Below are 57,671 nucleotides of genomic sequence, written 5' to 3' on the forward strand. Positions count from 1 at the left end.
GCAATTTGATGGCTTTTGTCAAGGCAAATTCGTCTAGAGGGTTGATTACCCACTGAATACCGTTTTTGTCGAACGCAGATTTATCTGCTGTGAAATTAATTTTTGAAGTAGTATCGGGAACACTACTGATACAAACTAATATTTTCATATGTAGATATTTATTGTTTTTTTAAATTATATAGAAACACATTCTACTAATGGTCTTTTTATTTTACCAATTGATGCGATCTTATATTGGTTATTTTCTTCATTTACTTCTTAATCTCATGATTGATGAAGTATTTTTTTTTATTTAGTTCAATTCTGTAAATATAATTAAAAAAAATATTATGCATGCATAACAGTTATTTAATTATTATTCAGTGCATTATAAGTTATTAAGACTTTGGTTTTGCAGCTCTAAACTCAATTTTGCTTGGCAAAACTCCCGGATTCATTTTCAAAATATCCAAAACCAGATTCCCCATATCTTGTGGCTGGATCTTCCATGCATCTTTTTCTGAAGGAATATTTCCGTTGAAATGAGTGGCAACTGAACCAGGCATGATCACAGTTGATTTGATATTGTATTTTCTCAGATCAATCATTGCTGCCTGGGTAAAACCAACTACACCAAATTTTGAAGCATTATAACCTGTGCCGTTTTCAAAAAAATTGGCTCCGGCAAGACTTGAAATCGTTATATAATAACCTTCTGTTTTTTTCAGTTCAGCAACTGAGGCTTTCAGTGTATGAAATACTCCTGTAAGATTGGTATCAATCATAGAATTCCATTCTTCGGAAGTAAGTTCATCAACTGGTTTGAAAACACCAAGCCCTGCATTGGCAATAACAAAATCAAGCCTGCCAAACTTTTTGATTATTTCTGAAACAGCATTAACTTCATCATCCAAATTTCTTACATCCGATACCAATCCTAAAACATCACCGTAATTTTCCTTTAGTTTAGCTTCGATCTTCTCAACATCTTTTTTATTTCTTCCTGAAAAAGCTACTTTGATTCCGTTTTGTAACAAAATTTCTGAGATTCCTAAACCTATGCCTTTAGTTCCTCCTGTTATATATGCAACTTTATTTTCTATCATAATTAATAAATTTAATACTTCTAAAATAGCAAAAACGCTCCAATTGGAGCGTTTTTATAAGATAACATTTATCAGTTATTATTTTTTGATGAATTTCTCTGTAGAAATACCATCTTTAGTTTCAATATTAATTAAATATGTTCCAGCCGGAAGACTTCTTACATCTACCTGAGTACCATTTAATTTAACATCAACTTTTCTTCCTGTCATATCAACTACCGATACTGCATTGATCTTTGAGTCTGTTTTGATGTTTAGGATGTCTGGGGTAGGATTTGGAGAGATTGAGAAACCGTTACTAATTACTAAATCATTAGTTCCCAATGTTGAAGCGGTAACATTAACATTATCTAATCTCAAAGATGTTGAAGTAGGAACAATAGGAGTTTCATTACTAAAAATAATATAGTATATACCAGTAGTAGGAATATTGAATGTTACATTTTGTTGAGTATAAGTTGTTCCAGAAACATTAATTGTTGTTCCAACTTGCGTTGCTCCTGTTATAGAATTTGTTGTATTGTAATACACTTTTAAATTTTGTGCTGTTCCTGTTGCACCTAAACGAGTCCAGAAACTTGCAGATACTGATTGTCCAGCTGTGAAGCTAAGAGCTCGAGAGTATAACTGAGCATTTGTTGCAGCAGTGGTACTAGAATTTGAAAAATAATAAATTGAACCATCTTGAGCTCCAGACGCAGCATTACCGAGAGACCACGTAGAACTACTAAAACCATTAGATAAACTAGGTTGCTCAAAACTATTTGAGTATGGTGCAGTTTTTGCTAAGAAGATTGAAAAAGGTCCCACCCAAGCACTTTGAGTTGCTCCGCAGTTACTTCTTACATAATAGCTATGATTACCTCCAACAGGGAGATTTGTTAGTGATGCTGAATTTGTTCCTGTATTCAGTATTGTACCAGTTCCCAAAGCAAATCCACTTGCACCATGCTGCACGTCATATGAAGCAGGTGTTCCGATTGCATTACTCCATCCGATAGAAGCTGAATTAGTAGTGATATTAGTAGGTGCAGTAAAAGAAAAATCACTTGGTCTAATACAGGAAACAGTGTTGAAGTTTACTGTAAAATCAAAACCTAAGTTACTCCAATTGTTATCCCAAACAATATAGTACGTAGTTCCAGCAGTTACCGGAACTGTCACTGATGATAAATAATTAGTACCAGAAACGTCATCATTTCCTCCGTAACAAGACAATGCTGTACATGCCCCCGTTATAATAGAAAGTCTAGTGTCATCACTTTTAAGAAGACCATTATTTTGTGGTAAATCAGAAGAAACCGTAAGTTCCCCATTTGCAGTAGCAGTAAATTTGTACCACATTGCAAAAGGAGTTGTAGCTTGTCCGCTACCAGCACAAGTCCCTACAAAACTTCCAGTATAACTTGAAACAGTAGTTGTACTACCAGAAGTTACAGCTAAAGCACCAGCGCAATTTGCTTGAGCAAATGAAAATTGCGACAAAATTGCAATTCCCAAAGTTGATAAAACTTTTTTCATAATTATTTTAAATTTAAATTTTAATAGCGTAAATATAAAAAAACATCACGTATCAATGATAATATTTTTTGTTAAAATTAAAATAATCCTCAAGAAAAATTTCTAAGGATTATTTTATTGTAATATTATAAGCAAATTACTTAGAATAATTCTCAAAAAATAAAGGGATACTTTCAATGCCTTTATAGAAATTAAATAAGCCGTAATGTTCGTTTGGTGAATGAATGGCATCAGAATCAAGACCGAATCCCATCAATACTGACTTTGCTCCCAAAACCTGCTCAAACATAGCAGTAATAGGAATGCTTCCTCCGCCTCTATATGGCAAAACTTCTTTTCCAAAAGCAGTCTGCATCGCATTTTTAGCCGCTAAAAATTCTTTTGTATCTGTCGGTAAAACATACGGCATTCCGCCATGATGCGGTGTTACTTTTACTTTTACATTTTCAGGAGCTATTTTTTCAAAATATTTAGTAAACTTTTCGGTAATTTCTTCAGGAGTCTGGTAAGGAACCAAACGCATGGAAATTTTAGCAAAAGCTTTGGATGGAATCACTGTTTTTGCTCCTTCTCCTGTATATCCGCCCCAAATCCCGTTACAGTCTAAAGTAGGTCGAATTGAAGTTCTTTCTAAAGTTGTATATCCCTTCTCTCCTTCTACACCATTTAAACCGATTGATTTTTTAAATTCTTCAGGATTGTCTTTCAGCTTATTCATTTCTGCTCTTTCTGCATTAGAAACAGCTTCCACATTATCATAAAAGCCATCAATAAGAATATGCCCGTCATCATCAATCATTTTGGCAATCATTCTTGAAAGGACGTGAATCGGGTTGGGTACTGCTCCGCCATATAATCCGGAGTGTAAATCTCTGTTGGGACCTTCAACTTCAACTTCCACGTAGCTTAAACCTCTCAAGCCCGTGGTCACCGTAGGCTGTTCGTTGCTGTAGATATGGGTGTCTGAAATCAAAATACAGTCGCAAGATAGTTTTTCTTTATTTTCTTCTACCCAACTTCCTAAACTTACTGATCCTACCTCTTCTTCACCTTCCAGTATAAATTTCACATTACACGGAAGAGAATCGGTTTTCATCATTGCTTCAAAAGCTTTTACCTGCATAAAAAACTGACCTTTATCATCTGCTGAACCTCTTGCAAAAATAGCTCCTTCAGGATGAAGATCGGTTTTTTCAATATAGGGTTCGAAAGGCGGTTTTTTCCATAATTCTAAAGGATCTGCAGGCTGTACATCGTAATGACCGTAAACCAAAACAGTAGGGAGTTTTTCATCAATCAGCTTTTCACCAAAAACAATAGGATAACCTTTGGTTTCGCAGATTTCAACATTGTCTGCTCCTGCATTCTTTAGATGTTCTGCGCAAACTTCTGCACATTTCAAAACATCATTTTTGTAAGCCGGATCGGCTGAAATAGAAGGTATTCTGAGTAATTCAAACAATTCATCAACGAAACGGTTTTTGTTCTCGCTGATATACTTTAATGTTTCTTGCATTATAATTTTAAATTTTGTTAAAATTAAAAAATTGTACCGTCATCACAAACAAAAAAGACAGTTATTTATTGGAATAAATTCGTTATAAACCTGATAATAAAAGCAAATCCCACACTAATGTGCAGGATTATTTTATGTAATATAGTTTTATATTAATGCTGTTCAACCGAAGGTTTTTGCAGACCTTTGTTGTGTTTATCAGAAGATTTCTCTGTAGAAGCACTATCTCTTTTAGGAGCTGCAGTTTCATGATTACCATGACCTGCATCTTTGTGTTCTACCGCAAGATCTTCTTCATGACCACTTGTTTGCTCGGCATCAGAATATCTTTCTACACCTTCTTCAAGCTTAATGATACTTTTATTTCCTCCAGCCTGAATTTTTTTGCAGCTTACCGCTACTGTTGCAAGAGCTAAACATAGAACTAATTTTTTCATATGCAGATATTTATTTTTTTAAGATCAGCAGGAATTATAAGATTCCTTAATTTTTAATTGCCCAAAAGTAAGAAATATTGCATTTTTCGGCAACATTTTTATACTGATTTTAATATTATTTTGCCTTTTTTTGACTGTGTAAAAATAAGATAGCTATTACCACCGTCTTTCAGCTGATATTTTTTCTTTATTTCTTCAGGTTTTAAAGGATAATTTTTAGAAATAATATTATACTGTTCTTTTTTTGTAATTTGTTTCGAATCAATGGTTTCCATTTCCAACATTCGTCCCGGAAAATTTTCAGTTTTAGCATCCGATGTATAAATGTGAGTGTTTGGATGCAATTTCCTTAGTTCAAATTTATTTGAAATCAAATTGAAAGTTCCCGCTTTCAGCACAGCATTATTAGGTATATAAATAAATTTCTGAGGTTCGCCGTATTCTGCTGCTGCATTTTTTTCCTCGTCAAAATAAAAGCTGAAAGACGCTTCTTGTGACTCCAGATTTACACAATAACAGATTATTTTACCTGAAAAATCTTTAGTCTGGGTAATCACAACTTCTTTCACATCATTTTTGACGGCGATAATATCAATTTGGGAAACATTTTTTAATACAGAAACAAGATATTTCAAATCAACAAGCGGAGATAGTTTTATTACGACTTTTCGTGATATTGAAAGAAGTTTATCCTGAATTTTTAAAATATTGGGGGATAAATCCTCAAGCAGAAAAACTTTATTTTTATTTTGATCTCTTCTTGCAGGATCAAGATATATCACATCAAAATTTTCATTATTTTCTTCTAAAAAATCCTCAAGTTTTTTATTGATAAACTTCGCTTTTCTCTCTAGAATTCCCCAATTATTCTGTACAATTGCCAAAAGTTCAGCATTTTGCTCTATAAGAGTTATTTCTTTAAAATTTTTCGATAAATAGTAGGCATCAATTCCAAATCCGCTTGTGAGATCAATAAAACGGTCTCCTTTAAGATTATCAGATTTATATTTTGCGGTAATTTCAGAGGAAGACTGCTCAATATTAAGCTGAGGCGGAAAAATAATCCCTTCTTTGAGTAAAAACGGAAACTTCTTCTGTGCCACCAGTTTTCCTTTGATTTGTTGCACGATTTCCTGCATGGAAACTTCGGGAAATGGAGACTTTTTTAATAACAAAGAATGCAAATCTGTTTTCAGATTTGTATTGATAAATTTTTGAATTTCAGAACTTAATATTTCTTTTTTCAAAATTATCTTTTATAAAAAATATAATCTGTCAGTATTGGTTCAATACCGCTTTGTTTAAGCAAAAAGTTTATTTGCCCTCTATGATATGTTGAGTGATTAATTGCCTGAAAAAGTATTTCAAAAATGATGTTCTGAAATTTTATTCCTTTTGAATTTTGGTATTCGATTGTTTCATCCAGATCAGAATTTCGGATAATATCAACACTTTTCAGATAATTTTGCAGATTAATCTCACTAAGATTTTCAAAAGAATTTATTTGCCAAACTTCAAATAATTCCTCTCCCAATATTCTTGAATTCCAAATTTGTTGTGCATTGAGAGTATGGTTGATTAAACCGATGGTTTTTTCATCTACCTTAGAAATATTTTCTGAAATCACACGTATCATTTCTTTGTTAAAATGATAAGTATAATCAAATAAATCAATCATCTTTTCTTTCATTACTCATACATTTCTGCCCAACGAACTGTTTTTATTTCTTTCTCATTGTATAAATCATCAACCGATTTTTTAACATCCAGTTTAGGGTATAAATTAACACCAATCAGCTTGATTTTTCCTTCTTCTACCCATTTCTGCTCTTCAATGGCATGAGTATAAATTTCTTTTTGAATATAACCTTGTTTCAAGAGAGCAAGATAACCTCCTTTTTCTTCAATTTCAACAAAATATTTCCACGATTTTTCAGCAATCTGCTGAGTAAGGTCTTCAATATAGTAGCTGCCATTGGAAGCATCTTCAAAGACATTGATGATACTTTCATAAGCCAAAACAATCTGCTGTTTAAAAGAAATTTCCTGCGAATTTTCTGTTGACTGATTGATAAGATAATTGTTGCTGTACACTGCATCTGCACCACCGATCATCGCAGAGGCAAGCTCTAAAGTTGACCGAATAAGATTATTTTCATTATCTGAAACCGCTTTATTTCTCAAAGAAGTTTCTGCAAAAATGTACGGAATATCATCTAAATCATATTCTTTTGAAAACTGATTAAAAACCAGCTTAAGGGCACGGATTTTTGCCATTTCAAAGAAATAATTTCCTCCTACAGCCAATCTGAATATTATTTTGCTTAAAATTTCGGCTCCGTATACTTCAACTAGCTCTTTTGTTTTGGCTAAAGCAATTCCTAACTGCTGAAAAATGGCTGCACCTGCATTCTGATGAAGAGATATATCAACACAGAGGTTTCTTTTAAAATCTTTTGCCAGAAGCTCTTTAACCAGCTGATCGTTGATTTCAGCATTTGTTTCATCAAAAACGTCGATAAGTGAAAAATACTGATCTTCATCTTGTGGACTGATATGTTCCACTAAATCTTTGTTATTGATAAAAATGGTTTTCCCAACCAAACTTTCAACATTTTCGTTCAGCAAAAAAGCAAAAACATCATCTTCCAGATTTTCCTGATAGAGAGCAACTAAATGTGTACTTTCTTCTATCTTCGGGAGATTGGGAAGCTGCTTTTCAACCGAATGATAAAAAGGCTTAACTTCAATTCCTTCAAGATTTTCTTTTTTCAGAATAGTGTAGATATCTTCTGTTTTAAGTTGTTTCTTAACAAGATTTTCCCAGTTTAAGAAGGTTTCAGTATTAGACATGGAATATGGATATTTGTGAATTGTCAATCGTAAATTTTGTTTCACAAGTGAATCTTGAATCGACGAAAATTTGACAACTATATTTACATTTAAATTAAAATTTCACAGCGAAGCTAATTGACAATTAATTTACCTTAATATTATTTTTTAGCAACGTTTGCACTATCTGCCACGAGAATGAAAATCTCTTCATTCGGCTTTTTCATAAAGTAATTTTCTCTGGCATATTTTTCTTTTTCATACTTATTATTCATCAGTTTTTTATAGAATTTATCATTCTTTTCATATTCTGATTTGTAATATTCTAGCTGCTCTTCGTATTTGTTGATTTCGCCATTCAGTTCATGAATTACCAGAAAAGAAGTTTTATCAAAGAAAATCATCCAAACCAAAAACAGAACAATGGTAATAACATACTTATTCAGAATATAATTCTGGATAAACTTTAAAGTATCAGATTTTGGCTTTATGTCTTTAATAAGCTCTTTTTCTGGCATTTTTTAGTGTTTTCTGAGTGAATTTTTAATAACAGTAGTCAAAAAATCAATGGCTACAGAATTTTGTCTCATATTAGGAATAATCAAATCCGCTTCATTTTTTGAAGGCTCAATAAACTCCTGATGCATAGGCTTTAAGGTCGTCTGATAACGATGCAGAACCTCGTTCAGATCTCTTCCTCTTTCCTGTGTATCTCTTCTTATTCTTCGGATTAATCTTTCATCTGAATCTGCATGTACAAATACCTTCAGATCAAATTCTTTAAGAAGTTCTTTGTTGGTTAAAACTAAGATTCCTTCAACTACCAAGACATTTTTAGGTTCTACAGTTACATGATCTCCTGTTCTTGAATGAGTTACAAAACTGTAGATAGGCTGCTCAATAGGCTGATTGTTCTTTAAGGCTTTTACATGCTTGATCAGCAAGTCAAAATCTATTGATTTAGGATGATCATAATTAAGAGCTTCTCTTTCTGCCAAAGTCAGATTATGATTATCATGATAATAATTATCCTGGGAAAGGATGTTCATTCCTTCAATATCAAGCTGTTGTATAATTTTATCAACAACGGTAGTTTTGCCGGATCCCGTTCCACCGGCAATTCCTATTACAAGCATTTTTCTAGTCTGTTTTTAATTTACAAATATAGTATTTTATTTAAAAGCTAAAAATGGGAATTAAGGTATGTTTTTTAAACAGTAAAGATTTAATTTAAAGTAAATATCAAAAAAACCGGCAATTTTGCCGGTCTTATACTATTTCGCTTGTTAAACTTCGGGAAATGAGTTTATCATGCATTGGCTTCAGTAAATCTATAGAGCCAGTTTTTACTGTACATTTGCCTTTGTAATGAACCAGCATTGTACACTGCTCAGCCTGCATCGGCTCATGTTTGCAAATCTGAATAAGAGCCTCAATAACTTCGTCAAATGTGTGAATATCATCATTATGAAGCACTAATTTGTATACTTCATCTGTCTCATCCAAAACCAACACTTCTTCTTCATACTGCCGTTTTGGACTTTCATAATTTTTTACTGAATTATTAAAAAGCATTTTTAATTTTTATTAAACTTCTATTTTGTCAATTAATTCATCTAAGACATTCGGCTCAATATATTCAAGCTCAACCATTTCAACACTTTTATTATTCATCTTAAGTATTTTAAAATGGTAACCTTCCAGATCAAACTCCTGGTTTTCTTCAGGAATTTCTTCCAGCTTATGTAAAATAAATCCTGCCAAAGTATTATACTCTTCCGCAATCGGGAGTTTTCTAGGTAAAGACTCGTTGATCTCATCTAAAGGCTGTGTAGCTTTTACCCAAAAAAGATTTTCACCAATTTTATCTACCAGTTTTTCTTCATCATCTTCTTCGTCCTGAATTTCACCCACCAGTTCTTCTAAAATATCTTCCAGTGTGATAATTCCTTCAGTTCCTCCAAACTCATCAATTACGATGGCTAAATGCTGTTTTTTCTGCTGGAAAATTTTGAGCAAATCTGAAATTTTCTTGCTTCCTACCACAAAGAAAGATTCACGCATTAATTCTCTTAAATCATCATGGCTAAGATTCCCTTTTCTTTTAACAAATTCTCTGATAATTTCTTTGGTATAAAAAACTCCAATTACATTATCAATTGAATTTTCGTATACCGGAATTCGGGAGTAACCGCTCTCCATGATTTTATTAATGATATCATTAAGATCATCTGAGAAGTTGATTGAAGTAATATTCTGCCGTGGAACCATGATTTGTTTAGCTGAATGATCTGTAAAATCAAAAGCATTTTTGATAATTTCATAGTTTTCCTCTTCTATTTCACCGGAATCGGCACTTTGTTTTACCAAAAGCTGCAATTCTTCCGTAGAGTGAATTTCCTGTTCTGAAGCCGGGTGAATTTTCATCAGCCTTAAAACTCCGTTTGACATGAGATTCATCAACCATATAAATGGTTTAAAAATCGTATAAAAAACTCTTAGAGGAACAGCTGTTGCCATAGTTGTAGCTTCTGCCTTTCTGATTGCAATAGATTTGGGAATCAATTCACCAAAAACAATATGCATAACCGTAATAATCAAGAAGCTGATAACCAGCGATATTGTTGTAACGGTAGATTCGGAAAAACTGACATCCATTGAATGGAGCAAATTATCAATCATATGGTGCATTGCACTTTCACCTACCCAACCCAATGCAAGAGAAGCTAGCGTAATCCCGAGCTGGGTTGCAGACAGATATTCGTCAAGACGTTTGATGATAAATTCAGCCTGCTTAGCCATAGAATTACCTTCTGCTGCTTTCAGCTGAATCTGTGAGTAACGAACTTTAACAATTGAGAATTCTGCGGCCACAAAAAAGCCATTAAGTAATACAAGAAACAAGGCTAGCAAAAGCCTGACTATGTCCGAATCCATTTAGAAAATTATAATTTATTTACAAAGATATACAAAATAATAATAGCAAAAAAAGCACCGAAAACATCGGTGCTTATTATTTTGTGAAAATTTTATTAAGAATTTTTCAGTGCTTCTGCCCCTGAAACAATTTCTAAAATTTCGTTAGTAATTGCTGCCTGTCTTGCTTTATTATAGAAAATTACCAGGTCATTTTTCAGAGCCTGTGCATTATCTGTTGCTTTATGCATTGCTGTCATTCTCGCCCCATGCTCAGATGCTACTGAATCAAGTACTGCCTTGAAAACCTGAGTTTTAATAGATTTTGGAATGAGGTTATCAAGAATTTCATTTCTGTTTGGCTCAAAGATATAATCTGTTTCAACATGATTTTCTTCTGTTTCAGCCATAGAAATTGGAAGAAGCTGTTCTGTAATTACTTCCTGAGTAGCAGCATTGATGAATTTATTATAAATTAAATAAACTTCATCAAACTTTCCTTCTCTAAAGCTAGACATTACCCCTTCTGTAATGTTAGAAACTCTATCAAAACTTAAATTATCAAAAACAGAACTTTCATTGGAAAAAACAGAACGGCTCTTTCTTACCGCATCGTAAACTTTTTTACCAATTGTAAGAACTTCAACATCATACTGAGAATTATTCTGAAACTGATTATTTAGCTCTTTTACAACAGATGAATTGAAAGCACCTGCCAAACCTCTATTCGAAGTTACAGCAATAAAAAGCACCCTTTTTACTTCTCTTTTCTGAGCATAAACAGAAACCTGATCCGGATCTGAACTAGAATTTACATTCTGGATAATCTCCTGAAGTTTTTCAGAATAAGGTCTCAACATTACGATAGCATCCTGAGCTTTTTTAAGTTTCGCAGCAGAAACCATTTTCATAGCACGGGTAATTTGCATCGTAGATGAAATTGAGCTGATTCTTCCTCGTATTTCTTTTAAGTTTGCCATATTTGGGTTAGCTGTTGGTTGTAGGTTGTTGGTTGCTAGTTTTAGAAAATTCTATCAACTACCAACCAAAAACCATCAACTAATTTTTAGTTATATTTAGATGCTATATCCTGAGCAGCCTGCTTAAGGACACCAGTAATATCATTGTCTATTTTACCTGCTTTGATAGCAGCCATAGTATCCGGATGCTTAGATCTTAGGAATTCAATGTATTCGTGCTGGAATTCTTTTACTTTTCTGATAGGAACATTTCTCATTAAGTTTTCTGTTCCTGCGTAAATCATTGCTACCTGGCTGTCTACAGGAAGCGGAGAGTTTACTGGTTGTTTAAGTAATTCCACGTTTCTTTCACCTTTAGAAATTACTGCTAAAGTAGAGGCGTCAAGATCTGAACCAAATTTAGCAAATGCTTCTAATTCCTTATATTGAGCCTGATCTAATTTAAGCGTACCAGAAACCTTTTTCATTGATTTGATCTGAGCATTACCACCTACTCTGGATACAGAGATCCCTACGTTGATTGCAGGACGAACCCCTGAGTTGAATAGATCTGACTCTAAGAAGATCTGTCCGTCTGTAATAGAGATTACGTTAGTTGGAATATACGCAGAAACGTCACCAGCTTGGGTTTCGATAATAGGAAGTGCTGTTAATGAACCACCACCTTTTACGATTGGTCTTAAAGATTCAGGTAAATCGTTCATCTGTCTTGCAATATTATCATCAGCGATTACTTTCGCAGCTCTTTCCAACAATCTTGAGTGAAGATAGAAAACATCTCCAGGATAAGCCTCACGACCTGGTGGTCTTCTTAAAAGTAGAGAAAGCTCACGGTAAGCAACTGCCTGTTTAGATAAATCATCATAAACAATTAGAGCAGGTCTTCCAGTATCTCTGAAATATTCTCCGATAGATGCTCCTGCCATTGCAGAATATACCTGCATTGGAACTGGATCTGAAGCGTTTGCTGCAACGATTACAGTATAAGCTAAAGCACCTTTATCAGATAAAGTTTTTACAATCTGTGCAACTGTAGAAGCTTTCTGACCGATTGCTACATAGATACAATATACTGGCTGACCAGCGTCATAAAATTCTTTCTGGTTGATAATAGTATCAATAGCAACTGTAGTTTTACCAGTCTGTCTGTCACCAATGATAAGCTCTCTTTGCCCTCTTCCTACAGGAATCATAGAATCAATTGCTACGATACCTGACTGTAAAGGCTCTGTTACCGGCTGTCTGTAAATAACTCCGGGAGCTTTTCTTTCCAATGGCATTTCATATAATTCTCCGGTGATAGGACCTTTACCGTCGATAGGGTTACCAAGAGTATCTACTACTCTACCCAACATCCCTTCTCCTACTTTGATAGAAGAAATTCTGTTTGTTCTTCTTACGGTATCACCTTCTTTTACAGATTTACTTTCTCCTAAAAGAGCAACACCTACGTTGTCTTCTTCAAGGTTTAGTACGATACCTTCTACATCACTTGAAAATTTTACCAATTCTCCGTATTGTACGTGTTCTAACCCGTAAACACGAGCAATACCATCACCGATGGTAAGAACTGTACCTACTTCCTCAACATTTGATTGAGTATCGAAATTGGCCAATTGCTGTTTTAAGATCGCAGATACTTCTGCCGGATTTATTTCTGCCATTGTATGGTTTTTTTCTTAATTTAACTGAAAGTCTTTTTTAATCTTGTTCAATTTTGATTTTACAGATGCGTCTACCTGCTGATCTCCTACTCTTAATATATAGCCCCCTAAAATTTCAGGTTTTACAATTACATTAAGGTCAAAATTAGCACTTGTATTCACAAGATTGGTAGATTTCAAAATCTGTTCAATATTTGATTGAGATAATTCTGTTGCAGTAGTAAGTGTTACTCTCTGCACTCCGTTGATATCCTCAACTTTGTTGATAAACTGCTGTGCAATATTTTTCAGATGGCTTTCACGTCCCTGTCTGATTACCAAAGTAATCAGGTTTTGTGACGAAACTGAAAGACTTTTGAAAATTTCTTTTGCTACTTCTACTTTTTTCTTAGAATCTATGTAAGGTGTAAGAAAGAATTTGTTCAAATCCGGAGATTCGTTCATCAGCTTTACTACATCTTTCATATCAGAAAATACAGTAGCCGTTTGACCTGATTCGTTGGTAAAATCAAGTAAACCTTGTGCGTATCTTTTAGCTACTTTAGATGTAAGCATTATTAGTTAAGGTTTGATTTGTTTAAATAATTTTGAACTAATTCATTTTGAGCTTCATTATTTTCAAGCTTTTGCTTCAAAATAGATTCTGCAATATTTACGGACAAAGCACCAATTTGAGTTTTGATATCTGCCATAGCAGAATTTTTCTCTGCTTCAATAGTTTGTTTTGCAGCTTCAATTAATTTATCAGCCTCTACTTTTGCGATATCTTTAGCTTCTCCTACAATTCTGTCTTTAATTTCTCTTGCCTCTTTAAGGATAGCATCTCTTTCGATCTTAGCCTCACGCATGATTCTTTCATTGTCAGACTTAAGATCTTCCATTTCTTTTTTAGCCAATTTAGCCTGATTCAATGCATCAACGATAGAAGTTTCTCTGTCATTTACTGCATTTACAATTGGCTTCCATGCAAATTTAGCCAAAAGAAACAACAGGATAACAAAGGTAAGCGTCATCCAAAACAAAAGTCCAATTCCAGGTTCAATAATTCCCATATCTGTAAATTCTTTTTTTAATATTATTTTATGGATTTCTTTTAAACATTCTTAGCAGCAGCCAACCGCTTTACTGCTAAGAATGTTTTTTGAAGGATAATTACTTGATGAAAGCACCAAAGATAATCGCAATAAGACCAGCACCTTCAATAAGACCAGCAGCAATAAGCATTGCTCCCTGGATCTTACCAGCCTGCTCAGGTTGTCTAGCGATAGCATCCATAGCGTGACCACCGATTTTACCGATACCCATACCTACTCCAAGTACAGCTAAACCGATACCTACGTAAATTAATCCTGTTCCAGTTGAAATGTCCATAATAAATAAATTATTTAGTTAAAATTATTTTCTTTTTTTCTAATTAGTGAGCATGTTCTTCATGAGCGTGCTCTGCCACAGCAATTCCGATAAATAACGCAGAAAGTACTGTAAAAATGTAAGCCTGTAAAGCAGCAACTAACAATTCCAATACTGAAACGAATAGCGCCAAAGGTACAGATGCAAATCCTAACAATGGGGATTTAAAGATGAAAATCAATGAGATAATTGCTAAAATCATGATGTGTCCCGCCGTTACGTTGGCGAAAAGTCGCATCATCAAAGCAAAAGGCTTCGTAAAAATACCGATAATCTCAATAGGAACCATAATTGGATACAACAATAAAGGAACCGGCGGCATGAATATATGTTTCCAGTAATCTTTATTAGCACTGAATAATGTTATCAATAAAGTAATGATTGCCAAAACAGCGGTGATTGCGATATTCCCTGTAAGATTTGCTCCAAACGGAAAGAAAGGAATCAGACCGAATAGGTTATTGAACCAGATAAAGAAAAATGCTGTTAATAAATAAGGCATATATCTTTTATATTTTACTGATCCGATATTTGGGATAGCCACTTCATCTCTGATAAATACAATTACAGGCTCCATCAATTTACCTGCACCTTTCGGAAGTTGTGATTTTTTATAATTTCTCGCCATTCCGATAAAGATAACCGCCATGAAAATTACTGAAAGTAACATAGAAGCTACGTTTTTAGTAATTGAAAAATCATAGAAAACCTCATTTGGATTATTTTTCCCGCTGATTGTTGCAAATAATGTTGCTTTTTTCAATCCTTTGGTAGAAACTACATTTCCGTGCTCTAAAGTATAACCGTCGTGTTCGTGTCCGTGAGCAATATCCTTAGATAAAAAAGTATGCAAACCTTCACTGTCTTTGATAATCACAGGAAGCGGAATAGAAAAATGATCTTCTTCTCCCTTATCATCTTTAGTAGTCCATAAATGCCATTCGTTTGAATCACCGATGTGTTCCATGATCATTTTTGTAGCATTGAAAGGCTTGTCTCCTTCTGCATGCTCTACCTTTTCAGCTAGTTTTTCGCCCTCAGATTCGTGCTGAGCAGCAGCAAAACCACTGAAAAACACAAATAAAAATGCGAAAAATAGGGAAGAAATTTTTCTGTTCATATCTCTTTTTTAATCGTGTGCAAATATATCGTTTTTATTAAACTTTACCAATATTAAAAATTGATTTTTATCATCAAAAAAATCAGGATTTGTTAATAGCCCTTATTACCAGGTAATATATAAAGAAAGAACTTACCAGAAAACAAATCACAAGAAACAGAAAATTCGCTTTCGTTTTATCAATGATAAACAATGAAAATCCCAGCCATAAAATATCTTTTGCAATATTGATCACTAAAAATCTCATTGCCGCGTCAGATTTTTTGTACAGAAATTTTTTAAATACCATATATATAAGGATATTCAGTACTATAATTAGGAATATTATAATAAAAGCCGCCGAAAAATTCATTCTGCAAAAATAAAATTATAATCGGTAATCAAAAGAAATGTGCGGGTATATCCTATTCATTTAATTAAAAATTCCTTATTTTTGCCAACTATAATTTACAATTAATATGTTTAATAGTTTACAGGATAAATTAGACAAGGCGCTTCATAATATTTCCGGACGAGGAAAGATTACGGAAATCAACGTGGCGGAAACCGTAAAAGAAATCCGCAGAGCATTGGTAGATGCCGATGTTAATTATAAAGTAGCAAAAGATCTTACCAAAAGAGTTCAGGATAAAGCTTTAGGACAAAACGTTCTCACTTCGCTTACTCCGGGACAGTTGATGACAAAAATCGTACATGACGAGTTGGTAGATTTAATGGGAGGTTCTCAGGAAGGAATCAATCTTTCAGGAAAACCGTCTGTAATTCTTATTGCAGGTCTTCAGGGTTCGGGTAAAACTACGTTTTCAGGAAAGCTTGCCAATTATCTTAAAACGAAAAGAAATAAAAAACCTTTATTGGTTGCGTGTGATGTATACCGTCCTGCAGCAATTGATCAGCTGAAAGTTTTGGGTGGACAGACGGGAGTTCCTGTTTACACTGAAGAAGGCAATATGGATCCTTCAGTAATTTCGCAAAACGCAATTAATTTTGCTAAATCTAACGGTCACGATATTGTAATCGTCGATACAGCAGGTCGTTTGGCAATTGATGAGCAGATGATGAACGAAATTAAAACCGTCCACACCACTATCAGACCCAACGAAACGCTTTTTGTAGTCGATTCAATGACAGGTCAGGATGCGGTAAATACGGCAAAAGCCTTTAACGATACTTTAAATTTTGACGGGGTTGTTTTAACGAAATTAGACGGCGATACGCGAGGCGGAGCTGCTTTAACGATTCGTTCTGTAGTTGAAAAGCCTATTAAATTCATTTCCACAGGGGAAAAAATGGAAGCTTTAGATCTTTTCTACCCGGAAAGGATGGCAGACAGAATTCTGGGAATGGGAGACGTTGTTTCCTTAGTAGAAAGAGCTCAGGAACAGTTCGATGAAGAAGAAGCCAAAAAACTTCACAAAAAAATTGCTAAAAACGAGTTTGGTTTTGATGATTTCTTAAAACAAATCAATCAGATCAAGAAAATGGGTAATATGAAAGATTTGATGGGAATGATTCCTGGAGTTGGAAAAGCCATCAAAGATGTTGAGATCAGCGATGATGCCTTTAAGCATATTGAAGCGATCATCTATTCTATGACTCCTGAAGAAAGAAGAAAGCCTTCCATTATCAATACTCAAAGAAAAAACAGGATTGCCAAAGGTGCAGGAAGAAAAATTGAAGATGTAAACCAGCTCATGAAACAGTTTGACCAAATGGGGAAAATGATGAAAATGATGCAGGGACCGCAAGGCAAACAGATGATGCAGATGATGAGCAAAATGCCAAATATGCCGGGAATGGGCGGAATGTTTGGAAAGTAATCTACTAAAACTCTATCAATATAACTCTCAGAATTTTCTGGGAGTTTTTTATTGTTTGAATTTCTAAATGATTCTGAATTCTGACTTTCTTTTTCTTACTTTCCTAATCTGGACAATATCTATTGTGTTTTTAAAAAAAATATATCATGATTACACCACAATCTCAGTCGTATTTTTCACCTCAGAAATTGTGAATGCACTGTGTGTACTGGCAATATGCTGCAATGCAGTCAGTTTTGTAAGCATAAAATTGCGGTAATCTTCCATATTTTTTACACAAATTTTAAGAATGTAATCATAATCTCCGCTTACATGAAAACATTCAGTAACTTCAGGAAGATCCATTATTTCACGCTCAAACTGCATTACAAAATCTTTTTTATGCTGAGTAAGCCTTACATGACAAAGAACCAGAAATTTGCGGTCAATTTTAGTCTTGTCTACCAAAGCAACATATTTAGAAATCACACCGGAATTTTCCAGTTTTTTGATGCGTTCATAAACCGCTGTCACCGAAAGATTAAGCTTATGGGAGAGTTCTTTAGTAGTCTGTTTACCATCTTTTTGCAAAAACTGAAGCAATTTTTTATCAGTTTCATCAAAATTCATAGAAAAAAATTTTATGTGTTGAATAATTATTCAAATATAATAAACTTTATTTCTACCAAAAACAAAATTATCAGATTTATTTTCTGAATATTTTAAAAATGATTGTTTAAAAGATTGAAATGAGCCATTTTTAAACAAAAAAATATGGATCAATTTAATGCAGCCAACGAAATTCAGGATCTTCAGTATTTTGGTGAATTTGGAGGAGTAAATCCGTCTATTTCAGACAGCTCTACTTATACTTTTCTTTCAGCAAAAACCATGTTTGATACATTTGAAGGTAATGCAGAAGGATGCTATCTTTATTCCCGCCATTCATCCCCGATGAATCTTTATCTTGCACAAGCTTTGGCAAAAATGGAAAATACGGAAGCAGCCAATGTTACTGCTTCGGGAATGGGAGCCATTACTTCTGTACTGATGCAGATCTGCAAAAGCGGAGATCACATTATTTCCAGCAGAACGATTTACGGAGGAACATATGCTTTTATGAAAAATTTTCTTCCTCCTTTCCAGATAGAAACCAGCTTTGTTGACATCGGGAATTTTGAGTCTATCGAAAATGCAATTCAGCCTAATACCAAAATAATCTACTGCGAAAGTGTAAGCAACCCGCTTCTTGAAGTGGCAGACCTTAGAAAGCTTTCGGAAATCTGTAAAAAGCATAATCTTAAACTGATTGTTGACAATACTTTTTCACCGCTTTCTATTTCTCCTACTCTTTTGGGAGCAGATATTGTTATTCATTCTTTAACGAAATTCATCAACGGAAGCAGCGATACTGTAGGCGGTGTTTATTGTGGAAGCCAGCAGTTTATAGACGACACAAAAAATGTAAACAACGGAGCCTGTATGCTTTTGGGACCAACCATGGACAGCTTTCGCTCGGCAAGTATTCTTAAAAACCTGAGAACACTTCATATTAGAATGAAGCAGCACAGCCATAATGCTTTATATCTTGCTCAAAAATTTGAAGAAGATGGTCTGAAGGTTTCATATCCGGGCTTAAAATCCCATAAAAACCATGACCTGATGAAAAGTATGATGCATGAAGAATACGGTTTTGGAGGACTTTTAACTTTGGATGCAGGAACTACCGATAAAGCCAATGAGCTGATGGAGCTGATGCAGAAAGAAAACCTGGGGTATCTGGCGGTAAGCTTAGGATTTTATAAAACATTATTCTCCTGTTCCGGAAGTTCTACTTCTTCTGAAATTCCTGAAGAAGAAAGAGAGGCGATGGGAATCTCTGACGGACTCATCCGATTCTCTATAGGTTTGGATCACGACATACACCGCACTTATGAAAAAATGAAAGAATGCATGCTGAAAACAGGCGTTCTCAACCATGAAACATCATCCATATTCTAATTATTTGTTGATAAAAGCTGTCTTAAAGGCAGCTTTTATTGTTTTTTAGAATGAGCTTTTTATTTTAGTTCAATGACAAATCTATCTAATCCTTATGAAAATGGGTAGGAAAAGCGTCTTCGGGTTTCTTTCTGAAAATATTCAATAAAATCCAGGATTTTAAAAATCCATATCCGTAAGAAAACATCTGAACATAAGTAGACATTACCGCCATTGCTCCGATGGCAATATTTCTGGTAACCATCATAGCATGAATACAGATCACGAACGTATAAAAACCATAAAATGCCAGTATGATTCCTTTTTTAAAAACAAAATATTCAATAAATCCTAAAATGTATCCTAACAGAAAAAGACTTGGAAAAGCAAAAGAAATCTTTACATAATCCGGATGACGCTGATTAAGAATGGGTCTTGCACAGCCAAACTGATATACCTGCTTTGAAAATCTTCCAAAATCTACTCTTCTTTTATGGTATACTGCAATATCATCAAAAAATGCAGTAGTAAAGCCATTTTCCCAAAGTGTCATTGACAGATCGGGATCCTCTCCTATTCTCATTTCTGAGAAACCTCCTACTTTTTCAAAAACTTCTTTTTTAACCCCCATATTAAAGCTTCTCGGCTGAAATCTGGACACGGATTTTTTACTTCCCCTAATCCCCCCTGTGGTAAAAACCGAAGTCATAGAATATGAAATGGCTTTCTGAATCAGATTGAAACCTTTATGTGCTTTATCTGCTCCTCCAAAAGCATCACATGGAATATTTTCTATATTTTTTTTAATATTTTCAATATAGTCTTTGTCTACAATCACGTCACTGTCTACAAACACAAGCCATTCGCTGGAAGCTCTTTTAGCACCGTAATTTCTTGATAAACCGGGTCCTGAGTTATCTTTTCTGAAATATTTAATGTTTAAAAACTCTTCAAAATTTTTAATTGTAGGTTTCAGATCAATTAATGAACCATCATCCACGATAATAATTTCAAAATCTTTATCCGTTTGTGAGATTAGAGAATTCAGCAGCTCAAAAAGCTCATCTTTTCTGTTGAATATAGCGACGATGATGGAAATGGTTGGTTTCAAATTGAAAATTTTTAAGATTTATTAAATAAAAACGATCCTCTTTTGTAAACGATGTTGATTACATGATATTGTTGAACCAGATTTTTATTTATCTGATTTTCTTTATATAGCTTCCCGAACCGGATGCTGTTAAAAGATAAGTATGTTTCTTCTGTAAAGAATCCAGCACTTCTATTTCCGCAGTATTTTCCTTTTGAGAATCGTAATTATTTACATCAAATACAACCGCAGCATTGATTCCGGAATTGATCCTAAAAGGAAAAGTTGTTATCCATTTAATATCATTTTTAATATTTTTAATACTAAGTACTGTTGCCGATGCACCTGAATTTTTGAAGTAAGCCAAACCATTTTTATTTCCTGAATCGCTCATTGATGTAGAAATCTGAACAGTTATATTGGGTCTACTTAAATCATACACATCTGTTATTTGATATTGAATTCCTGAATTAAAAAAATCCATTGTTTTTAAAGACTCATAAAGCTCTTCTCTATTTTTAGGAAAATTTTTCACAAGTTCCTGTTTATTAATGGTGAAAATCTGCGCTGTATCTTTTTGCTGATTATAATAATATCTTGCCTGATCGTAAGATGTTTCTGAGAAAAATTCAGCCGTAAGCCTTTTTACGGTAATTATATTTCCTTCAATTGTTTCAACTTTGAAACCGTAGTTCTTTATATTACCATAATAATCCTTCGCTTTTATTACAAAAATTTGGTTGGTATTCGGGTTTTTAATTTCGGATTCAAGATATTTTACTTTTTCATCCATTATGTTCTGGTAATCAATTTTTGACTGATACTTCTGATAATATTTTTTGCCGAAGTACATTGCAAAAAGGTAGATAATAACTAAAGGAAGAATCAAAAATAATTTGTTTGCTTTAAATTCTGTCGTTTTCTCTTTCACGACGTATGTTTCTGAAAGCGAATCATGCCATCCTCTTTTCCCTAAAAATGAAAATGCATTAAAAGGTATATTCCTGCAAAGGGTTCTTAAAAAAATTGTGGAAGAATCAGGACTTTTGGCTTTGGAATTTACCACTCTGGATTCAGTTAAAAATTTTCCTGGAGTGGCTCCGAAAAGAATTTCCGATACCGGAAAATAGATAAAGAAAGCTATTAAAATAATGAGATATAAAGACCATCTACTCCTGAAAAAAAATTCAACACCAGAACCTTCTGTCAGCAAATTATTTTTTGAAATCCAGTATCCTGCATTTATGATTATAGGTATGATGATTAAGGCTATGATTAGAAGATCTATAATCCAGTGAACAAAACGCTGCCATTTTCCGGTATCGGTTATGATCGTCTTTGTTTCAGTAACGGTAATATCAATTTCTTTCTGCGACTTTATTAATTTTAGAGTATAGTAACTCAATCCTATTATAATCAGCAAAACCAAAAACCCATAAACGGAATAAAAAATAGTCCATGAAGAAGCCGATTTCCAATCCATAATAAAGAATTTGTACAGCAAACTTTGAAAAACTGCAAAAATTGCATGTATAAAAATTACCGAAATTACAAAACCAAGCAGTCGGGATTCTCTGCCTTTTGATTTTCTAAATTGCAGACTTCCGGCAAATAATAGAATATAAAACAGAAGATTCCAAATTTCATAATGTTCAAATTTGTCGGTAAAATTAAGATGTAGCGTAGCAAAGTACAGTACTGGCAGTAAGATTTTACCTACGGTAGATTTTGCAAAGCTTACCAAATCTGAATTATCTGAATAAATATTTATCAAAGCACTTATGATGCCTACAATCGAAATCAGCATCGAACTTATCCATACAAATCTATGTTTGTTATTCATGGTAAATTTTTAGTTTTTATGGTTATATTTTAAACCTCCTTCTCAAAATAAAGCATATAATACTTTCCTTTCTCGTCCTGTCCCTGTTCAATCATCTTTCGGTCGCCGTGAATGTAAATATGAAAATTTTTATCTAATTTAATAATACTTTTAAAGTGTCTCTGTGTTTTTTTTACAGCAGCTTCACTGATCGGAAATTCTTCGGCAATATTGATCTGCATATCCTGTTCGTAATCTGTTTTAAAATTATTAAAACTTTCGATGACATGCTCGTCACCCAAAACTTCACTTGTAAAATCATCCAGCTTAAATTCTTCTTTTTCCTTAAAGAATTGAATAGATTTATTCAGAAAATCTGCCTGATCCGCTTTAGAAACTTCAAATTCCTGCGGAAGCTGTTTGGTAATATAATCTTTATATACCATCAAGGCTTCCTGTGTATGAAAATATTCGTCGTCACGTTGTTTTACCTTTAGAAAATCTTCAAACCAATAATACATATCACCGTTTTTATGATTATCAACTACCGAAAGTACATAGCCACTTTCTTTATTGTTGTTGTAAATTAAGGCTGCTTTATCAATTTTAGAAAGACTGATCCCCTGATCTTTTTCGATTTCAAAAGATTCGTTCTGAGGAAAGATTTTCAGGAAAGATTCTCTTTTTTCAGTTTTAAAGATTCCTATTTTGTCTACTTTTTCGGTTCCCTCTCTTTCATCTTCAAAAAAAACGATAAACAGCTCACCACCCTGAACTCTTGGATTTTCTGCGGCATCAAAAAGATGTTTGGCGATGTTCTCAGATTCCCACAAAAACTTAGACTTATCTTCAAAAATTTCAGAAACCGAACTGAAAACAGGATTATTAACCAGATAGGTATCGCTGTAAAACTGATACGTTTCTTCTGTTTTGAATGAACCTAAAAAATAATTCTCAAGCATTTCTGTCGTTCCTTCATCCAGCTGAAGCTCTTCCTGCGAAAGAATAAGAGACTCTCCGTTAATTTTATTTCCTACTCTGTGTACAACTATTTTTGAAAACATTTTTTTTGAATTATATTGGAATGCAAATATATTCAATCTCACCATTAAAACTATTTTCTTGTGTATATGAATTTAATTTAACCAAAATTTCACCCATAAAAATTTCAAAACCTTTACATTTGTGGTCTCAAAAGTTATTTTAATGTTAAGGAAAATTACCATTGCTGCGGTAATATTTTTATCAGCAGCGAATGTCAGTGCTCAGAAAAATAAAAAACCACAGGTAGAAAGACCGAAACTGGTTGTGGGTCTCGTTATCGACCAAATGCGATGGGACTATTTGTACAGATATTATGATAAATACGGAAATGACGGCTTCAAAAGGCTTCTTAATAAAGGTTTTTCCTTCAACAATGTAATGATTCCTTACGTTCCGACGGTTACAGCAATTGGCCACACTTCTATCTATACCGGTTCTGTGCCTTCAATTCATGGAATTGCGGGAAATGACTGGACGGACAAACAAACAGGCAAAAATGTCTACTGTACCGAAGATGCTTATGTAAAAGGAGTGGGAACCAACAGCCAAAAGGTTGGCGGGCATTCTCCAAAAAATCTCTGGAGCACCACCATTACCGATCAATTGAGAATAGCAAGCAATTTCCAATCTAAAGTAGTAGGCGTTTCCCTGAAGGACCGAGCTTCAATTTTACCGGCAGGACACAATCCTACAGGAGCTTTCTGGTTTGATGAAAATACCGGAAATTTTGTGACAAGTTCGTATTATATGAACAGTCTCCCGGATTGGGTAAACAAATTTAATGACAAAAAAATAGCAGAAAAGCTTGTTGCCAACGGATGGAATACTCTTCTTCCCATTGACCAATATACAGAAAGTACAAGAGATGATGTCCCTTGGGAAAGACCTGTTGGAAAGGCAGAAAAACCTGTTTTTCCCTATTCTAATCTGGCAAAAGATTATGCTGAAAATAAAGGCGTTTTAAGGACGACTCCTTTTGGAAATTCCTACACGTTAAGATTTGCGGAAGCCGCCATTGATGGTTATCAGCTTGGAGAAGATTCAATGACCGATTTTCTTGCCATTAATATTGCTTCTACAGATTATGTAGGACACTCGTTTGGGCCTAATGCAATTGAAGTGGAAGATACTTATCTTCGTCTTGATATTGAGCTGGCAAATTTCTTTAAACTGCTCGACAAAAAAGTAGGAGAAGGAAATTACCTCATTTTCCTTTCTGCTGATCATGGTGGAGCTCACGCTGAAGGTTATATGAAAGAAAATAAAATGATGACAGGCTTTTTTGATGACGGGCTGGAAAAAAACCTCGGAGCAGAGCTGGAAGCTAAGTATGCAGCAAGTAAACTGATATTGGGAATTGATAATTACCAGATTTATCTGAATCATGAACTTATCAAAGAAAAAAAGCTTGACGAAGCTGCAATCAAAAAAAGCATCATTGAAAATCTAAATAAAGATCCCCGTGTTTTATATGCGGTAGATTTGAAAGAAGTGGGTTCTGCACCAATTCCTGAACCGATTAAATCAAGAGTGATCAACGGCTACAATTGGCAGAGAAGCGGTGACATTCAGATTATTTCACATGACGGAATGCTTCCAAATTATGCCAAAAAAGGAACTACACATAGTGTCTGGAACTCCTACGACGCTCATATTCCGCTTATTTTTATGGGTTGGAATATTTCACATGGCGAAAGCAATGCGCCTCATTATATGACAGATATTGCTCCTACTCTTGCTCAGTTTTTAAGAATTGAAAATCCAAGCGGAAATGTAGGACAGCCTTTAATGGAAGTTTTAGGAAAATAGTGAGAATGTATATACAATTAATCCCGCAAAGTTTTGCGGGATTTTTTATTCGGTTTCATCTTCATCTTCATCTTCATCTTCATCTTCATCTTCATACTGCTCAAGATAATAAGAAAAAGAAAAGCCTTCCGTTTCATCTTCCAGGTCTTCCAGGGTTGTGAGAAAATCATCAAAATTTTCCAGCTGATCTACGCTCATATTAACAAATTCAAGATGTAATGGCATTTCCAGTTCGCCAGTAATCACATCAGCAAGTGCATCCAAATTATCTCCGAAATAATCAGGAAGTTTTATTTTCTCTTTAAGCTGGGTATAAAAATCTTCATCATCTCCTATTTCTGTAAAGTCGATATATACTGTATTCATTAATCAAATTATTTTTGCAAAATTAAGCGTTTATGCCCTATTTATTACTATTTCTTTTCAAAACTCCTATAATGATCTTTCGTTAAATAAACATCGCCGTTTACAGTGAAAACAATACGGTCTGCATTTCGGTTTCCACAGTTGTAGTTTACATCCGCCTCTAAATATTTTTCGCCTTTAGGAAGTTTTCCTTCACGATTTCCAAAATAATCTCCGCCAATCGCTTTCCCTGGTAAAACTTCGCACAAATTTCCCTGAGAAGGAATCCAGCCCTGTTGTTTAGCTTTTGATTTGGTAATGTAATAATCGGGAAGATGCTGGTTTTGTTTTACGTAAGAAATAACTGTGTTTTCTTCAGTTAGAGCATCAATATTATGGTTAGAACCGCCCGAGCTTTTAGTTTGCTTATTTTCAAATGGCTTATCATGTTGTATCTTATTTGTTTTATTGTTTTTGATGTCTTCATCTGCAAAGAAATTATTGTAGACAAACATCACAGACATCCCGAAAAGTAATCCGAGACAGGCAAATAAAACAGAACGAATTTTATTGTTCATCATTTTTTGTTTTTAGCTAGTTTAATTTTAAGTTTTTCATGATATTACAATTAAAACTTGTTTTTGATTAATGTAAAACAAAAATATAAAAACCGCTTTCAATAGAAAGCGGTTTCTAAATTTTATTTTAAATTCTTCTTAAAATATCGCAGGATATTTTTGAGGATTTGTTTCGTTAAACATCGCATAGATTTTCTCAACCATATCATCTGCAGAAGGTTTAGAGAAATAGTCTCCGTCACTTGCATAAGCTGGTCTGTGGTCGTTTGCAGAAATCGTTAACGGATCAGAATCTAAGAATCTGAACGCTTTTTGTTTTTCTAAAATCTGCTGAAGAATAAACGCTGAAGTTCCGCCTTCCACATCTTCATCAATGACAACCAGTCTGTTGGTTTTCTTTACAGATTCAGCTATTTCATGTGTTAAATCAAATGGAATTAATGACTGAACATCAATTACTTCCGCAGAAATACCCAACTTCTGTAATTGTTCAGCTGCTTCCATTACAATTCTCCAGGTTGAACCATAAGTTACCAACGTAACATCATTTCCTTCTTTTGTCACTTCTATTTTTCCAACCGGAACAGTGAATTCACCCAAGTTATCAGGCTGCTTTTCCTTTAATCTATACCCATTCAGACATTCTACAATTACAGCCGGATCATCACTTTGAAGCATTGTATTATAGAATCCGGCAGCTTTGGTTAAGTTTCTAGGAACTAATACCAAGATCCCTTTAGAAAGATTCAGAATTCCCGCCATTGGCGAACCAGAATGCCAAACACCTTCTAATCTGTGTCCTCTTGTTCTGATGATTACAGGAGCTTTCTGACCACCTTTTGTTCTGTACTGAACGGTTGCCAAATCATCGCTCATTCCCTGTAAACAGTATAAAATATAATCAAGATACTGGATTTCAGCGATTGGTCTTAAACCTCTCATTGCCATTCCGATTCCCTGTCCTAGAATGGTCGCTTCACGGATTCCTGTATCTGCAACACGGATTTCACCATATTTTTCCTGCATTCCTTCCAGCCCCTGGTTTACATCACCGATATTTCCGGCATCTTCACCAAATACCAAAGTTTCTGGATATTTCTCGAAAATTTTATCAAAATTATTTCTGATAACGACTCTACCATCCACTGTTTCAGAATGATCTGAGAAAACAGGTTTTATTTCTTTCACATTTTCAGCTTTCCATTGAGACTGAGAATATAAATGAGACGAATAATTATCTTTTTCAACTTCAAAAATCTCGTTATACTTCTGCATCAGTTGGTTTCTTTCCGCAGAATTTGCTCCTCTTGTTGCCAGTAAAGATGTTCTCACCAAATGGAAAACGTCTTTTTTAGCTTTTGAAACCAACTTATTAAACTGATTGATATAATTTTCAATCTCAGTATTCTGACCTTTAAGATTTTCAACTAAAGGCAAAACTGAACTCATTAAGTCAGTAATTGTTTTCTGGTAGCTTTCCCAAGCCTGCTTTTGCCCGGCTTTCACTGTTTTTTTAGCTTCCTCATCAATCGCATCCAATTCGTCGGCAGTTGCTAAAACCTCTTCTTTGCCGTCAATTTCGATGGAATAATTTAATATCCATTCTTTAAATTTCAATAATCCGTCAAACTGAGATTCCCAAGCTAATCGCTCTTCGTTTTTATATCTTTCGTGAGAACCGGATGTAGAGTGACCCTGAGGCTGTGTCACTTCAATTACGTGTACTACTACCGGAACACTTTCTACTCTTGCAAACTGCTCTGCCTTTGCATAAGCATCCAATAAAGACGGATAATCCCAAGCTTTTACCTGAATAATTTCACATCCCTGAAATTCACCTTCTTTTCTCTGGAAACCACTTAACATTTCAGAAATATCTGCTTTCGCTCTCTGCTTCATTGTCGGAACCGAAATTCCGTAACCATCATCCCAGATAGAAACAATCATCGGAACCTGAAGCGCACATGCCGCATTGAGTGTTTCCCAGAAATGACCTTCTGCGGTAGAAGCATCACCAATGGTTCCGAAAGCAATCTCATTACCGTCTTTTGAAAACTTCTCGGAACCGTCAAATTTTACGGTTTTATATATTTTTGACGCCTGAGCTAAACCTAACAATCTTGGCATTTGCCCTGCAGTAGGAGAAATATCTGATGAAATATTCTTTTGAGCCGTTAGATCTTTCCAGCTTCCGTCCTCATTTAAACTTCTTGTGGCAAAGTGACCGTTCATCTGTCTTCCTGCTGAAGCAGGTTCTCTTTCCACACTTGTATCTGCATACAGCTGCGCAAAGAAACTTTCAACAGATAACGCATTTACAGCCAATGCAAAAGTCTGATCTCTATAATATCCCGAACGGAAGTCTCCATCTCTGAAAACTTTTGCCATCGCAAGCTGCGGAAGCTCTTTACCATCCCCGAAAATACCAAATTTAGCCTTTCCGGTAAGCACTTCTCTTCTTCCCAAATAGGACATTTCACGAGAAATCCTTCCTAATTTATAATCTTCAAGTATCTGATTTTTAAAGTCCTGAAAGGAAATTTGCTGAGTTTCAATATAGGTTGTCTGCATAGCCAAATATTAAATATTTTTTATTTTGAAGTATTTTGCTAATATACACTTTTTAAATTAATTTTAATTTTCAATAATATTTTTTAAAAATTTGATAATAAAAATTTTTGTGATTATCTTAGAATAAAATTGTAACATGGAAAAGAAATCGGGTCATATTCTGAATGCATCCAGCAATCTTTTAGGATTTTCTTTGGTGATTATCACGTCACTCAAAATATCAAAAGTCAGCTACAGTACTCATCTGGATGAATTTGCAGGAATTGCATGCTTACTTTTTGCATTCAGCTGCTTTTTCTCTTTTCTGTCTATACGCACAGCTAAAGACAAGCTCAGAAACAGATTTGAAACTATTGCGGATTATTTATTTTTAACTGCTTTATTTTGCATAGTTTTAGCAGTTATTATCGTGACAATGAAAATTATTTAATCTAAAATTTCCTTTCGATCACATAATCCAACATCAGATTCAATGATTTTTTAGGTTCAGAATCAGGAAATTCGTCGAGAATATTTTTTGCTTTCTGCTGAAAATCTTTCATTACTTTAATAGCATAATCCAGACCTCCGGAACTTTTCACAAAAGCAATCAGCTCTTTTACTCTTTTCTGATCGTTGTTGTAACGTTTTATCGTATTAAAATAATATTTCCGGTCGGTTTCATTGGCAGTTTTCAAAGTATGAATCAATGGCAAAGTCATTTTCTGTTCTTTGATGTCAATTCCGACAGGTTTTCCGATAACATTTGAACTCAGATAATCAAAAAGATCATCTTTGATCTGGAATGCCATTCCGGTAAAAGTTCCGAAATCCATCATTTTTTTTGCCAGACTTTCATCTGCTCCGTTTGATAATGCTCCTATTTCGCAGCATGCAGCAATTAAAGTGGCTGTTTTCTGTCGGATAATTTCGTAATAAACCTCTTCTGTAATATCCAGTTTTCTGGCTTTTTCCAACTGAAGCAGTTCACCTTCGGACATTTCTCTGATTGTTCTGGAAATCACGGAAAGCAAATCGTAATCTTTATGGTCTGTAGACAGTAAAACCGCTTTTGAAAGCAGAAAATCCCCTACTAAAACGGCTATTTTATTTTTCCATAATGCATTGATAGAAAAGAAATTTCGCCTTTTAAAACTTTCGTCAACCACATCGTCATGTACCAAGGTTGCCGTGTGAATCAGCTCAATCATCGAAGCTCCGCGATAGGTTTTCTCATTAACATCACCAATGAGTTTAGCACAGAGAAACACAAACATCGGGCGCATCTGCTTCCCTTTTGTCGTAACGATAAAACGGGTGACTTTATCCAGTAAAGCTACTTTGCTCTGCATAGATTCGTAAAACTTCTCCTCGAAAAGTTTCATTTCCTCATTGATGGGTCGTTTGATTTCTTCTACAATGTTTGCCACGAAGTAAGAATGATGGGTGATTGTTGATTAATTCCCACAAAGATAATCGTTTTCGGGCAATTTTAACATAAATTAATTTGAAAGTCCGGTTTAATGCCCAAAATTAGTGTGGCAAAATTTAATTAACAGTTCGCTCCTACGGAGCTTCATACTCATCCATCAGTATTTCAGTTTATTTTTCGGAATAAAATACAAACTTTGCTTTTCGCCACCGAGCGGGGAACGGAATTTTTCTCCGGAAATATAGATTCCGTTTTCGTCCACTGCAATTCCTTCAATCTGACCAATTGACAAAGCACTGCCGAGAAAATATCGCTTAGGATTTTCATTAAAAAAAATTCCTGACTTCGTTTCATTAAAAATTTCCAGAAAAACTTCGGTTTTCTTTGTATAGCCGATTAAATATAACTTTTTATCAAAATAAGAAGCATCCGTTACCAAAAAATTGGTTTTGAAAGCTTCAAGTTTTATGGCTTTCTGCTTGCCTGAAGTTTCGGGATCAATGACATAATGAGAAGTTGCTTTTGAAGACCATTCTTTGGTAAAGAGGTGAATTTTACCATTAAGATAAATCATGGCTTCCGCATCAAAATCAGTTGAGCCATTTTTGGAGGAAAAATCGTTTTGTTCGGGATATTCAAAGGCAATAATCTTAATAGAATCGTTCTGAACAGCATTATCCGAAAAAGATACCTGATAAATTTTCAGATCTTTTCTTGTTCCTGCGTTGTTGCCAAAATCTCCAATGTAGAGGTTTTTCCCGTCATTGGTAAGAGCTTCCCAGTCTTTATTTTCAGCATTAATTTTAAAACTACTGACCATTTTACCGGTTTTGGGATCCAATTCAAAGATTTCTGGAGTATTTCCGCTGTCGTTGAAGGTGTATAATTTTGTGTTGAAAATATTTAATCCTGAAGTTTCCTGAATCTTTTCGTTTAATTCAGCAACTCTGTACTTTTTGATTTTGAAAATTGTTGCCTGTTGAGAGAATACACTACCCGAAATCATTATCGCAAAAAGGAAAAAAATCTTTTTCATCAGGTAAAATTAGCGATTTTCAGATTATGCGCATAAGTTCCAAACCTTTTGGGTTTATTCAAACCAAATGTAGCTTATTCTTCAATCGTTCTGAAAGTCAGATTAACTCTTGGAGTTTTTACTTTTGTTGTGGGTGGCAATCGGTGAAGCCAGTTTTCCTGAGTTGTCCCTTTCATGACCAGTAAACTTCCATTTTCTAGCAGAATATCGATTCTTTCTTTTGATACTTTGTGTTTAAAGGAGAATTTTCTTGCAGCTCCGAAAGTTAACGATGCGATGGCTCCGTGTTTTTTCAGATCTTTTTCACCATCGCTGTGATATGCCATTCCTTCGCTTCCGTCGTGATATAAATTCAAGAGACATGAATTATAGGTTTCTCCCGAAACTTTTTCGCATTTTTGTTTTAGTTCCAGTAATTCCGGAGTCCAGAGTTTTGCATATTTCGTGCGGTTAGAATACGTATATTCAAATTCTTTTTCACCAAACCATGCAACTTTTCTTTTGGTATAAATAAGCTTTCCGAAAATCACTGCCTCATCATTTTCCCACGGAATTTGATTGAATAGATACTGATAATACTTTTCGCATTCTTCGTCAGAAAAAATCTTTCCATAATATTCTGTTACTCCGTCTTTCGGAAGAATATTGATGGGGAAATTTTGTATATCTTCGAATAGATTATTCATATTAAAATAAAATTAATTACCTATAAAATATTTTTCTAAATCAACTTATCAGAATAAATTTTCACACTTTCCCAACCAATCATCATCCGTTTTCTGTCGCTTCCCCAGATATACCCTCCTATTTTTCCGGTTGACTGAATCACTCTGTGACACGGGATCAAAAACGCAACAGGATTACTGCCAATTGCTGTTCCTACTGCTCTTGAAGCTTTTGGAGTTCCGATTTCTCTGGCTAAATTTCCGTAAGTCGACAGTTTTCCCATAGGAATCGTTAATAAACTTTCCCAAACCTTGAGTTGAAAATCTGTTCCTTTCAGATGAAGCTTTATCGCTCCCAGTTCTGACCAGTCTTTTGTAAAAATAGACAAAGCATTTTGCTGAAACTCATCCTGTTTTTCAAAAAAAGATGCATTGGGAAATTTATTAACTAAATCTCTCAATGCATTTTCTTTATTTTCGGTGAAAGCCATGAAACAGACTCCTTTTTCGGTAGAAGCCGTAATGATTTCACCAAAAGGACTTTCGGAAAAACTGTAATTGATTTTCAGGTTTTTTCCGCCGTTTTTATATTCTGCAGGAGACATTCCTTCAATTTTCACAAACAAATCGTGCAGTCTGCTTGTACTTGAAAGTCCTGTTTCTAATGCAACATCAAATAAGGTCGCTTTTTCTTCTTTCAATAAACTTTTTGCGTGTTCCAGACTGATGAACTGCAAAAATTTTTTCGGACTTGTTCCTGCCCAATCTGTAAATATTTTCTGAAAATGAGCCGGACTCAGATTTACTTTCTCCGCCACCTCATCCAGATTAGGCTGAAGTTTAAAATTGCTCCGGATATAGTCTATCGCTTTCGCAATTCTCTGGTAATCTATTTGATCTTGTACAGACATTTTCATTTGTTTTACATCACAAATTTCCAAAGAAAAATCCGAAGAAAAAATCCGTTTCCTGCGGAATTTTAATCTCTGTTGATGTGATAATATGCCAACATTTTATAATACAACTTTGCAGCTAAGAAAGCACTTGGTTTAGAATATGAAGAATCCATCAATTCAACAATATCAAAAGCAACAACATTGCATTTTTCAAAAACTTTTCTTAATAATTCCAAAGTCGGATACCATTGTAAACCACCCGGTTCCGGAGTTCCTGTAGAAGGTGCAATGGAAGGATCAAAAGCATCTAAATCAATGGTAATATAAACGTTACCCGAAACTTTTTCCAAAACATCATTTATCCAGTTTTCGTTATTGGCAATTTCGTGAGCAAAAAACACTCTTCCTTCCGGTAAATACTGATTTTCTTCAGCATCCATTGAGCGAATTCCCACCTGTACCAAATTATGCTTCTGATTAGCTTCAAAAACCGCACACGCATGATTAGAAGTAGAACCGTGGAATTCCGGACGAAGATCTGTATGGGCATCTAACTGTAAAACCGTAAGATTTTCAAACTTCTCTCCAACTGCACGAATCGAACCGATAGAAACAGAATGCTCCCCTCCGAAAAGTGTAAACAATTTATCGGTTGCCAAAAGTTCTTTTGTTTTCTGATAAACCGCTTCAGTCATGGCTTCAGGACTTGAGTTTTCAGAAACTTCTCCCGCCATGTAAACTCCTTCAAGATAAGGCTCTGTTCCTGTTTCAATGTCGTACAGCTCCATGTTTTCAGAAGCATCCAGAAACAATTCCGGACCTTTGTCTGCGCCTTTTCCCCAGGTTGAGGTTCCGTCGTAAGGAACGGTTACCAAAACTACTTTTGAATTTTCCAACGAAGCATTCTCTTCAGGAATTCCTGCGTATGTTTTCATAATTTATAATTAAAAAATTAAATGATTTAAAGATTAAAAGATTTCGCCAAAGATACAAAGAAGTTCGGAGATTGGCTGACTGCAGAACTTTGCAGAGCTTATTTATAAAAATGAAAAACATAGAATATCTCCTAATTCAGAAATTATATCTTTTGCCTTTTTCATCTTTTGATTTAAGCTGATCATGTTTTAGCAACTTATAAACTAACATATCAGGGAAGAACTTCAATTAATAATTAGAAAAAAACTATAAATTTGCAAAAAAAGCATTATTATTAAATATGATTAGCATCATAATTGTATATGATCATTTTTTTCAAAAAAATTTACAATAAAAAATTACTATTTGTTTACACAAATTTTTAAAAGACTGTTTCCTCACCATCTCTTTGAAGCAATTTTACAAAGTGTTTCATGCTATTAAATAATTTATATCTCTGAAGAAAAGCCGAATTCATAAAAAACAAATAACAACATAAGCAAAAAAAATAATTCAAAATCTTATGATTAAAATCTGTACTCTCTTATTTAGTTTCTCAGGCATTTTCCTATATTCTCAAGTAGGGATCAATACTCAGTCTCCTTCGGGAATATTCCATGTGGATGCAGCAAAAGACAATCCTTCTACAGGAATACCCAATGCCGCTCAACAAACCAATGATTTTATCATCACCAATGACGGCAAAGTAGGAATAGGAAATATTTCTCCAACATCTAAACTGGAAGTTGACGGCTCATCAACCAATAAATCTGCATACAATGCCGGCAGCAGCAATATCATAGATTTTTCAAAAAGTAATCTTGCCTATACATCAGCCAGCGCAGGAGCGTTTACATTAAATAATATCAAAGACGGTGGTACTTATACACTGAGTGTGAGAGGTACAACAAGCGGAAATTCAAATTTTACATCTTCCGGTTTTACATTTAAATCAGTAAACAATAACACAACGATAGCGAATACCCATACGCTTTATACCTTCTTAGTGATAGGAGATATTGTTTATGTGTATTGTGTAAGAGGACTATAAACAGAAGTAAAATCATGAAAAATAAAAATAAGCTTATTGCTTTAGTGGTTCTTTTGGGTCAATACTGCCTTTTGAATGCACAAATGTCCGGAACTCCCATATTTCCTTTAAAAGAATTGAGAAATATGTTTGGCGGAACCGCCACGGAACTCGCCTACTCAGCAGTAAAAACAGCAGACGGAGGACATATAGCAGCAGGAAGCACCACCTCATCGAACGGCGACGTGACAGGTCATCAGGGAAATCAGGATTTTTGGGTGACAAAATTTGACAAAAAAGGAAATCTGCAATGGCAGAAAACTTTTGGAGGAAGCGGAGACGATCAGGCAAGAAGCATCATTACAACCTCAGACGGAGGATATGCCATAACCGGGAATACTTCTTCCAATGATGGAAACATTTCTTTAAATCAGGGAGATTATGATTACTGGGTAGTAAAAATTGACGCTTCAGGAAATTTACAATGGCAAAAAACATACGGAGGTTCCGGAAATGATATGGCATATTCTATCATTCAGAGTCCAGACGGAACATACGCTGTTACAGGACAATCCAGCTCAAACAACGGAAACGTAACAGGAAATCTGGGCGGACATGATTTCTGGATCGTGAAACTCGACAATACCGGAAATATACTTTGGGAAAAATCTGTTGGTACTTCCAGTACGGAAAGTTCCCTTTCTATCATCAATTCTTCTACTAACGGATTCATTGTTTCCGGCTACACTTATCCACCCAACGGATTCCCAGATTTTTTCATTACAAAACTCAGCGCTTCGGGAACTGTGGAATGGCAAAGAACTTACGGCGGAAGCAACACTGAAATTTGCACACAAATTATCTCTTCTTCTGATGGAGGTTATGTAGCAGCAGGATACACTGATTCTAACGATGGCAACATCACCTCCAATCATGGTTCATACGATTTCTGGCTATTAAAAATAGACGAATCCGGCAATATACAATGGCAAAAAACATACGGAGGAACGGGAGATGATCGTGCATATTCTGTAATCCAGACATCAGACGGAGGATACGCTATTGGAGGAAGCAGTACATCTAATGACGGCGATGTGGTAAGCAACCACAGTCTTATGGATTTCTGGATCGTTAAAGTTAGCAACACCGGTGTTATACAGTGGAATAAAAACATTGGAGGAAACGGTAATGATCAATGCAATTCAATAATTCAGGAGACAAATAGCGATTACATTGTCACAGGATTTTCAAACTCCGCAACCGGAGAAATTGCAAGACCTGTTCGGGGAGCAACAGATTTTCTGGTGGTAAGACTTAGTAGTGTAGGAGAATTCAAACCTTATTGGGATGATAGTTTGTAAATAAAAATTCTCGATTATGGGAAACCATAATTGTTGTTGGATTTGTTTTTTTATATTTGAAATTATAATTGGGATTGGCGCAGTACGTCAATTCAAAATTTATCTGATATTTACTGAATCATAAAGAAGAAGAATTAAATAACAAAATAAGAATTATGGCTAAAATTTTAAGTATTTTTAATAATAAAGGAGGAGTTGGAAAAACAACTTATATGTATCATGTTGCACATTTGTTGGCGAGAAAAAATAAAAAAGTCTTAATGGTAGATTGTGATAGTCAATGTAATTTGACTTCTTACACAATGGAAAATGAAGACATTGAAGATGCTTGGAAAGATGGTGGAAATAGCATATTTAAAATCATAGAGCCAGTTTACGAAGGAATTGGGGATTTTAATAGATTAAGTCCATTTACAGTTGAAGAAAATTTATATTTAGTTCCGGGAGACTTAAATTTATCACTATACGAAGACAGATTGGGAGATACTTGGAATAGTGCAAAAGGGGGAAGCAGACCAGATTTACGAATTCAAACTTCAATATTTAGATATATTGATTGGTGCATATCTGAATTAGAAATAGACCTTGTTTTAGTCGATTTGGGACCAAATTTAGGAGCATTAAATAGGTCTGTACTAGGAGGAAGTGATTATTTTATCACTCCGATAGCTGCCGATTTATTTTCTTTGAAGGGGACTAATAATTTAGGAAATAAACTTGTAATTTGGGCTGAAGAATGGCAACAAATTAGAAATTCAAATCAAGAAAATGGAATTTTAATACCAAACGGTGCACCAGTTTTTTTAGGTTATGTTGTCCAACAGCATAATGTTAGAAACAATACTGAAGGTATGACAAGAGGATGGCAACTATTTGGAAATAAAATTTCAGCTACTATTCAAAATAACATTATAAACCGTCTTTTACCAATTAATCAAGTTCAAGTAAGAGATGATTACAGATTAGGACAAATTCCTAATTTACATAGTTTAATTCCTTACTCATTAAATTCAAAAAAACCTGTTTTTGATTGCACACAAAGAGACGGGCTCAATGGAGCTCATATTACGACAGCCAAAGAAAGTGTTAACCATTTTACTGACATAGTTGAAACAATTTATAATGTAATATAAAAAAACAGCAGTTTGGCTAAATAAAGAATTTATCGCTAAAATTAAGTTAAGTTTTTCAACTGAACTTTAGTAATAATATAGGCTTTTGTGCTTTGATTTCCCGCCCGAACGAAAAGCCAAAAAAAGTTATTTCCAACATTTCAAAAAAACTCAATGAATCAAAAGGAATACTACGAAATTGGTAAAAAAAAGAACTTACCATTAAGGTGCCCAATTTTAAATTATTGTTGCAGAAGAGCGTTAACAATATACTTTAACTCGGATTATGCTAAATATAATTATGAGCTAACGGTTCAAGAAGCTCTATTAAAAGACGGAACTCTACCTAAAGATTTTGAGTCTAAAAAAATTGACATTCAAGGAGAGCCACCGACTTGGGTAAAAGGAGACTTAAATTATCACTTTGATGGTATGTGTCCAGAGGTAAATCTTTTTGATCCTATGAATTCTTTATTTCAAGGAGAAGCTTGTATATCTGCTGAATATGACAAATATTATCCAGAACCTAAACATAGGATTTTAAAAACAAAACATTATTCCGAATGTTCCGAATTTAATTTTCATAAATTTGAAAAAGGGAAAAAAGATTCTGTTTCTAAGCCCCGAAAAACTATTTCTACTAAAATTCGATCAATATTACAAAAGGAAATAAAATCAGTTTGTCCTATTTGTTCAAATGAAGACGTTGAACATTTTCACGTCCATCATATAGATGAAAATCCAATAAACAATGAACTCGAAAATTTATTACTGCTATGTCCTACTTGTCATTCTAAAATTACGAAGGGAGATATTAAATTTGACGAGGTAATCATCATAAAAAGAAGTTTAAAAAAATAAAGCTATAAAATACAAGTACTTTGGAAAATAGCTATTAAGTCCAAAATTCAGTAATTTTATCGTTGCATAAGTAATATAATTATGTGAAATTAAAAGTTATTGATTTCTTTTATTCCATATTGCCAAATGTCAAATAAAAACACTAAAAATAAATTCACTATTGTATTTTTCATTATAGGCTTTATTTTGACAAATAGTTTTATGGTTTCTATGAATGATGCGACAGTAAACTATGATAATGTTGAAATTTATAAATTAAAAAAAGAATTCATATCTCATAAAGTAAATACAAAAACGAATCTAAAATATAAGATCATACACGGAAGCACTTCAAGCAAGGATATCAATCAAGATTTTGAACAAAAATTACTAAAATTCGGATATAAGAAAAATATTTATTATCCTGAAAAACTGAACGAAATTAATCGAACTCTAAACTCTTTTGAAAATGGAGCTGCTCAGTTTAATACTTCTTGTCTGCCAACTTACAGAGATATAATCATTTATAAAAAAAATAATGAAATAACTAAGATCTTAAAAATATGTACTTCCTGCTTTAAAAACGAAGTTATTACTAAAAATGAAAAAACAGAATTATTACTTTTTATAGCTGATTACGAACTTTTAGAAAAGATGTTTGAAAAGTAAAATTGCAAATTATATAGATTTAGAAGATGGAAGTAATCAATTCCTGAGATGATAAAATAACATATCCAATTTTACAAATCATTCTACCTTAAATTTAAAACATTATTTTTGCACAAATTAAAATTGTATGTCATTAAAAGCTGTGCTGTTCGATATGGATGGCGTTATTGTAGATACAGAACCACTGCACAGAAAAGCGTATTTCAAAACATTCGATCAACTGGAAGTCAGTGTTTCTGAAAAATTGTATACCTCTTTCACAGGAGCTTCTACCAAGAGAGTTTGCGAAACTTTAATCGGTGAATTTAATCTTTCTCATTCGCATGAAGATATTGCGGCAATGAAGAGAAGTCATTTTAAAGATTATTTTTACAATGATGAAGAATTTGATCTGATTCCCGGTGTAAGAAAACTAATCGAACATTATCATGAAAACGGAATCACATTAATTTTGGCTTCTTCCGCAACGATGACGACCATCAACATGGTTTTTGAAAAATTTGGTCTGGAAAAATATTTCAGCGGAAAAATAAGCGGTGCAGATTTACAGGAATCTAAACCTCATCCCGAAATTTTTATGAAAGCTGCTGAAATGGCAAATCAACCAATAGAAAACTGTATGGTGATAGAAGACTCTACGAACGGAATTTTGGCAGCAAAACGAGCAGAGATTTTTTGTGCCGCTTATAAGAGTCTGCATTCTGCGAATCAAACCTATGATTTGGCAGATGTTGTGGTATCTGATTATGATGAACTTGTTCTGGATAAAATATCAGCTTATTTTTAGATGATTATTTGTTTACTTTTAGCCTTATCTGCGTTAAAATTAATAATTTAACGTGAACTCGGGATAAGCGGTATTTTAATTGACTGATTTTCACAATAAAATTATTTTATCGCAAGGAAAAACAAAGAAATATTACTTTTTTGAAATGCTTTCAAGCTAAACAATGCCACTTCGTTTATTAAAGTAATACAAGAATTTTGTATTACTTCGATAAGTTATACGCCTTTGTATATCTTAAATCTTTAAAATCATGTGATTAATACTTTTGTTTAGCTTTACGTTTTATATAATGTTATCCCGAACTCAGGTTAATTTAGAAAAGGAGGAAAAATAAAACCGATTCTCATACAGAACCGGTTTCGTTGAAAGTATAGTAAAAAATTGAAATTTAAGGGATAAGGACTGCGTTTTGTACTTCAAAATCTGCTGATGCAGAAGATTCGTTTCCGTACATGTCGACTGCTTTTACTTCCACTTTGTGTTTACCCAAAGAAAGCTTTTTCGGAAAATCTGCCATCCAGATATGTTTTGAAGCTTCAGGATTGGAAGGTCTTCGTCCTGTAAGGATAGCAGGAGCGGTGTCCCATTTGAAAACAGATAATGCAAAGTTGGGATCAATGGTTTCATTATAATCCATTTCTTCCCATTTCCCACCGTCAATCCTGTATTCTACCTTGTCTTTTTTGCTTCCCATGAAGAAATTAGCCAGAATTTTTGCAGTAGTTTTAGACGGATGAGGAATCACTTTCGGAACGTAGAGCTGAATCTGATAATCTTCCGGTTTTCCTGCTGTTTTGTATTTTACTTTATACTGATTATCGCTGAAACTGATAAAAGAATACCCTTTTGCCGTACCATCTCTCATGGTAGAAGTCGGTAAACCGTCTTCATCGGCAGTTCCCGAATACCAGTCACCACAGGTAGTTCCTACATTGTATTCATGCAAATCTTTAGAGCCTTTCCAGCCGGCTTGTTTACCATAAAAAATCTGCTGCTGAATGTGGGTATGAGCCGATAAAATCAATGCATTCTGAAACGGAGCCAGATAATCAAACAATTTCTGACGGTCAGAATTTCTGAAATTATCTTCACTTTTATGCTCCAAAGGAATGTGAAGCGAAACCACGATCAATTTATTCTTATCAACCAGCTTCAGATCGTTTTCAATAAATTTCAGCTGATCTTCACGAAAGCCGCCCCAATATCCTTTTCCGTCTCTCGGATCCGGATAAAGAATATCATCCAAGATAATAAAATGAACATTTCCGTAATTAAAAGAATAATTGGCAGGACCAAAATTGGCTTCAAAAGTTTCGTCTGAGAACTGATCTTCTTTCGCATCATAGTTCATGTCATGATTTCCCATTACATTATACCAAGGCATACCAATTTCGCGCATCACTTCTGCATACGGTTTTTGCAGGCTAAGATCATCACCCACCAAATCTCCCAAACTGATTCCCAGAACAGCATTTTTTTTGGTGTTTTTTACTTCATTTACGATAGATCTTTTAAAGTAATCAAGCTGTTTTTCTGTATACGGCTGCGGATCTCCGAATACCAGAATGTCAAAATTCTTATTTTCGTTCTGCTTGTACAAAGCAAAATTGAGTTCTTTCGGCAGCGTTCCGGTTGGAGCTGTTCCTTTATATTTAAAATCAGCAGGCGAACCTTTTGGTTTATACTGATAATAATATTGCGGAAGATTGTTTTGGTTTACCGGTGTCATAAATCCGGAAGGCTTAATCACAAAAATGGTCTGATTTTCCTGAATTGGCAAGCTGTATTGACCATTCTTATCGGTCAGAACAACCTGAACTCCATTAGAAACGGCAACACCTTCAATTCCTTTTTCGCGGTTTTCCTTCTTCTGATTTTTATTTGAATCTTCAAACACATATCCTGATACAGAAGTCTGTGAAAACGCCATTGCTGCAATGAACATGGATGGCATTAATAATTTTATCTTCATTTTAGATTTAATTGATTATTGGAATTATTGATTCCACCACATTTTAGTGTTGATGTTGTCTCCGCCCATATTTTGGGATGCGATAACGTAATTATCGTAATTCTGAACTTTCGTTACCGTAGGATACATCATTCTCTGCGGCATTTTCCCATTATTCAAAAGTCCGCCATTGTTTGGCAAAACAGGGAAACCCGTTCTTCGTTGTTCGTACCATTGCTGATGATCTACAAAAAATAATCCCACATATTTCTGAAGCATTATTCTTTCTAAAGTTCCGTTGTACGCCACTTTCGGATTCGCAAAATAATTAGCAGGCATTGTAGTTCCCCATTGTTCCAGCGTCGCTTTTACACCGTTTTCATAGAAAGTCTGTGCATTTCCGGGAATAATACCTTTAAAAGCTAATTCTGATAAAATAAACTGAAGCTCAGCATACGGCATGATCAGAATTTTCAGTGGAGCTTTCGCCAGATTCTGATTAAGGTTTGAAGGCTGATAATTAAAAGTCGTTCCCAAAGCATAACCTGAAGGAGCACCTTTATATCCCATATTTGTATTTCCCTGAATTGTTTTTGCCTGAGTGAAAAACATACTCAATCTGGGATCGTTGTTATCTACCAAAGTCTGGGTAAAAAATCCTCCCGAAGCCCTGTATGCCGTAAAATCCTGCGGTCTTGCGATGGGCGGAAGCAGAGGCGCAACTCCTGAAATATCCAGAACTGCTCCATCAGCATTATTCTGAAATATTGGATAATTTACAGGATCATTAACTATTTCAGCTATTCTCTGATGAACATTCAATTCCCCGTTTCGGTTTAAAATCCTTGTTAAAAGTCTTAATGAAAGTGAATTGCAGAATTTTTTCCATTTTACGATTCCTGCCGTATTTGAATGCGCCTGGAAAAACAAATCGCCTTCCGATAATGTTTTTGTCGTATCAAAAAGTGCATTGGCTTCCTTCAGATCATTCAGCAAAAACAAGTAAATATCTTTCTGCCTGTCATATTTCGGACGCATGATATTTTCTTCCAGCTTTAATGCTTCCGTCATGGGAACATCACCAAACGCATCGGTAAGATTAGCCATAATCCATGCATTCAGAACTTTAGAAATAGCAAGATAATTCTTATTGTCTTCCTTTTTAGCGGCTTCATTCAATTCTTTGACTTGTTTGAGCCATTTGTAACTTGTATTCCAGAATCCGTTTCCGGTGCTTTCGGTAAGATAATACCTGCTGATTGTGTTTCCTTCGTTAGGAAAATCTAAAGCAACCTGCATGATATCAAATGTAAAATCATCAGCACGGTTGTATCCGTAAGAACCCATTTCATACTGAATAGGAATCAGAAAACTTCCTACCGATGGACTTTTTATACGGCTTGTATCGGTATTGATTTCCTCAAAGCTTCTCTCACATGAGTTTAAACTCAAAACAGATAATGCGATTGCGGTAGATAAAAATATTTTTTTCATAATACTTAAAATTTTAGATTAACTTGAAAACCAACCGTTCTTGCTGTTGGAAGCTGTCCGATTTCGGCTCCCGGAGTAATGGTAGAATCATTGAGAGCAGCAACTTCAGGATCAAACATCGGGAACTTCGTCCACATCCAGAGATTTTTTCCGAAAACGGCTAAAGTAAGTTCTGTAAGTTTTAAAGGAGCAATAACATCTTTTGAAAAAGAATAAGCAATTCTTGCGTCTCTCAACTTGATAAATGATGTATCAAAAGTATTGGTTTCCACATTGGCTCTTCGGTAATAATCGCCATAATAAGCAGACAGACCAACCGCTTTTGTATTTGGGCTGTAAGTTCCGTCCGGATTCAGGATTACTCCCTGTCCTACGATGGTTCCGGCTGGGTTATCTCTTCCAACCAAAGTATGCTGAAGTTTTCCCTGTTCAGACATTTTATGGTGCGTCTGAGAATACGCTACACCGCCGTACTGACCGTCAAACGAAAAGCTGATCTGCCAGTTTTTAATTTTAAAATCATTCTGAAGACCTGCTCTCCATTTCGGGAATGCATTTCCTACTTTCTCTACACGGTCAGGTCTTGCAGGAAGTCCTGTTGCAGGATCATAAACTACTTCCCCATTTGGGTTTCTTACCAGTTTGAATCCGTACAAATCTCCTAAAGAACCTCCAACAACAGCATTGTAATACAAAACTCCGGCAACGGTAGAAATAGTATAGAAACTTTCTCCTGCAAATTCTGGTGGTAAAGTGAGAATCTTGTTTCTGTTCATCGACCAGTTTGCGGAAATATTCCATGTAAAGTTTTGAGATTTGAATGGAAGTCCGTTCAGGCTCATTTCGATACCTCTGTTTCTTACTTTTCCGGCATTGATAATTCTACTGGAATATCCTGATTCCCATAATGTAGGTACAGTAATAATCTGGTTTTCGGTATCGTTCTGATAAAATGTGATATTATAACCTAATCTGTTTTTCAATGCTGAAAAATCCATTCCGGCTTCAATATTGGTATTATCTTCAGGCTTTAACAGAGGATTGGGATACGTTCCCGGTGTGAGAACAGAACCTACAAAATCACTTGGTGTATAGTATTTGTCAAGCTGATAAGGAAGTCCAGCCACCCCAACCTTCGCCCATGAAGCTCTTAACTTCCAGTAATTGAAACTGGGAGATGATAATTTGAAAATATCAGAAAGAATAAAACTGGTACTTACCGAAGGGTAAAAGAAAGATCTGTATTGTACAGGAAGCGTACTGCTCCAGTCATTTCGTCCGGTAACGTCCAAAAATATAAGATTATCATAATGTGCACTCAATAATCCGTAAACTGAGTTGGTCTGCTGGTCACTCGGTCTCGGAACTTTAGTAATCAATGAAATGGCATTATTCAGACTGTAATCACCCGCAACTTTAAGACCTTCTGCACGATAGTCATTCATCACGTATTCATTGTAACGAATACTTCCTCCCGCATTGGCATTCAGATGAAATTTACCAAAATCTTGCTTGTACGTGAAAAGCACATCATTATTAAATTCATTATTTTTTATGTACTGTTCCCTGTAAAACCCTTTTAGATAATTGGCTGAACTGTATGGTCTTTTCGTCGTTCTCTCTTCATTCAGTATCTCAATACCTGATCTCAACATCATACTGAAATTTTTATTGAAATCGTAAGTAGCCGTAATGTTTCCTGTTATCATTTTCTTCTCAACTCCGTTCAGCATATGATAAGCAATCAGGTAAGGATTATCTATAAACGAACTGAATGGGTGAATCTGATCTATTTCTTCTTGTCCCGGCTTCCAGATTGGTCTGTACCAAGCCAGATCAACATTCGGGTTCTGGAAAATCATAAAATATGAAATTGACTGATTGTTGTATCCCGTTGCAGGAAGATTATCACTTTTTGTGTTGGCGTAATTGAATCTTGTCGAAATTTTAAATTTATCTGTTAATTTATGATCAAATGAGAACGCCATATTAAAACGGTTGAAACCTGTATTCGGCATCATCCATTTATTATCAAGATAAGTAAGAGAAGCTCTGTAACTTGTTTTTTCGCTGCTGTTTTCAATAGATACATTGTTGGATGAAGTAACACCTGTTTCCCAAAAACCTTTGATATTATCTTCATAAGGTCTCCAAAGCTGTCTTTCTTTACTCTGTCCCAAAACTGTAGGATCATACTGAAAATAATACTGTCCGTCGAACTTAGGTCCGAAAGCACTACTCGTTCCTCCTGTACTTACTCCATCTGCGGAAGCACCATAAGAATAGAAAAACTGTCCTGCTGTATTTTTGGCTAAAGTTCCCTGTCCGTATTGATATTGATAATCCGGCCATTTTAAAACAGAATCATAGCTTAATGATGAATTGAAAGACACTTTAATTCTTCCATTTTTGGTTTTTCCGGATTTGGTAGTGATCATCAAAGCTCCGTTTGCTGCTCTTGAACCGTACAATGCCGCTGCAGAAGCTCCTTTCAGAACAGTAACCGATTCTATATCATCAGGATTAATACTGTTTAAACCATTTCCCAAATCGATTGGTAAATCTCCTCCTGTTCCCGCCCCGTAAGCTGCTGTTCCCGTTCCAGTAGTTGAATTACTCAGCGGAACACCGTCTACCACAATAAGAGCGTAATTATTGTCTAATGAAAAAGATTTTTCGCCTCTCAAAGTAATTCTTGCCGAACCTAAAGGTCCCGCTCCTGCTGTCTGAATTTTCAAACCTGCAACACGCCCTTCAAGACCTTGAGCCCAGTTATTATTCTGAATGTTTTCAAAAACTTCAGCATTTACCTTCTCGGCTACATAACCTAATGATTTATCCTGCCTTTTGATTCCGAGAGCTGTAACAACAACCTCTTCAATATTCTTCACCGTATCTTTCTTTACCTGTTGCTGAGCCGCCATATCGACACTTACCAACCCTAAAACGGATAACAGAAGTAATTTTTGAGTCTCCTTACGCATATCTAATTTTTGTTTGCGCAAAATTATAACGACATTATGAGTAAGGTTTTAATAAGCTTTTAACATATTTTAAATAATTTTTAAACGAAATATTAATTTATTTTAACAATTAATATTATACAACTATCATACAGTCGTTTAGAGATATGAATGAAGTTTAATGCAATACATAAAGGCTTTTGAACGTAACTTTATCATCTTTCTCCATTGATTCGAAAATAAATTCCAAAAAAAAATACCTCACAGAAAAATCTGCAAGGCACGAATGTTATTGTAAGAGTAAACTTATTTCTTCTTCAACTGATCGGGGATATTTGTGGTTACAAAACCAATTCCCTGTTTTTTCAGTTCGTCATAAATTTCAACTTTATTGATCGTCCATGAATTGGTGATTAATCCTAAATCATTGGCTTCCGAAATCCAGGTCGGATTTTTCTGGAACACGCTGTAATGATAATCCATTCCGTCAAGACCTTCTTCTTTTATCTGCTGAGGAGACAATTCACCATTCAGATATTGAACTTTAAAATCGGGAGCGATTTTCTTGATCTGCTTACAGATATTCAGGCTGAAAGAAATATACTCGCATTGAGATTCCAGCTTCATATCTCTGATCATTTGTATTGTTTTTTCCACAATTTCGTTTTCCAGAGCTTCTGTTTTAGCAGGTTTAATTTCCACAATAAGCTTCAGAGCTTTGTCTTTTTTTCCCTGTTTAAGATAATCTTTCAAAGTGGGCAGCTTTTCACCATTGGAAAGCTTCGCTTTTTCAAGTTCTTTAAAATCAAAGTCAGAAATTTCCATTTTAGCGTGATGCTCATCATGGTTAATGACCAAAATACCATCTTTTGTCATTCTCACATCAAATTCAGATCCGTAAATTTTCAGATTCTGGGCATTTTGTAAAGATTTAATTGAATTTTCCGTTGTTGGAGGCTGTGTCTGAAAATAACCTCTGTGTGCGATAATTTGGGTTTGTGCATTCATAATTCCTGCGCTTAAAACTGCAAACCCTAAGATAAACTTTTTCATAATTAAATATTCGACTTCATTAAAAATTTCAGCAAATACATTTCACCGACTGAATCATTCTGAAACAGTACGCAAATTTAAAAAGAGATTCTGAACTCCTCTTTAAAATGATTTAAACATTTCCTGAATTTAATCTTAATTTTAATCATTCAAATCTGCTCAAGACTTATTATTTTTGTGAAAAGAAACAACCGCAATGTCCGAAAACATTCAGCAAAAGATACAACAACTCCGCACAGAACTCAATCAGCATAATGAAAACTATTATCTTCTGGATGAGCCAAGCATTTCTGATCTTGAATTTGATCTGTTATTAAAAGAACTTCAGGATCTGGAAGCTCAATATCCTGAATTTCATGATGATAATTCACCAACAGTACGTGTAGGTGGCGGAATTACAAAAATATTCCCAACCGTTCAGCACCAGTTCAGAATGTATTCTCTGGATAATTCTTATGATTTTGATGATTTGGCAGATTGGGAAAAACGCATTATTAAGACCATTGACGAACCTGTAGAATTTGTTGCCGAATTAAAATATGACGGTGCATCGATCTCTATTTTGTACGAAAACGGAAAATTGGTTCAGGCAGTAACTCGCGGAGATGGTTTTCAGGGTGATGAAATTACTTCTAATGTGAAAACAATTTCTGATATTCCTATCACTTTAAAAGGAGACTTTCCGGAACGCTTTTTTATGCGTGGAGAAATTTATCTGACGAGAAAAAATTTCGACAAAATCAATAAACTGCGTGAAGAAGAAGGTCTTGATCCCTTCATGAATCCAAGAAATACCGCAAGCGGAAGTCTGAAAATGCAGGACAGCGGAGAAGTAAGAAAACGCAGACTTTCATCTGTTCTTTACCAGTTTGTTGCTCAGGAAACCGATGCAGAAAGCCATTGGGAGCTGCTTCATAAAACTCACAATTGGGGTTTCACCATTTCTGAACAGGTAAAACTCTGCAAAAATTTAGATGAAATAAAAGAATTTATTAATTTCTGGGATACAGAAAGGCACAATCTGCCTTTTGAAATTGATGGTATTGTACTGAAAGTAAACTCATTAAAACAACAAAGACAACTTGGTTATACTGCAAAATCTCCTCGTTGGGCAATGGCGTATAAATTTAAAGCTGAAAAAGTAGAAACCCAATTGCAAAGTGTTTCTTACCAGGTCGGAAGAACCGGCGCGATCACTCCGGTTGCCAATTTAAAGCCTGTTTTATTGGCAGGAACTACCGTAAAAAGAGCTTCTTTGCACAATGAGGACATCATCAAAAAACTGGATCTTCACGAGCATGATTTTGTCTACGTGGAAAAAGGCGGTGAAATTATCCCGAAAATAGTGGGCGTCAATACAGAAAAACGAAAACCAGACAGCAAGGAAGTTGAATACATTAAAAACTGTCCGGAATGCGGAACTCCGCTTGTAAAAATTGAAGATCAGGCGATTCATTTTTGTCCGAACGATCTTCATTGTCCGCCACAGGTTGTCGGGAGAATGATTCATTATGTTTCCAGAAAAGCTTTAAATATTGATAATCTGGGAAGCGAAACCATAGAACAACTCTACAGAGAAAAACTGGTAGAAAATCCGGCAGATTTTTATACCTTAACAAAAGAGCAGCTTCTTCCTCTTGAAAGAATGGCGGAAAAATCTGCTCAGAATATTATTGACGGAATTGAAAAATCTAAAGAAATTGCTTTTGAAAAAGTATTGTTCGGAATCGGAATAAAACACGTTGGAGAAACCGTTGCCAAAAAATTGGTGAAAAATTTCAACACTATTGATGATTTGAAGAACGCCACCGCCGAAGAGCTTTGTCAGGTAGAAGATATCGGAATGAAAATCGCTGTGAGCATCGTAGATTTCTTTAATAATCCTGAAAACATTCTGATGCTTGAAAGACTAAAATCTTACGGAGTACAATTGGAAAAAGGAGAAAACACCAACGAAGTTTTATCTGATGCTCTGGAAGGAAAAACGTTTCTCTTCACAGGCAAACTCTCTCTTTTCACCAGAGAATCTGCCGAGGAAATGGTAGAAAAACACGGCGGAAAGAACATTTCTGCAGTTTCTAAAAACCTGAATTATCTTGTTGTTGGCGAAAAAGCAGGAAGCAAACTGAAAAAAGCACAGGATATTGGTACGATTGAGATTCTGGATGAACAGCAGTTTCTGGATTTAATAAAGAAATAACTAGGTTTATCTTTAATTAAACTAAAGACTGTCTTTTTAGGCAGTCTTTTTGTTGTCATCTAACAAAATTTAGTTTATGGACTTCCTTAAAGATCACTCTATTCAGAACGAGCTTTTGTTGATATTTATTTCGGTTTTACTCGGAATTCTGATCGGAGCAGAGCGTGAATACAGAAACAAATCTGCGGGTTTACGTACTTTTATTCTGGTTTGTTTCGGGTCTTGTCTTTTTACTATTTTATCCATTAAAATAGGAGTCGACGATCCGGACAGAATTGCTGCCAATATCATTACCGGGATTGGGTTTTTGGGAGCCGGTGTAATTTTTAAAGGAGACACAAAAATAGACGGAATTACAACCGCCACAACAATCTGGGCAACGTCTTCTGTCGGGATGGCAGTTGGTTCGGGTTATGTATATTTATCTATCTTGGGAACATTTCTCATTCTGATGGTTTTAAGTTCGCTTAATTTTTTTGAAAAATTTATTGACAACCATCACAAAATCAGAGAATACACCATTGCAGTAACCGATTTTCAGTCGGTGGCACATTGCGAAGTTTTATTTAAAACTTATCATCTAAGATTTAAAGTTGCAAAACAAAAATACAACCAGGGAACTTTGGTTACATCCTGGATCGTTACCGGAAAAAATAAAGACCACGAATCTCTGATGCAACACCTTATGAAAGACGAAAACATTTTTTCTTATGAGTTTTAAATGATAATAAGAGTTTGTATAAGTTCATTTAAGAAATCCAAATTTCCTAGAATCAATTATAAAATACAATATGGATAAGCTATAATTTTATTTTTATTTTAAATTAAAAAAAGATCATATTTCCGTTAATTTTCAAAACATAAATCTAAAACCTGAGTTTTACTTTAATAAAAAAACTAAAATGCTTATTTTAGACAAAATTTTTTATAATGATAAAACGTAATATTCTTATTGCTTCTGCATTTTTCAGTTTTTCTTTGGGAATTGCGCAGCAGTATGGTGGAATGTGGATTCCGACCGAACTTAATGAAAAGGAAATGAAAGATCTCGGAATGAAAATTTCTGCAAAAGATATTTTCAATACCCAAAAACCGAGTATTAAAGATGCAGTAGTACAGTTCAATGGCGGTTGTACAGCAGAAATTATTTCTCCGAAAGGATTATTACTTACCAATCACCACTGTGGTTACGGGCAGATTCAGTCACATTCAACAGTACAGAATGACCTTCTTTCTAATGGTTTCTGGGCTAAAAACATGAATTCCGAACTACCAAATCCGGGAGTTACCGTAGATTTTATTGTTGATATAAAGGAAGTAACAACACAGATTCTTCAGGGAACAGAAAATCTTCAGGAACCGGAACTATCAAAAAAAATCGCAGCCAATATTGACACTTACAAAAAATCTCAAAAAACTGAAGATTATCAATCAATTTCTGTAAAGCCGATGTACTACGGCAATAAATTTTATGCCTATGTGATTGAAACCTATAAAGATGTACGATTGGTAGGCGCTCCGCCGCAAAGCATCGGGAAATTTGGAAGTGATACGGATAACTGGGTTTGGCCAAGACATACGGGAGATTTTTCTATGTTCAGAATTTACGCTGATAAAAATAACAAGCCTGCGGAATATTCTAAAGACAATGTTCCTTACGTTCCGAAACATTATTTACCGGTTTCCATCAAAGATAAAAATGAAAATGATTTCACTTTTGTTTTCGGATTTCCGGGGAGAACAACAGAATATCTTCCTGCCATCGCCGTAGAAAAAATCATGACTGAAATAGATCCTGCAAGAATTGCAGTGCGCGATGTTGCTCTGAAAACTCTGGACGAAAAAATGCGAACCGACGATGCCACAAGAATACAGTATGCATCTAAATATGCTTCTGTAGCCAACTATTGGAAAAAATGGATCGGTGAGGTAGAAGGTCTGAAAAAATCTAACGCAGTACAGAAGAAAAAGAATTACGAAAACTCTCTTGCCGCCAAAAATCCTGCAATAAAAACAACGATTGACCAGATCAACAAACTGTATGCAGATCAGGCTCCTTTTGCACTCAACAATGCCTATTACAGTGAAGTGGTAAGAAACGCAGAGACATTAATGCTTGCGAATATGTTTTCTGGTTTCATTGCTTCTGCAGAAGCAGGAAAATTGGATGAGAAAGGGATTGCATCATTCAAAAAAAGACTTACTTCTTTCTACAAAGATTATAATGCAGAACTTGATGCTAAAGTAACAGCAAAACTTTTAGCATTATATGCCAATAAGACTGCTCCACAGTTTTTACCTGCCGGTTTTGCAGAATTTAAAGATGAAAATCAAAATATCATCAGTATTGAAAAACTTTCAAAGAATTCTGTGATCACAGGAAGATCAAACGTAAACGGAGCTTCATTAAGCGAAAATATTGATAAAGTGTTTTCTAATCAGGATAATTTAATTAAAACCATCAAAAAAGATCCTGTTTATGAGCTTTTCATGAATATAAGAAATACTTATATGAAATCTGCAGATCCTCAGTTTACCTCTTTACAGACCCAGATTGATGCTTTGCAGAAAAAATACATGGCACAGCAAATGGAAACTGATAAAGACAGAAAATTTTTCCCGGATGCCAATTCTACCCTTCGTGTAACATACGGACAGGTAAAAGGTTCTACTCCGAGAGATGCTGTTTCCTACGATTATCAAACGCATTTAGCCGGAGTAATGGAAAAGTATGTTCCTGGAGATTATGAGTTTGATGTACCCAAAAAACTGATTGATCTTTACAACAAAAAAGATTACGGTATTTACAAAGATAAAACCGGTGATGTCCCTGTCGGATTTACTGCAACCAATCATACAACAGGAGGAAATTCCGGAAGTCCTGCTCTTGACGCAAAAGGAAACTTAATTGGATTGAACTTTGACAGACAATGGGAAGGAACCATGAGTGACATCAATTATGATCCACGTTTCAGCAGAAACATTATGGTTGATACGAAATATATTCTCTTCATTATTGATAAATTTGCCGATTCCAAATGGCTGATTGATGAAATGAAGATTGTAAAGTAAAGCCTTAATCTATATTATAAATGTCCTGAAAATATTTCAGGACTTTTTTTATGCAAAATATATTGTCTGAAATTATTATTTATCTCGACTGTTTAATTTATAATTTTCACATAATAATACCACAACTGCTAAAATAAAGCAGTTTTAAAAACAATTAATAATTTTATAAATAAATAACATAATTCAGTTAAAATTAAAAAATTAATAAAAGTATAATATTATATATTATTTATATTTATAGATTGTCTACTTTTGCAAAAGTTATATAAATCAAACTGAATATGAGAAAACACTACAAATGTCCGTCACTGTGGAACAGTAACGGTTTAAAAAAAGCAGGGATTTCGGTTCTTGCATTATTTGGAGCAATCCAGGGTTTAAATGCACAAGTAAGTGATTACATTTTTTCACAAAGCAACGGAACCTTTAGCAGTATTGCATCTACAGGCACAATCGTTACCGGAAGTGAAGCTACAACTTCTACTACCAATGACACCACAGGATGGACTGTAACCATTCCTTTCAATTTTAATTTCAACGGCACAGATTACACTTCAATTTATGTAAACTCCAACGGAGGTGCTGTATTTGGTTCAACTACGAGTAATGCTGCTACTGTAATATCTTCATCTACAGGATATTCTGGTGCTGTTGGTGTTATGAACCGAGATTTATGGGGAGTATTTATTACATCAGGAGTTACTACAAGTGGGTCAGATATTATCACCAATGTGGGTTCTTTTAAAGGAATCGAAATTGGTAAAACACTTAACAACGTTAATGGAATACCTCTAAATGCAACTATTACAGCTTTCGATGAAACTGCGGGAACTATAACTATGTCTGCACCTGCTACTTCCAGTTCTTCTGCTGCTGTTGTGAGATATGGATCCGGTAAAGTTTTAACTTCTGTTGAAGGTACAGCACCCAATAGAGTATTTGTTATTGAATGGATAGGATATAATGATTTCAGTGCTTCTGTGACTGGAAGTAACCATCTCAACTTTCAACTAAGGTTATCTGAAACTACAAACACAATTTCTACGGTTTATGGATCTTATTATAACCTAAATACTACCTCAAGAACCAATCAGATTGGTTTAAGAGGTGCAACAAATACTGATTTTAATAATAGATCAGGTGCTGTAGGAAATCCATGGAATAATACATCTGCAGGAACATCTAACAGCGCAAGCGTTTCGAGAGATGATGTAAATTTTCCTGCTTCAGGATTAACATTTATGTGGACACCCTCTACCTGCAAATCTCCGACTGCATTAACGGTTACAGCTTCATCAATTACGGCTAATGAAGCACAAGCCACCTGGACAGCTTCATCATCTAACCCAGCGAATGGATATGAAGTTTATTACAGTACCTCAAATACTGCTCCGACAGCAACTACTGTTCTTGATGCAACGAATTCTGTCACATCAACAACAAACTCTGCTACGATAAACGGTTTAGCACCATTAACAACGTATTATGTGTGGGTAAGATCAGCATGTTCTACTTCAGATAAAAGTAACTGGACTTCTTCAGCAACTTTCACAACATTACCAACATGCTTTGTCCCAACCGCTTTAACGGTTAATAGCGCTACAATAACAGCAAACAGTGCTGTTGCATCTTGGACAGCTCCTTCAACGACTCCTGCAAATGGATATGAAGTTTACTACAGCACCTCCAATACAGCACCTACATCTAGCACTGTATTAGATGCAACCAATTCTCTAACATCCACTACAACATCTGTTACGATTGGAAATCTGCTTAATAGTACGACTTATTATGTTTGGGTAAGATCTGTGTGTATCGGTACAGACAGAAGCGCTTGGACTGCAATGAGCTCTTTCAGAACTTTATGTCAACCACCAGCACTTCTATCAACAACAGGAGCTACCGTATGTCCCGGGAACACAGCAACCCTTTCTGCTACTGCAGATACAGGAGCAACAATAAACTGGTATAGTTCTGCAAATGGTGGTACTGCGATAGCAACAGGTAATTCTTTCACTACTCCATCAATAAATTCGACTACAAGTTACTGGGCAACTGCCTCAACAGGATCTACCAATTCAGCTGGTCTAACGAACGCTATTTCGACGAGCGGTTATACTTTGGAAGCAGGTTTATTTTTCAATGCAATAACTAGTTTTACATTAGAAGGAGTATATGTTTATCCTACCGGAACCGGTGCCGGAACTGTAACTATTGCTTTACAGGATGGAAGTGTCTCTCCGGCAACGACTATCGAATCTATTACGGTAAATTTAACAGGTAGCGCAACACCGGTTAAAACTTATGTCCCTCTTAACTTTACGGTTCCTGTGGGTACTAATTACAAATTAATGATGATGACAAGAACAGGTCTTGTTACAGGATTAATAAGAGAATCCGGAACAACTTGGGGATCTTATCCACTTACAGTACCGGGCGTATTATCTATTACTAATGGAAATTGCTGTTCAGGGAACACTACATCAACCAGCTATTATTATTTCTATGACTGGAAAGTTGTAACAGGATGTGAATCAGCAAGACAACAGGTTACCGCTACAGCAGATTCTTCGGCTTGTCTTGGAACATCAGAAACTGATCTTACGAAAAACAACATTAAGGTTTATCCTAATCCATTCTCTGATGTATTGAATATTTCGGACATCAAGAATGTGAAATCAATTTCTGTTATGGATATTGCAGGCAGATTGGTTAAAACTTTCGACAAACCTGCTTCTACGCTTCAATTAAGAGAATTAAATGCAGGAATGTATATGATCGTTCTTCATATGAACGACGGTACAAAACAGACATTGAAAGCTATTAAAAAATAGTGTAGCAAATTTCAATTATCAATAAAGGTCGGAAGAGTTTTCTTCCGACCTTTTTTATTGTTAGCATTAAACTTAGCTTTTATTGAAAATTATTTTGCAGCCAACTCTTTAATAAGATTTTTATCTTTAATACCCAAAAATCTCCTCCAGATCAAGTTCCTGAAAACTTCCCATCTTATGGACTGCATCCATATTCAGGTTTTCTTTTTTTCCAATAATGGCAGTATTGAACTGTATAGATTTTATTTCCTGATTATAAAAATATCTTAAATCCTCAAATCTCAGGTTTTCAATCTGATGGTAAATGTCTTTTCTGAAATCATGCCTAATTCCTAGTTTCTGGAGCCGTAAAGTGTTAAAGAATACATTCGTTCGTGTAATTCTTGTTGATGCAATTTGCTTTAAAGCAGATTTTTTGGCATTTTCAAACTGAATAGGAAATTCAGGAAGTTCAGACATCAGGCTTACCATCGTTTCTACCGCAAGCTGAAGTTTATCCGGCTGTGTTCCGATATAGGTACTGATGTAATCAGAATGATTCAGTTCCGAATTAGGAGAATAAGAAACATAGGCAGAATACGCGAGACTTTTACTCTCTCTTATTTCCTGAAACACAATTGAAGACAAACCACGACCGAAATATTCGTTAAAAACATTGATTTTCCCAAAGTTTTCAGGATTTACAAAATTTCCTTTTCCAATTTTACTCATTTCCATCTGCACCATATCATAGTTGGTAAAATAAACCATTCCGGAAGTTTCAGGTTCGGGATACTGTTTAGGTGCAGAAACCTTAAGGGTTTCATCTGCAATATATTTAGGAATATAATTTTTAAAACCGTCAAAATTTTTACCGTAGAAGAAAACCTGAAACGGATAGCTGAAAAGCTTCTTCATTCTGTCAGTAAAATCTTTTACTTCTGTATTTTGAAGCTCATCTTTAGAAATTACATCCAGAAATCTGGAGGTCTTTCCGAGTTTCGTATATGTTGTAAGAGCAGTCATAATACGATTTTTATCTTTTTTTCCTGCTTCACGGCTTTCAAGGACAGTTGCCACAAACTGCTGATAGATTTTCTCATCCGGTTTTACATCAGAAAGCCAGTGAAGCAACAGTTCTAAACCTTTTTCGATATTAGACTCAAGCCCGCTCAAAGAAATTGTAAGCTGATCTGAAGTAGTTTTAAAATCGTGGGTAATCCCAATCTTGAAAAACTCTTTTTTTAAATCATCCGGTGAAAACTTTTCAGTTTCCAAATACTGAATTAGCTGAGTTGAAATGCCCAGTTTCCGGTCATGATCACTTCCCATCGGAAAAATAAAATGCAGCTGAGCAATATCGTTATACTTATTTTCCACAAAGCTCAGTTTTTTATCTTTGATAACATCCGTAGAAATTTCTTTTTGATAATCAATATATTCCGGTTGAATATCTTCTTTTTTATCATTTAAAATTTCCAGTAAAAAGTTAGACTGTGCATCACGATTAATCTTTACAGGAGTGATTCCCGGATTTTCAACTCTCAGAAGTTTATCATTAATCCCTTTTTCTTTATTGATTACTACATAATTGTCTCTGAAAAAATCATTCGCAAAACGTATTACATCATCTTTGGTAAACGAAGCGTAAACATTCATCTCGTTCAGCTCTTCGGCCCAAGATCTTCCTTTAATGTAAGTATCATAAAGATTGGTTGCCAAACCTTCAGCAGTTTCCAGTGCTTTCTGACGTTGTATTTTAAAATCATTAATAATTGCAGGCAGCATCCAGTCAGGAAAAGTTCCCTGTTTTACTAATTCAATTTGTTCAAGAATCATTGCTTTTGCCTCATCTAAGGTCTGATTTTCTTTAGGAACGGCTACAACAGAGAAATACCCGTATTGTTTTAAACCTAAAGAAAATGCCTGCGCCCAAAGCATTTTCTGAGTCTGATTGATATTCAGATCCAGCAATCCTGCCTCTCCTCTATTGCTTAAAATATTGGCGGTAATATCAGCAAGCATTGCTTCCCTGCTGCCATAACTGTCGGTTCTCCAGGCTAACTGAACTCTTGGTGTTGTCGGACTTTTTACTGTTCTCTCAACAATTTCAGTCAATGGTTTTTCGATAATAAGGTCTTTCTGCGGTAATTTTTTATAAGGAATGGCACCAAAATATTGCTCAGCCAATAAAACCGTTTCTTCAAAATCAAGATCTCCTACCAAAACAATACCGTAATTATTAGGCACATAATATTCATCAAAATATTTGTGAATTGCCTTCATTGAAGGATTTTTCAGATGATCCGGATCTCCCAGTGTCGTTTGCTGTCCGTTGGGATGGGTAGGAAACAAGGCATCCATCAACTCATAATTCACCAATCTTGAATCATTATCCTGAGCGCGGTTGAACTCTTCATAAACAGATTCCAGCTCCGTATGAAAAAGCCTTAAGACCATTTCAGAGAATCTTTCTTTCTCAATTTTGAGCCACTTTTCAAGCTCATTTTTAGGAATATTATTTTTGTAAACCGTCTCATCAAACCAGGTGTGTGCATTGGTTCCGGTTGCTCCCAAAGACGAAATCGCTTTATCATATTCGTTTGGAATAGCATACTGACTTGCTTCCAGAGAAAGTTCGTCTATTTTTTTATAAATTTCTTTCTTTTTTTCGGGGTCTGATTCAGCTTTATGTTTTTCAAACAAATCTGCTATTTCATCAAGCAAAACCTTTTCTTTTTCCCAGTCTTTTGTTCCTAGCTTTGAAGTTCCCTTAAACATCATATGTTCCAGATAATGGGCAAGACCTGTATTATCTGAAGGATCATTATTGCTTCCTGTTTTTACCGGAATAAAAGTCTGGATTCTGGGAGCATCAAAATTC

General features: G+C 34.9%; 49 protein-coding genes (2 of these 49 cut by a window edge). 14 read left to right on the plus strand and 35 right to left on the minus strand.

The window, feature by feature from the left end; genetic code table 11:
- The 18 genes from FNE73_RS09220 to atpB form a co-directional block, all read right to left on the minus strand.
- Nucleotides 1-148: the 5' end (the start) of an electron transfer flavoprotein subunit beta/FixA family protein gene (locus FNE73_RS09220; protein WP_143884335.1), read on the minus strand. Its footprint begins 599 nt before the window's first position; 148 of the gene's 747 nt are visible here — the first part of the coding sequence; it begins with the start codon at nt 146-148; its stop codon lies off the left edge, out of view.
- A gap of 229 nt (nt 149-377) precedes the next feature.
- Nucleotides 378-1,085: an SDR family oxidoreductase gene (locus tag FNE73_RS09225; RefSeq protein ID WP_143884336.1), complete on the minus strand. Its 708-nt coding sequence runs from the start codon at nt 1,083-1,085 to the stop codon at nt 378-380.
- A 78-nt stretch (nt 1,086-1,163) separates the two neighbouring features.
- Nucleotides 1,164-2,606, minus strand: a complete 1,443-nt coding sequence (locus tag FNE73_RS09230) for a T9SS type A sorting domain-containing protein (RefSeq protein WP_143884337.1) — start codon at nt 2,604-2,606, stop codon at nt 1,164-1,166.
- A gap of 136 nt (nt 2,607-2,742) precedes the next feature.
- A complete protein-coding gene (locus tag FNE73_RS09235) occupies nt 2,743-4,122 on the minus strand; it encodes a dipeptidase (RefSeq protein WP_143884338.1) in 1,380 nt (459 codons plus the stop codon).
- Between the two features lie 152 nt (nt 4,123-4,274).
- The gene (locus FNE73_RS09240) at nt 4,275-4,559 is read right to left on the minus strand and encodes a hypothetical protein (protein ID WP_143884339.1); all 285 of its coding nucleotides are present in this window, start codon (nt 4,557-4,559) and stop codon (nt 4,275-4,277) included.
- Nucleotides 4,560-4,657: 98 nt separating this feature from the next.
- Entirely contained in the window at nt 4,658-5,806 is a 1,149-nt protein-coding gene (locus tag FNE73_RS09245) for a class I SAM-dependent methyltransferase (RefSeq protein WP_143884340.1), read from the minus strand.
- 2 nt (nt 5,807-5,808) lie between these two features.
- Nucleotides 5,809-6,249 (minus strand): DinB family protein, encoded by a 441-nt coding sequence (locus FNE73_RS09250; protein WP_143884341.1) that lies wholly within the window; start codon nt 6,247-6,249, stop codon nt 5,809-5,811.
- The gene (locus FNE73_RS09255; protein WP_143884342.1) at nt 6,249-7,412 is read right to left on the minus strand and encodes a methylmalonyl-CoA mutase family protein; all 1,164 of its coding nucleotides are present in this window, start codon (nt 7,410-7,412) and stop codon (nt 6,249-6,251) included. Before FNE73_RS09255 ends, FNE73_RS09250 begins: the two co-directional genes overlap by 1 nt.
- A 140-nt stretch (nt 7,413-7,552) precedes the next feature.
- Nucleotides 7,553-7,909, minus strand: a complete 357-nt coding sequence (locus FNE73_RS09260) for an FtsB family cell division protein (protein ID WP_143884343.1) — start codon at nt 7,907-7,909, stop codon at nt 7,553-7,555.
- A 3-nt stretch (nt 7,910-7,912) separates the two neighbouring features.
- On the minus strand, nt 7,913-8,527 hold the full coding sequence (udk, locus tag FNE73_RS09265) for a uridine kinase (RefSeq protein ID WP_130913579.1): 615 nt from the start codon (nt 8,525-8,527) through the stop codon (nt 7,913-7,915).
- A gap of 133 nt (nt 8,528-8,660) precedes the next feature.
- On the minus strand, nt 8,661-8,966 hold the full coding sequence (locus FNE73_RS09270) for an ATP-dependent Clp protease adaptor ClpS (protein ID WP_143884344.1): 306 nt from the start codon (nt 8,964-8,966) through the stop codon (nt 8,661-8,663).
- A 12-nt stretch (nt 8,967-8,978) separates the two neighbouring features.
- Entirely contained in the window at nt 8,979-10,328 is a 1,350-nt protein-coding gene (locus tag FNE73_RS09275; protein ID WP_130913581.1) for a hemolysin family protein, read from the minus strand.
- A gap of 95 nt (nt 10,329-10,423) precedes the next feature.
- A complete protein-coding gene (atpG, locus tag FNE73_RS09280; protein ID WP_130913582.1) occupies nt 10,424-11,287 on the minus strand; it encodes an ATP synthase F1 subunit gamma in 864 nt (287 codons plus the stop codon).
- An 86-nt stretch (nt 11,288-11,373) separates the two neighbouring features.
- Complete coding sequence (atpA, locus tag FNE73_RS09285) at nt 11,374-12,951, minus strand: F0F1 ATP synthase subunit alpha (protein WP_130913583.1); 1,578 nt, start codon at nt 12,949-12,951, stop codon at nt 11,374-11,376.
- A gap of 15 nt (nt 12,952-12,966) precedes the next feature.
- The gene (gene atpH, locus FNE73_RS09290) at nt 12,967-13,506 is read right to left on the minus strand and encodes an ATP synthase F1 subunit delta (RefSeq protein WP_143884345.1); all 540 of its coding nucleotides are present in this window, start codon (nt 13,504-13,506) and stop codon (nt 12,967-12,969) included.
- Nucleotides 13,507-13,508: 2 nt separating this feature from the next.
- Complete coding sequence (locus FNE73_RS09295) at nt 13,509-14,003, minus strand: F0F1 ATP synthase subunit B (RefSeq protein WP_143884346.1); 495 nt, start codon at nt 14,001-14,003, stop codon at nt 13,509-13,511.
- Nucleotides 14,004-14,103: 100 nt separating this feature from the next.
- Entirely contained in the window at nt 14,104-14,322 is a 219-nt protein-coding gene (locus tag FNE73_RS09300) for an ATP synthase F0 subunit C (RefSeq protein ID WP_089744342.1), read from the minus strand.
- 43 nt (nt 14,323-14,365) lie between these two features.
- Complete coding sequence (gene atpB / locus FNE73_RS09305) at nt 14,366-15,481, minus strand: F0F1 ATP synthase subunit A (protein ID WP_143884347.1); 1,116 nt, start codon at nt 15,479-15,481, stop codon at nt 14,366-14,368.
- A gap of 458 nt (nt 15,482-15,939) precedes the next feature.
- Here atpB and ffh point away from each other — a divergent pair, with 458 nt between their 5' ends.
- A complete protein-coding gene (gene ffh / locus FNE73_RS09310; RefSeq protein WP_130913587.1) occupies nt 15,940-17,301 on the plus strand; it encodes a signal recognition particle protein in 1,362 nt (453 codons plus the stop codon).
- A 150-nt stretch (nt 17,302-17,451) separates the two neighbouring features.
- Here ffh and FNE73_RS09315 read toward each other — a convergent pair whose 3' ends face one another.
- The gene (locus FNE73_RS09315; RefSeq protein WP_143884348.1) at nt 17,452-17,910 is read right to left on the minus strand and encodes an Lrp/AsnC family transcriptional regulator; all 459 of its coding nucleotides are present in this window, start codon (nt 17,908-17,910) and stop codon (nt 17,452-17,454) included.
- Between the two features lie 144 nt (nt 17,911-18,054).
- Here FNE73_RS09315 and FNE73_RS09320 point away from each other — a divergent pair, with 144 nt between their 5' ends.
- Nucleotides 18,055-19,281, plus strand: coding sequence for an aminotransferase class I/II-fold pyridoxal phosphate-dependent enzyme (locus FNE73_RS09320; RefSeq protein ID WP_143884349.1), 1,227 nt, complete (start codon nt 18,055-18,057; stop codon nt 19,279-19,281).
- Between the two features lie 85 nt (nt 19,282-19,366).
- Here FNE73_RS09320 and FNE73_RS09325 read toward each other — a convergent pair whose 3' ends face one another.
- The 3 genes from FNE73_RS09325 to FNE73_RS09335 form a co-directional block, all read right to left on the minus strand.
- Nucleotides 19,367-20,371, minus strand: a complete 1,005-nt coding sequence (locus tag FNE73_RS09325) for a glycosyltransferase (RefSeq protein WP_143884350.1) — start codon at nt 20,369-20,371, stop codon at nt 19,367-19,369.
- An 88-nt stretch (nt 20,372-20,459) separates the two neighbouring features.
- Nucleotides 20,460-22,193 (minus strand): RDD family protein, encoded by a 1,734-nt coding sequence (locus FNE73_RS09330; RefSeq protein ID WP_143884351.1) that lies wholly within the window; start codon nt 22,191-22,193, stop codon nt 20,460-20,462.
- Nucleotides 22,194-22,222: 29 nt separating this feature from the next.
- Nucleotides 22,223-23,236 carry a nucleoid-associated protein gene (locus tag FNE73_RS09335; RefSeq protein WP_130913590.1) on the minus strand — a complete coding sequence of 338 codons (1,014 nt, stop codon included), beginning with the start codon at nt 23,234-23,236 and terminating at the stop codon, nt 22,223-22,225.
- A 142-nt stretch (nt 23,237-23,378) separates the two neighbouring features.
- Here FNE73_RS09335 and pafA point away from each other — a divergent pair, with 142 nt between their 5' ends.
- Entirely contained in the window at nt 23,379-25,025 is a 1,647-nt protein-coding gene (gene pafA, locus FNE73_RS09340) for an alkaline phosphatase PafA (RefSeq protein WP_143884352.1), read from the plus strand.
- 45 nt (nt 25,026-25,070) lie between these two features.
- Here pafA and FNE73_RS09345 read toward each other — a convergent pair whose 3' ends face one another.
- From FNE73_RS09345 to FNE73_RS09355, 3 genes are all read right to left on the minus strand, one after another.
- Nucleotides 25,071-25,391 carry a barstar family protein gene (locus FNE73_RS09345; protein WP_143884353.1) on the minus strand — a complete coding sequence of 107 codons (321 nt, stop codon included), beginning with the start codon at nt 25,389-25,391 and terminating at the stop codon, nt 25,071-25,073.
- 47 nt (nt 25,392-25,438) lie between these two features.
- On the minus strand, nt 25,439-25,948 hold the full coding sequence (locus FNE73_RS09350) for a ribonuclease domain-containing protein (RefSeq protein ID WP_143884623.1): 510 nt from the start codon (nt 25,946-25,948) through the stop codon (nt 25,439-25,441).
- Nucleotides 25,949-26,086: 138 nt separating this feature from the next.
- Nucleotides 26,087-28,519 carry an alpha-ketoacid dehydrogenase subunit alpha/beta gene (locus FNE73_RS09355; protein ID WP_143884354.1) on the minus strand — a complete coding sequence of 811 codons (2,433 nt, stop codon included), beginning with the start codon at nt 28,517-28,519 and terminating at the stop codon, nt 26,087-26,089.
- A gap of 136 nt (nt 28,520-28,655) precedes the next feature.
- On the opposite strand from FNE73_RS09355, the gene FNE73_RS09360 reads away from it, so the two are divergent.
- Nucleotides 28,656-28,949, plus strand: a complete 294-nt coding sequence (locus tag FNE73_RS09360; protein WP_143884355.1) for a hypothetical protein — start codon at nt 28,656-28,658, stop codon at nt 28,947-28,949.
- 1 nt (nt 28,950) lies between these two features.
- Here the strand turns inward: FNE73_RS09360 and FNE73_RS09365 are convergent, their stop codons facing one another.
- The 5 genes from FNE73_RS09365 to speB form a co-directional block, all read right to left on the minus strand.
- Nucleotides 28,951-29,928, minus strand: coding sequence for a polyprenyl synthetase family protein (locus FNE73_RS09365; RefSeq protein ID WP_143884356.1), 978 nt, complete (start codon nt 29,926-29,928; stop codon nt 28,951-28,953).
- 159 nt (nt 29,929-30,087) lie between these two features.
- Nucleotides 30,088-30,966 (minus strand): hypothetical protein, encoded by an 879-nt coding sequence (locus FNE73_RS09370; protein WP_143884357.1) that lies wholly within the window; start codon nt 30,964-30,966, stop codon nt 30,088-30,090.
- Nucleotides 30,967-31,040: 74 nt separating this feature from the next.
- Complete coding sequence (locus FNE73_RS09375) at nt 31,041-31,652, minus strand: alpha-ketoglutarate-dependent dioxygenase AlkB family protein (protein ID WP_143884358.1); 612 nt, start codon at nt 31,650-31,652, stop codon at nt 31,041-31,043.
- 35 nt (nt 31,653-31,687) lie between these two features.
- The gene (locus FNE73_RS09380) at nt 31,688-32,542 is read right to left on the minus strand and encodes a bifunctional helix-turn-helix domain-containing protein/methylated-DNA--[protein]-cysteine S-methyltransferase (RefSeq protein WP_143884359.1); all 855 of its coding nucleotides are present in this window, start codon (nt 32,540-32,542) and stop codon (nt 31,688-31,690) included.
- A gap of 68 nt (nt 32,543-32,610) precedes the next feature.
- Nucleotides 32,611-33,462 (minus strand): agmatinase, encoded by an 852-nt coding sequence (gene speB / locus FNE73_RS09385; RefSeq protein ID WP_143884360.1) that lies wholly within the window; start codon nt 33,460-33,462, stop codon nt 32,611-32,613.
- Between the two features lie 503 nt (nt 33,463-33,965).
- On the opposite strand from speB, the gene FNE73_RS09390 reads away from it, so the two are divergent.
- From FNE73_RS09390 to FNE73_RS09415, 6 genes are all read left to right on the plus strand, one after another.
- Entirely contained in the window at nt 33,966-34,493 is a 528-nt protein-coding gene (locus tag FNE73_RS09390; protein ID WP_143884361.1) for a hypothetical protein, read from the plus strand.
- 14 nt (nt 34,494-34,507) lie between these two features.
- Nucleotides 34,508-35,833: a T9SS C-terminal target domain-containing protein gene (locus tag FNE73_RS09395; RefSeq protein WP_143884362.1), complete on the plus strand. Its 1,326-nt coding sequence runs from the start codon at nt 34,508-34,510 to the stop codon at nt 35,831-35,833.
- A gap of 155 nt (nt 35,834-35,988) precedes the next feature.
- On the plus strand, nt 35,989-36,966 hold the full coding sequence (locus FNE73_RS09400) for a ParA family protein (protein ID WP_143884363.1): 978 nt from the start codon (nt 35,989-35,991) through the stop codon (nt 36,964-36,966).
- 153 nt (nt 36,967-37,119) lie between these two features.
- The gene (locus FNE73_RS16900) at nt 37,120-37,806 is read left to right on the plus strand and encodes an HNH endonuclease (RefSeq protein ID WP_228429995.1); all 687 of its coding nucleotides are present in this window, start codon (nt 37,120-37,122) and stop codon (nt 37,804-37,806) included.
- Nucleotides 37,807-37,932: 126 nt separating this feature from the next.
- A complete protein-coding gene (locus FNE73_RS09410) occupies nt 37,933-38,454 on the plus strand; it encodes a hypothetical protein (protein ID WP_143884364.1) in 522 nt (173 codons plus the stop codon).
- A 127-nt stretch (nt 38,455-38,581) separates the two neighbouring features.
- The gene (locus FNE73_RS09415; protein WP_143884365.1) at nt 38,582-39,241 is read left to right on the plus strand and encodes an HAD family hydrolase; all 660 of its coding nucleotides are present in this window, start codon (nt 38,582-38,584) and stop codon (nt 39,239-39,241) included.
- 388 nt (nt 39,242-39,629) lie between these two features.
- On the opposite strand, the gene FNE73_RS09420 is transcribed toward FNE73_RS09415, so the two are convergent.
- From FNE73_RS09420 to FNE73_RS09435, 4 genes are all read right to left on the minus strand, one after another.
- A complete protein-coding gene (locus FNE73_RS09420; protein WP_143884366.1) occupies nt 39,630-41,213 on the minus strand; it encodes a calcineurin-like phosphoesterase C-terminal domain-containing protein in 1,584 nt (527 codons plus the stop codon).
- A gap of 24 nt (nt 41,214-41,237) precedes the next feature.
- A complete protein-coding gene (locus tag FNE73_RS09425; protein WP_143884367.1) occupies nt 41,238-42,686 on the minus strand; it encodes a SusD/RagB family nutrient-binding outer membrane lipoprotein in 1,449 nt (482 codons plus the stop codon).
- Between the two features lie 5 nt (nt 42,687-42,691).
- Nucleotides 42,692-45,670: a SusC/RagA family TonB-linked outer membrane protein gene (locus FNE73_RS09430; protein WP_143884368.1), complete on the minus strand. Its 2,979-nt coding sequence runs from the start codon at nt 45,668-45,670 to the stop codon at nt 42,692-42,694.
- 285 nt (nt 45,671-45,955) lie between these two features.
- A complete protein-coding gene (locus FNE73_RS09435; protein WP_143884369.1) occupies nt 45,956-46,702 on the minus strand; it encodes a glycerophosphodiester phosphodiesterase family protein in 747 nt (248 codons plus the stop codon).
- A gap of 196 nt (nt 46,703-46,898) precedes the next feature.
- On the opposite strand from FNE73_RS09435, the gene ligA reads away from it, so the two are divergent.
- From ligA to FNE73_RS09455, 4 genes are all read left to right on the plus strand, one after another.
- The gene (ligA, locus tag FNE73_RS09440; RefSeq protein WP_143884370.1) at nt 46,899-48,902 is read left to right on the plus strand and encodes an NAD-dependent DNA ligase LigA; all 2,004 of its coding nucleotides are present in this window, start codon (nt 46,899-46,901) and stop codon (nt 48,900-48,902) included.
- A 76-nt stretch (nt 48,903-48,978) separates the two neighbouring features.
- Nucleotides 48,979-49,623, plus strand: coding sequence for an MgtC/SapB family protein (locus FNE73_RS09445; protein WP_143884371.1), 645 nt, complete (start codon nt 48,979-48,981; stop codon nt 49,621-49,623).
- Between the two features lie 209 nt (nt 49,624-49,832).
- Entirely contained in the window at nt 49,833-51,974 is a 2,142-nt protein-coding gene (locus tag FNE73_RS09450) for a S46 family peptidase (protein WP_143884372.1), read from the plus strand.
- Nucleotides 51,975-52,255: 281 nt separating this feature from the next.
- Nucleotides 52,256-54,808 (plus strand): fibronectin type III domain-containing protein, encoded by a 2,553-nt coding sequence (locus tag FNE73_RS09455; protein WP_143884373.1) that lies wholly within the window; start codon nt 52,256-52,258, stop codon nt 54,806-54,808.
- Between the two features lie 126 nt (nt 54,809-54,934).
- Here FNE73_RS09455 and FNE73_RS09460 read toward each other — a convergent pair whose 3' ends face one another.
- On the minus strand, nt 54,935-57,671 hold the 3' portion of the coding sequence (locus FNE73_RS09460; protein ID WP_143884374.1) for a M16 family metallopeptidase. Its footprint extends 131 nt past the window's final position; 2,737 of the gene's 2,868 nt are visible here — the last part of the coding sequence; its start codon lies beyond the right edge, outside the window; it ends in the stop codon at nt 54,935-54,937.

It is taken from the genome of Chryseobacterium binzhouense (genome assembly GCF_007474545.1).
Lineage (GTDB): Bacteria > Bacteroidota > Bacteroidia > Flavobacteriales > Weeksellaceae > Chryseobacterium > Chryseobacterium binzhouense.

Bases quoted from the DNA above. Each gene is read 5' to 3' on its own strand.
- FNE73_RS09225 (WP_143884336.1), bottom strand. From the start codon at position 1,085: ATGATAGAAAATAAAGTTGCATATATAACAGGAGGAACTAAAGGCATA.
- FNE73_RS09230 (WP_143884337.1), bottom strand. From the start codon at position 2,606: ATGAAAAAAGTTTTATCAACTTTGGGAATTGCAATTTTGTCGCAATTT.
- FNE73_RS09235 (WP_143884338.1), bottom strand. From the start codon at position 4,122: ATGCAAGAAACATTAAAGTATATCAGCGAGAACAAAAACCGTTTCGTT.
- FNE73_RS09240 (WP_143884339.1), bottom strand. From the start codon at position 4,559: ATGAAAAAATTAGTTCTATGTTTAGCTCTTGCAACAGTAGCGGTAAGC.
- FNE73_RS09250 (WP_143884341.1), bottom strand. From the start codon at position 6,249: ATGAAAGAAAAGATGATTGATTTATTTGATTATACTTATCATTTTAAC.
- FNE73_RS09255 (WP_143884342.1), bottom strand. From the start codon at position 7,412: ATGTCTAATACTGAAACCTTCTTAAACTGGGAAAATCTTGTTAAGAAA.
- FNE73_RS09260 (WP_143884343.1), bottom strand. From the start codon at position 7,909: ATGCCAGAAAAAGAGCTTATTAAAGACATAAAGCCAAAATCTGATACT.
- udk (WP_130913579.1), bottom strand. From the start codon at position 8,527: ATGCTTGTAATAGGAATTGCCGGTGGAACGGGATCCGGCAAAACTACC.
- FNE73_RS09270 (WP_143884344.1), bottom strand. From the start codon at position 8,966: ATGCTTTTTAATAATTCAGTAAAAAATTATGAAAGTCCAAAACGGCAG.
- FNE73_RS09275 (WP_130913581.1), bottom strand. From the start codon at position 10,328: ATGGATTCGGACATAGTCAGGCTTTTGCTAGCCTTGTTTCTTGTATTA.
- atpG (WP_130913582.1), bottom strand. From the start codon at position 11,287: ATGGCAAACTTAAAAGAAATACGAGGAAGAATCAGCTCAATTTCATCT.
- atpA (WP_130913583.1), bottom strand. From the start codon at position 12,951: ATGGCAGAAATAAATCCGGCAGAAGTATCTGCGATCTTAAAACAGCAA.
- atpH (WP_143884345.1), bottom strand. From the start codon at position 13,506: ATGCTTACATCTAAAGTAGCTAAAAGATACGCACAAGGTTTACTTGAT.
- FNE73_RS09295 (WP_143884346.1), bottom strand. From the start codon at position 14,003: ATGGGAATTATTGAACCTGGAATTGGACTTTTGTTTTGGATGACGCTT.
- FNE73_RS09300 (WP_089744342.1), bottom strand. From the start codon at position 14,322: ATGGACATTTCAACTGGAACAGGATTAATTTACGTAGGTATCGGTTTA.
- atpB (WP_143884347.1), bottom strand. From the start codon at position 15,481: ATGAACAGAAAAATTTCTTCCCTATTTTTCGCATTTTTATTTGTGTTT.
- ffh (WP_130913587.1), top strand. From the start codon at position 15,940: ATGTTTAATAGTTTACAGGATAAATTAGACAAGGCGCTTCATAATATT.
- FNE73_RS09315 (WP_143884348.1), bottom strand. From the start codon at position 17,910: ATGAATTTTGATGAAACTGATAAAAAATTGCTTCAGTTTTTGCAAAAA.
- FNE73_RS09320 (WP_143884349.1), top strand. From the start codon at position 18,055: ATGGATCAATTTAATGCAGCCAACGAAATTCAGGATCTTCAGTATTTT.
- FNE73_RS09330 (WP_143884351.1), bottom strand. From the start codon at position 22,193: ATGAATAACAAACATAGATTTGTATGGATAAGTTCGATGCTGATTTCG.
- FNE73_RS09335 (WP_130913590.1), bottom strand. From the start codon at position 23,236: ATGTTTTCAAAAATAGTTGTACACAGAGTAGGAAATAAAATTAACGGA.
- pafA (WP_143884352.1), top strand. From the start codon at position 23,379: ATGTTAAGGAAAATTACCATTGCTGCGGTAATATTTTTATCAGCAGCG.
- FNE73_RS09345 (WP_143884353.1), bottom strand. From the start codon at position 25,391: ATGAATACAGTATATATCGACTTTACAGAAATAGGAGATGATGAAGAT.
- FNE73_RS09350 (WP_143884623.1), bottom strand. From the start codon at position 25,948: ATGAACAATAAAATTCGTTCTGTTTTATTTGCCTGTCTCGGATTACTT.
- FNE73_RS09355 (WP_143884354.1), bottom strand. From the start codon at position 28,519: ATGCAGACAACCTATATTGAAACTCAGCAAATTTCCTTTCAGGACTTT.
- FNE73_RS09360 (WP_143884355.1), top strand. From the start codon at position 28,656: ATGGAAAAGAAATCGGGTCATATTCTGAATGCATCCAGCAATCTTTTA.
- FNE73_RS09370 (WP_143884357.1), bottom strand. From the start codon at position 30,966: ATGAAAAAGATTTTTTTCCTTTTTGCGATAATGATTTCGGGTAGTGTA.
- FNE73_RS09375 (WP_143884358.1), bottom strand. From the start codon at position 31,652: ATGAATAATCTATTCGAAGATATACAAAATTTCCCCATCAATATTCTT.
- FNE73_RS09380 (WP_143884359.1), bottom strand. From the start codon at position 32,542: ATGTCTGTACAAGATCAAATAGATTACCAGAGAATTGCGAAAGCGATA.
- speB (WP_143884360.1), bottom strand. From the start codon at position 33,462: ATGAAAACATACGCAGGAATTCCTGAAGAGAATGCTTCGTTGGAAAAT.
- FNE73_RS09390 (WP_143884361.1), top strand. From the start codon at position 33,966: ATGATTAAAATCTGTACTCTCTTATTTAGTTTCTCAGGCATTTTCCTA.
- FNE73_RS09395 (WP_143884362.1), top strand. From the start codon at position 34,508: ATGAAAAATAAAAATAAGCTTATTGCTTTAGTGGTTCTTTTGGGTCAA.
- FNE73_RS09400 (WP_143884363.1), top strand. From the start codon at position 35,989: ATGGCTAAAATTTTAAGTATTTTTAATAATAAAGGAGGAGTTGGAAAA.
- FNE73_RS16900 (WP_228429995.1), top strand. From the start codon at position 37,120: ATGAATCAAAAGGAATACTACGAAATTGGTAAAAAAAAGAACTTACCA.
- FNE73_RS09410 (WP_143884364.1), top strand. From the start codon at position 37,933: ATGTCAAATAAAAACACTAAAAATAAATTCACTATTGTATTTTTCATT.
- FNE73_RS09415 (WP_143884365.1), top strand. From the start codon at position 38,582: ATGTCATTAAAAGCTGTGCTGTTCGATATGGATGGCGTTATTGTAGAT.
- FNE73_RS09420 (WP_143884366.1), bottom strand. From the start codon at position 41,213: ATGAAGATAAAATTATTAATGCCATCCATGTTCATTGCAGCAATGGCG.
- FNE73_RS09425 (WP_143884367.1), bottom strand. From the start codon at position 42,686: ATGAAAAAAATATTTTTATCTACCGCAATCGCATTATCTGTTTTGAGT.
- FNE73_RS09430 (WP_143884368.1), bottom strand. From the start codon at position 45,670: ATGCGTAAGGAGACTCAAAAATTACTTCTGTTATCCGTTTTAGGGTTG.
- FNE73_RS09435 (WP_143884369.1), bottom strand. From the start codon at position 46,702: ATGAAAAAGTTTATCTTAGGGTTTGCAGTTTTAAGCGCAGGAATTATG.
- ligA (WP_143884370.1), top strand. From the start codon at position 46,899: ATGTCCGAAAACATTCAGCAAAAGATACAACAACTCCGCACAGAACTC.
- FNE73_RS09445 (WP_143884371.1), top strand. From the start codon at position 48,979: ATGGACTTCCTTAAAGATCACTCTATTCAGAACGAGCTTTTGTTGATA.
- FNE73_RS09450 (WP_143884372.1), top strand. From the start codon at position 49,833: ATGATAAAACGTAATATTCTTATTGCTTCTGCATTTTTCAGTTTTTCT.
- FNE73_RS09455 (WP_143884373.1), top strand. From the start codon at position 52,256: ATGAGAAAACACTACAAATGTCCGTCACTGTGGAACAGTAACGGTTTA.